This window comes from Streptosporangium amethystogenes subsp. fukuiense (assembly GCF_042665875.1).
Lineage (GTDB): Bacteria > Actinomycetota > Actinomycetes > Streptosporangiales > Streptosporangiaceae > Streptosporangium > Streptosporangium fukuiense.
The window spans coordinates 5,097,057-5,153,196 of sequence record NZ_JBHTEE010000001.1 but is presented as its reverse complement, the minus strand read 5'-3'; the positions used below and the strand labels follow the sequence as shown (position 1 = coordinate 5,153,196).

Sequence of the window (56,140 nt, the reverse complement as noted above, 5' to 3'; positions counted from 1 at the left end):
AGTGGCCGAGCCAGCTGGATGACCTGGGAGACTCCCGGCCCCATGCGCTCTGGCTGCACGGCGACGCCGACCTGCGATTCTCCTGCCTCAGATCCGTTGCCGTCGTGGGTTCCCGGGCCGCCACGCCATACGGCACGCACGTGGCGGCGGAGCTCGGGGCGGGACTGGGCGAGAGGGGATGGGGGGTCGTCTCCGGCGGCGCCTACGGCATCGACGGCGCCGCCCACCGCGGTGCGCTCGCCTGCGAGGCACCGACCGTCGTCGTGCTCGCCTGTGGCGCCGACGTCGCCTATCCCAGCGCGCACCAGCAGCTGTTCGCGGCCGTTCGGGCGCAGGGGGTGCTGGTCAGCGAAAGTCCCATGGGCGCGCACCCGACCCGGCCGAGGTTCCTGGTCAGGAACCGTCTCATCGCGGCCCTGTCACGGAGCACCGTGGTCGTCGAGGCCGCCGTGCGCAGCGGGGCGCTCAACACCGCCGGGCACGCGGTCGTGCTCAACCGGCAGCTGGCCGCGGTGCCGGGCCCGGTGACCTCGGATGCCTCGGCAGGGTGCCATCGGCTGATCCGCCAGGGCAAAGCCGTCTGCGTCACCGGTGCCGAGGAGGTGATCGAGCTCGCCGGAACGATGGGCACCGACCTGGCCCCCGAAGCGCGCGGGCCGGTGCTCTCCCGTGACCGGCTCGACCCGGAGAGCAGGAAGGTCGTCGAGGCCATGCCCACCCGGATCGGCATGGGGCCGGCGACGATAGCCGTCGCCGCGGGCGTCGACCTGGAGACCGTGCTCTCCTGTCTCGGCGGCCTGGCCGCCGCGGGCTACGTCGAGCGCGTCTCCCAGGGCTGGCGTCTCCGCGCCGATCGTCCTTTCGGCGGATAGCCACCTCCCGGGCCGGGCGGGCACACCCGCCCGGTCCCGGAGGTGGCCGCCTTGGCATCCGGCCCGCCCATCGGTGATCACCGCTGTGCGGGATGGCCGGCGAGATCCCGGCCGGGCCACAGGGGGAGCAGGCGGACCTGGCCGTGACCGAGAAGGAGCAGGGGGTCGAGATAGGCGCGGTCGCGGAGCAGACCCCAGTGCAGGCAGGCGGTGGGGCAGTGCCCGGGGACGTCCTGGAGGACGCCGATCACCTCGCCGGTGGCCACCGCCCGACCGCGTCCCACCGAGGGCCGGACGGGCAGGTAGGTCGTCCGCAGGCCGTCGGAGTGGAGCACGGTCACCACTCCACGGTCTGCGAGCGGGCCCGCGTAGCCGACCGTTCCGGCTCCCGCGGCGCGCACCTCGGCTCCGGGTGACGCGGCGAGGTCGGTGCCCCTGTGGCCGGCCAGCCACGGCTGCGCCGGTGGCGCGAACTCCCTGAGCACCCGTGGCCGCCCGGCGAGCGGCCATCCCCAGACCGGACGCGTCGACCCGGCCGTGCCGAGTGCGGCCCCGCGGCCGGTTGCTCCGCCGGTTTCTCCGCCGGGGGACGCGAGGGCGGTCGCGTGGTGGGCTCCGGCCGCCGGAATGGCCAGGATCAGCGAGCAGAGCACGGCTCGCAGCCCCATGGCGGGGAAGGGTCTCATGCCTGCGAGCATGCGGACCAGCGGTGTGGCGGATATGGGCCGAACTGGATTCTGTGGATAGGCGGCCGAGGCTGTGGAGGGATCACGTGGTCGAAGAACGTATTCGCGAGCTGGCGGCCGAGGTGGGGATCGAGCTGCCACCGGTACGGGTGACCGGGGATGATCCGGTACTGCCTTCCGTCTTCCGGGTGGGCGGTGCCGCCGCCGTCGCCGTCGGAGCCGCCACCGCGGCGGCCGCGGCGCTCGGGGGAGGCGGGCGTGAGGTGGCGGTGGACGTACGGGAGGCGGCGGCGGCCTTCAGGGACGAGCGTCACTTCAGGATCGACGGAGTCGCCGGGGAGCTGTGGGCACCTCTCTCGGGGGACTACCGCGCGGCCGATGGCTGGGTCCGGTTGCACTGCAACTTCGACCACCACCGTGACGCGGCTCTCGCGGCGCTGGGACTTCCCCCGGACGCGGGCAGGGACGCCGTCGTGCGCGCCTGCGCCGGCCGTGCCGCCGTCGAGGTCGAGGAGTCGGTGACGGCCGCGGGGGGATGCGCCGCGGCCATGCGCAGCCGTGCCGAATGGCGCGAGCACCCCCAGGCCCGGGGGGTCGCCGCGGCGCCGCTCGTCGGCCTGACGCGGCTCGGTGACACCCGGCTCGGCGACCCCGGCGGTGTGCGGGCCCCGAGGAGGGGAGGAAGGCGGCCGCTGGACGGGGTGCGGGTGCTCGACCTGACCAGGGTGATCGCGGGGCCGGTGGCGACACGCACGCTGGCGGCCCACGGTGCCCAGGTGCTCAGGGTGGGCGCCGGGCACCTTCCAGAGGTGCCGGGGCTGGTGATCGGCACCGCGTTCGGCAAGCGGTCCTGTCACCTCGACCTGAGGACGGCGGCCGGGAGTGCCGCGCTGCGCGATCTGGTGGCCGGGGCGGACGTGTTCGTGCAGTCCTACCGGCCGGGGGCCCTCCGATCGCTGGGGTTCGGCCCCGGGGAACTGGCGGCGATCAGGCCGGGGATCGTCTGCGTGGACGTCTCGGCGTACGGGGGGCACGGGCCGTGGGCGCTCCGGCGCGGGTTCGACAGCCTGGTGCAGATGGCCTGCGGCATCGCGCACGAGGGGGGCGACGGGTCACGGCCACACCCGCTTCCCGCCCAGGTCCTCGACCACGCCACCGGCTACCTGGCCGCTTTCGGGGCGATGGCCGCCCTGCTCCGCCGTTCCGCCGAGGGAGGCTCCTGGAGGGTCGAGCTCTCCCTGGCGGGGACCGCGCGATGGCTGGACGGCCTCGGCCGGGTCGACGGCGCGGCCACCCCGGAGCCGGAGGTCGCCGATCTGATCGAGGAGACGGACAGCGCCTTCGGCCGCCTGACCTATCTCCGGCCCCCCGGCACCGTCGGCGGCGTCTCGCCGTACTGGGCGAGCCCGCCTCCGGAGAACGGCGAGCACCCGCCCGCCTGGTGGTGAGGCGGCCGCGTGGGGCATCCGGTCACCGTGTCGAAGCGCTGGAGGAGTGGCGGAGGGGGGAGAGGCCGATCCACACGAGCGTGGTCAGCACCCCGGCCGCGGAGATCCACAGCACCGGGCGGAGCCCCAGCAACTCGCCGAGCAGGCCACCGGCCAGGCTGCCGAGGGTGAGTACGCCCTGGGTCGTGAAGGACATCGTGGCGTTGACCCGGCCGCGCAGTTCGGTGGGGGTCTCGCGCAGGGTGATGGCGCCCATGCAGACGGAGAAGGCCACGATGGCCATGCCGGAGGTCACCGCGGTGGTGGACATGAGCAGGAGGCTGCGCCACGCCGGGCCGCCGGCGAGCGCCGCGACCGCGTAGTCGACGGGAAAGAGCAGGGTGGCGCAGACCAGCACCCGGTTCTCACCGAATCGTCTGGTCAGGCGTGGTACCACGGCGGCGCCGAGCAGACCGCCGATGCCGAAGCAGGCGGTGATCGCGCCGACCAGGCCCCCGGGCAGGTCGAGCACGTTGAGCGCGTAGATCACGAACAGTGCCATGTAGACGCCGCCGAAGAAGTTGATCGTCGTTCCGCTGCCGCAGAGCGCGCGGAGCACCGGGTGCCGGAGCACGGTGCCCAGGCCCTCGCGGATCTCGGTCCACATGCCGCGGGGGGGAGCGGGGGTGTGGGTCTCCGGCGCGGCGACCCTCCGGATCAGGAGCGCCGAGAGCAGGAAGGACAGGGCGTCGACCAGGATCGCGAACGGCGCGGTGATCAGCTGGACGAGCACTCCGGCGAGGCCGGGGCCGCTGACGCTCGCCACGGCGAAGGCCGACTGGAAGCCCGCGAGCGCCTCGGTTCGCTGGCTTTCGTGGACCACGGTGGCCAGGTGCGGGAAGTTGACCGCCCTGAAGATCACTGAGCAGGTGCCGACCACGAATGCCATCGCGATCAGCCAGGGCACGGTCAGCGTCCCGGTGATCCAGGCCACCGGGATGGTGGTCATGGCGACGGCCGCTACCAGGTCGCAGGCGACCATGACCGGCCGGTGCCGCCTCAGCCGGTCGGCGAGGGCACCCGCCTGGAGCCCGACCAGCAGGTAGGGCAGCGAGGTGGCGGCGGTGAGCAGGCCCATCTGGGTGGGGGAGGCACCGAGCAGGACGGCGGCGGTGAGCGGCACCGCCAGCCGGGAGACCTCGGCGCCGGTCTCGGTGACGGCACGGGCGGAGAGCAGCAGTCGGTAGTCGCGCTGTCTCCTGAGCGGGACCGGTTGGGGGGCGGCGTCGGAGGAAGCCTGAAGGGAATGCTTCATAGTTATGAAGCTAACCCTTCATAACTATGAAGGCAATACTTCAGATTTGGACTGGGTACGGTCTGCACATGACCGAGGCACGGAAGCACAGGTCCCTCACCGATCCCACGGCGATGCGCGCGCTGGCCCACCCCGCGCGGCTCGCGATCCTGAACCGGCTCCAGGCCGAGGGGCCCTGCACGGCGACCGAGGTCGCCGAGGTCATCGGGGTCACACCGAGCGCGGCCAGCTATCACCTGCGCATGCTCGCCAAGTACGGCTTCGTCGAGGACGCGCCCGCGCGCGGCGACGGCAGGGAGCGGCTGTGGCGCTCCAGTTCCGTGGGCCTGAGCGTCGCTCCCGATCCGGACGACGGCCCGGACGTACGCAGCGCCAAGGAGTTCCTGATCAAAGCCCTGCGGGACCAGGCCGCGGACGAGGTGACCCGGGCCATGGAGAACATGGAGCGGGAGTCCCTGGAGTGGCGCGAGGCCGCGCTGTTCAACCGCGCCGTCCTGCTGGTCGACGCCGATGAGCTGAAGCGGCTGAACGAGCGGATCGACGAGCTGCTCGCCCCCTACAAGACCACCGTCAGGGACCGGGCGGACGCTCCGCCCGGAGCCCGGATCGCCGAGGCGCAGATCAATCTCTTTCCCCGGGCCCGACGCCGGCCGCACGGCCTTCCCAGTGACGCGTAAGGGGCGCTTGACGACCGAAGGTCAGGGAGAGGCCCGGTTACGGGTACAATTTTTGGTGGCCCATTCGTCATGGGCCGACTTCGCATGCCCCGTCAAGAGCCGAGATCCCTCGGTCCGGGTGAGAGCCCGGCTGGATCCGGTTCGGGGCATCAGGGCGACAGCCGCAGGTTGTCGCGGCCAACCGAGAACAGCGCCCAGAGATGGGCGCCCCGATCTGGAGGACTATCAATGTCCACCCCCGTCGTCACCATGCGACAGCTGCTGGAAAGCGGCGTGCACTTCGGCCACCAGACCCGTCGCTGGAACCCGAAGATGAAGCGCTTCATCTTCACCGAGCGCAACGGCATCTACATCATCGACCTTCAGAAGTCGCTGGCCTTCATCGACAGGGCCTACGACTTCGTCAAGGAGACCGTCGCGCACGGCGGCACGATCATGTTCATCGGCACGAAGAAGCAGGCCCAGGAGGCCATCGCCGAGCAGGCCGCCCGCGTCGGCATGCCGTACGTCAACCAGCGTTGGCTGGGCGGCATGCTCACCAACTTCTCCACCGTGCACAAGAGGCTCCAGCGCCTGAAGGAGCTGGAGGAGCTCGACTTCGACAACGTGGCCGCCTCGGGGCTCACGAAGAAGGAGCTCCTCATGCGCCGTCGCGAGAAGGAGAAGCTTGAGCGCACCCTCGGCGGCATCCGGGACATGTCCCGGATTCCCAGCGCGGTGTGGGTCGTCGACACCAAGAAGGAGCACATCGGGATCAGCGAGGCTCGCAAGCTTCACATCCCGGTCGTGGCCATCCTCGACACCAACTGCGACCCCGACGAGGTCGACTACCCGATCCCGGGTAACGACGACGCCATCCGCGCCGTCGGCCTGCTGACCCGCGTCGTCGCCGACGCCGTCGCCGCCGGCCTGATGGCTCGCGCCGGTGCGGGCCGTGGCGACGACAAGCCGGCCGTCGCCGGTGGCGCCGAGCCGCTGGCCGAGTGGGAGCAGGAGCTGCTGGCCGGTAGTGCCGAGAGCGCCCCGGCCGCCGAGGCCGAGGTCGTGGAGGCCGCTGCCGAGACCGAGACCGCGGAGGCTCCCGCCGCCGAGGCCGAGACCACCGAGACCGCCGAGAAGCAGGCCTAGGTCATCTCCGTACGGTCTGGCCGTACGACCCGCAAGACCCTTCCGGGTGGGTGCCGCTCAGTCGGGGGCACCCACCCGATCCACGACGATTCCCACGAGGAAAAGACAATGGCTTCCGTGAACATGGCCGACGTCAAGCGGCTTCGTGAGCTGACCGCCGCCGGCATGATGGACTGCAAGAAGGCTCTTGAGGAGTCCGAGGGCGACTTCGACCGCGCGGTCGAGCTCCTCCGTCTCAAGGGCGCCAAGGACGTCGGCAAGCGTGAGGCTCGCACCGCCTCCAACGGCCTGGTCGCCCTGGAGCAGGACGGCGACTCCGCCGCCGCGCTGCTGGAGCTCAACTGCGAGACCGACTTCGTCGCCAAGGGCGAGCGTTTCCAGGAGCTCGCGGCCCAGGTCGTCAAGCACGTCCTGGCTTCCAGGCCGACCGACGTGCCCTCGCTGCTCGAGTCCGAGCTCGACGGCAAGAGCGTCAAGACGCACCTCGACGAGGCCAACGCCGCGCTCGGTGAGAAGATCGAGATCCGCCGGTTCGCCGTGCTCGAGGGCGGTTTCATCGGCTCCTACATGCACAAGACCGACCCCCAGCTTCCCCCGGCGGTCGGCGTGCTCGTGCAGCTCGACACCCCGAACGCCGGTGTCGCCAAGGACATCGCGCAGCACGCCGCCGCGATGGCCCCGAAGTACCTCAGCCCCGCCGAGGTGCCGGCCGACGTCATCGAGAAGGAGCGCGCGCTCTTCGAGGAGATGACCCGCGAGGAGGGCAAGCCCGAGGCGGCCATCGGCAAGATCGTCGACGGCCGCATCAACGGCTGGTACAAGGACTTCACCCTTCTTGAGCAGTCCTTCGTCAAGGACAACAAGAAGTCCGTCGCGAAGTTCGCGGACGAGAATGGTGTCAAGGTCCAGGCCTTCGTCCGCTTCAAGGTTGGCCAGGCCTAATTCCAGACATCCGCTCTTTGCGCAGAGCACCAAACGAGGAGGCCGCCGCCGTGCAGGAGAATCCAGGACCCGCCACGTCGGCGGTTTCTTCGTACTCGGATCCGCTTCGCTGGAAGCGGGTGATGTTGAAGCTGTCCGGTGAGGCGTTCGCCGGCGGCGAGCCGCTGGGCATCGACCCGGCGGTCGTGGGTCACCTCGCGGACTCGATCACCGAGGCCGTCCGAGGTGGTGTCCAGGTCTCGGTGGTCGTGGGCGGCGGCAACATGTTCCGGGGCGCCGCCCTCTCCGAGCGCGGCATGGACCGGGCGAGGGCCGACTACATGGGCATGCTCGGTACGGTCATCAACTGCCTGGCCCTCCAGGACTTCCTGGAGAAGCGGGGTGTCGACACCCGCGTCCAGACCGCCATCACCATGCAGCAGGTCGCCGAGCCGTTCCTGCCCCGCCGCGCCATCCGCCACCTGGAGAAGGGCCGAGTGGTCATCTTCGGTGCGGGGCTCGGTTCGCCGTTCTTCTCCACCGACACCTGCGCCGCGCAGCGAGCGCTGGAGATCGGTGCCGAGGCTCTGCTCAAGGGCACCCAGGTGGACGGCGTCTACGACGCCGACCCTCGTAAGAACCCCGATGCCGTCCGGTTCGACCATCTCGAATATGGTGAGGTGCTGACCCGCGGCCTGGGGGTCATGGACGCCACCGCCATCAGCCTGTGCATGGACAACAATCTTCCCATCGTGGTCTTCGACCTCATGGGTGAGGGCAACATCCTGCGGGCCGTGCGCGGTGAGAAGATCGGCACGCTGGTAAGTCCGGCACGTTAGGGAGCACCCCCGACGTAGCGAGCGGAGTGGTGCGTGAGGTAGGAGCGTGCCGCGAAGTGAGTGAGGAGTGGGGAGCGACCAGGAGACAGGGAGCGAGCCCGACGTAGCGAGCGGAGTGGTGCGTGAGGTAGGAGCGTGCCGCGAAGTGAGTGAGGAGTGGGGAGCGACCAGGAGACAGGGAGCGAGCCCGACGTAGCGAGCGGAGTGGAGCGCGAGGTAGGAGCGCCCCGCGAAGTGAGCGAGGATGGTGAGTGACCGAGAAGACAGGGAGCCGCTGTGATCGACGATACTCTCCTCGAAGCCGAGGAAAAGATGGACAAGGCCGTGTCGGTGGCGAAGGAAGACTTCGCAGGCATCCGCACCGGTCGGGTCACCCCGTCGATGTTCAACAAGATCAGCGCTGAGTACTACGGGACGCCCACTCCCATTCAGCAGCTTGCCTCGTTCCACGTGCCCGAGGCGCGCATGGTCATCATCCAGCCTTTTGACAAGAGCTCGATGGCCGCGATCGAGAAGGCGATCCGCAACTCGGACCTCGGTGTGAACCCTGGTAACGACGGAGCGGTGATCCGGGTGGCCTTCCCCGAGCTGTCGGAGGAGCGCCGCAAGGAGTACATCAAGGTCGCCAGGAACAAGGCGGAGCACTCCAAGGTCTCCATCCGTAACATTCGTCGTAATGCCAAGGAGATCCTGGACAAGCTGGTCAAGGATGGCGAGGCCGGTGAGGATGAGGTGCGCCGGGCGGAGAAGGAGCTTGACGATCTCACCCAGAAGCATGTCGCCAAGATTGACGAGCTGCTCAAGCACAAGGAATCCGAGCTGCTTGAGGTTTGATCCATGATCCTTGTCCCGCGCGGGCGCTCCGTGCGGGACAAGGATTTTGTGTATGTATGAAAGTAGGACCCCCTGTGGAACCCGTGGCGGGCAGTAGCCGTACCGGCCGGAATCTCCCCGCTGCGGTGGCGGTAGGTCTCGCCCTGGCGGCGGTCACCATAGCCTCCCTCTACTTCGTAAAGGTGCTCTTCCTCGTCGTGGTGATCGCGGCGGTGGGCGTCGGAGTGACGGAGCTGGTCAGGTCGTTCGAGGAAAGGGAGATCAGGATCCCGCTGATCCCGGTTCTGGTCGGCATGGCCGCCATGCTGACCGGCGCCTACTGGGGCGGGCCCGCCGCTCTGGTCGGCGTCTTCGCGATGACCGTGCTGGTGCTGATGATCTGGCGGATGTTCCTGGGCACCGAGAACTACGTCCGCGACATCACCGCGACCGTCCTGGTCGTCGTCTATCCCTCCCTGCTCGCGGGGTTCGCGGCGCTGCTTCTCGCCCACCCGACCAAGGGCGCGGACCTGGTGCTCGTCTTCATCGCCACCACGGTCGCGAGCGACATCGGTGGATATTTCGCCGGGATATCCCTTGGCAGGCACAAGATGTCCCCGACGATCAGTCCGAAGAAGACCTGGGAGGGCTTCGCCGGCTCGGCACTGGCCTGCATGGCCGTGGGCGGCTGGCTGGTGGCGTGGCTGCTGAAGGACGACATCTGGAAGGGTGTCCTCCTCGGCGCGGTCGTGGTGGTCTTCGCCACCCTCGGTGACCTGGTCGAGTCGGTGATCAAGCGTGACCTCGGCGTCAAGGACATGAGCAGCGTGCTTCCCGGCCACGGCGGCATGATGGACCGCCTCGACTCCCTCGTCGTGGCGCTGATTCCGGTCTGGGTGCTGTTCACCCTGCTGCTGTGAGGGGGCTTCATCCGGTCCCGGTGAGCCGGGTCGCCGACAGGCGCGGAAGCACCGCCCGGTAGCCCTCGGCCGAGACCAGGTTCAGCTCGTCCGGCGTGATCGGGATGAGCCAGAGCCACTGGACGGAGTCCCCGCCGAAGGAGAAGCCCGACAGGTCGGGCAGCCCCGGTAGTCCGGTCAGCATCATGACCCCGCCGTAGGCGGAGCCGAGCGGGAAGGTCTCCGGCCGGTGGTACCACCTGGCGGTGTGGCCGTGACCCAGCCAGGTGACCGAGTGCCAGGGGTACTGTGCCAGCCACAGGAAGAGCCGGGCCGCGTCACGGGCGTCGCCGGGGGTGGCGACGGCGAGTTCGACCCGGGCGTAGGCGTCGGGCCGGTCGATGTACTGCTCGACGGTGGGCATCCGCTGGCAGCTCATCCCGACGGTGGACAGGATCGTGTACTCCCGGTCCCGCTCCGGCGGTCGCTCGGTGATGCCCACCGTGGGCATCCGCTCGCCTCCGGCGTCCCAGAACCGGCCCGCGGTGCCGGCCCTGCGGTCCAGATGGCCCATCACGAACTGCTGGAACGACGCCCAGGCGCCGTCGCCGCTCCGCCACTCCCAGTAGGCGCGGGCCTTGGCGATCCGGGAGGCCAGGCCGTCGTGGGCCTCCTCCAGCGACCAGGCGAGCGGGGACTCGCCCAGCGCGTCGCGGCAGTAGCCGGGCATTCCCCGGTTCATGTCCGCCCAGCCGGGAATGACCGCGAGCAACTCCTCGTTCTCGTACAGGGCGACGCCGTCGCCCTCCTCGAACCACAGCGCCCGCAGCGCGCCCAGGGGGCCTCTGCCGTCAGGGTGCCGGGTGTTCGCCCGAGGGGCGGTCGGCGGGAGTACGGAGTCCAGCCGGTCCCGGTCGAGCCCTTCGGGAGCGGGGCCGTGATTGGCCAGCCAGACGGCTCCGTGCACCTCCCCCTGCGAACCGCACAGGTAAGCTACCGAGGAAGTCTCGTCGCGTTCGACCACCAGGGTGCGGCTCCGGTAGGGATTGACGTCGGTGAGCACGACCTCGACGCCGTCTCCCCGCTCTCCCGTGGGGCGGTTTGTCGCCATACCTCCGGACTCTAGATTACGGTCGGGCACCGCTTCGAGTATTCGCGTAACCGTCGAGAGAAGGCATTGGACGTGTCGACTGCCAGTCCGTCCGGGACCCCCGTACCCGGCCAGCTCACCTTCGTGGCGCCGCGCCGGGCCAAGCCCGCCCGCCACCTGGCCGATCTGACCATGGCCGAGCGCCGGGCGGCGGTCACCGAGCTGGGCGAGAAGCCGTTCCGTGCCGACCAGCTCTCCCGGCACTACTTCGAGAAGCTCAACGGCGACCCCGCGCTGATGACGGATCTTCCGGCCGCCGCCAGGGAGAAGTTCGCCGCCGCGTTCTTCCCCAGCCTGCTGACCTCCGTCCGGGAGATGACCACCGACGCCGGCACCACCCGTAAGACGCTGTGGCGGCTCTTCGACGGCGCGCTGGTCGAGTCGGTGCTGATGCGCTACACCGACCGTACGACCATGTGCGTGTCCTCGCAGGCGGGCTGCGGCATGAACTGCCCGTTCTGCGCCACCGGCCAGGCGGGCCTGACCCGCAACATGACCACCGCCGAGATCGTCGAGCAGGTCGTGGCCGGAGCGCGGGCGCTGGCCGCCGGTGAGGTTCCCGGCGGTCCCGGGCGGGTCAGCAACGTGGTCTTCATGGGCATGGGCGAGCCGCTGGCCAACTACAAGGCCGTGGTCGGCGCCGTCCGCCGCATGGTCGAGCCCGCGCCCGACGGCCTGGGCATCTCCGCCCGGGGGATCACCGTCTCCACGGTCGGTCTGGTCCCGGCGATCGGCAAGCTCGCCGGGGAGGGGCTGCCGGTGACGCTGGCGCTCTCGCTGCACGCCCCCGACGACGAGCTCCGCGACACCCTGGTGCCGATCAACACCCGGTGGAAGGTCGCCGAGGTCCTCGACGCGGCCTGGGACTACGCGGCCAGGACCAAGCGCCGGGTCTCCATCGAGTACGCGCTGATCAAGGACATCAACGACCAGGAGTGGCGGGCCGACCTGCTCGGCAAACTGATCAAGAACAAGCTCGTGCACGTCAACCTGATCCCGCTCAACCCGACCCCGGGTTCCAAGTGGACCGCCTCCCGGCCCCAGGACGAGCGGGCCTTCGTCCGGCGCCTGGAGTTCCACGGTGTGCCGGTGACGGTCCGCGACACCCGCGGCCGCGAGATCGACGGCGCCTGCGGCCAGCTCGCCGCCGCCGAGTAACCTCCCTTTCTCTTACGGCTGCGCCCCCGAGGCGCCGACCGCCGCCCGGCGTACTCCCGCCGGGCGGCGCTCCTCTCCCGTCCGCGCTCCCCGCCACATCGTCGTTCGGCGCGGCGCGGCGCGGCTCGTCCGGACGTGGTGCCGGCCATGTCGATCCGGTCAGCGCATCGCCGTGCGGCCCGGCCTGATCCGAATGGATCCCCACCCCGCCCGGCATGTCCACGCCCGAGCCGGCCAGCGGTCAGGAAAATAGCGACCGCCCTGCCACATAGATGGCGACCGATCTGTCAGCGACCCAGCGACTAACCTGTCAGCAAACTAGCGGCTATCCTGTCAGCAGGCTTTGGCTGTGCCATGCTTATCCGATGGTCAGCGGCTCACGGACTCCTCTTGGCAGGGTCCTTCCACGGCATGCGGAAAGAGCCGTTGAAGAGGCTCTGGCCGACACCCGCGTCACCCTCGTCACTGGGGCGCGCCAGTGCGGTAAGAGCACTCTGGTCCGGCTTCTCGCCAAGGGGCGCGCGGGAGAGTGGCGTAATCTCGACACCCCTGCCGCCCGCCAGGCCGCGATCACCGACCCCGCCGGTTTCGTCGCGTTCCCCGAGCTGATGGTCATCGACGAGATCCAGCGGGTCCCCGAGCTGTTGCTCGCCATCAAGGAACAGGTGGACGCCGACCCGAGACCGGGCCGCTATCTGCTGACCGGATCAGCCCGGGTGCTCGGGCTCCGGGCGCTTCCTGACGCCCTGCCCGGCCGGATGGAGACCATCGAGCTGTGGCCTTTCTCGCAAGGCGAGATCGACGGCACGGCCGATGGGTTCGTGGACGCGCTCTTCGCCGAGCGCGATGACCTGCACCACACGTCGGAGACCAGCCGCGCCGAGTACGCGGAGCGGGTTGTCCGAGGTGGATTTCCCGAGGCGGTGTCACGATCCAACGTCCGCAGACGGGAGCGGTTCCTCGACTCGTACGTCGCGGACCTCATTGCGCGAGACGTGAGTCAGTTGGCGGAGATCGAGCGAACAGCGGGGATGCGGGCTCTGATCCGGCTGCTGGCCGCCAGGTCGGGCCAGCTGCTGGTCCCCGGTTCCCTGAGCAACGGGATCGGGCTGTCCGCGAGCACGGTCCATCGCTACCTGGGGCTGCTGGAAGAGGTCTTCCTGATCAAGCGGATCCCCGCCTGGTCGCGCAACCTCGGCAGCCGTGCGATCGGGACGCCCAAGATGGCCTTCGTCGACTCGGGGATCGCGGCCAACCTTCTGGGAGCCGACTCACGGAGCCTGGTCCGTCCCGAAGGCGCGTTCGGCCCGCTTCTGGAGGGCTTTGTTCTTATGGAGTTGGCTCGCCAGCTCACCTGGTCCGAAGAGCGCGTGGAGTTGTTCCACTACCGGACCAAGGACAAGGTGGAGGTGGACGCCGTCCTGGAGAACAGGCAGGGACTCGTGGTCGGCATAGAGGTGAAGGCATCCTCTACCGTGCGGCCGGATGACTTCAAGGGATTGCGCCACCTCGCGAACCGGCTTGGTGATGATTTCGCGGTGGGGGTTGTTCTCTATACCGGGACGCAGACGCTTCCGTTCGGTGAGCGGATGCGTGCCATGCCGGTGAGCACTCTCTGGGAGGTCGGCGCTTCGTGAGCCGGGTCCCTTAGGGATTCAGGCGGCGCAGGCGTGCGTACAGGGTGAGGCCCGCGGCGGTCCAGAACAGGGTGGCGGCGGAGACGGGGAGCAGCGCCTCGTCGAGCAGGCCGTCGTTGGCGGCGCGCATCCAGGGCATGATCGGCACCGAGAGGCGGCCCACGGGGGTCAGGCTGATCAGCAGCAGGGCGAGGTAGCCGCCGAACAGGGCGAGCATCGAGACCGCGGGGGAGGCCAGGATCGACCGGCTGGTCAGCGCGCCCAGCGCGGTCCCGGCGCTCACGCCGAGCAGGTGCAGCGCGATGCCGCCTGCCAGGTCGGCGGGGGCGGGCGTGGCGGCGAAGCCGTGGATCAGCGGGAGCCCGATCGCGATCGTCGCCAGGCCGAGGTTGACCGTCAGCGCGGCGAGCAGTCCGGCCCCGATCTCACGGCCCGGTCGCCCGGCCGCCGTCATGGAGATCAGCCGCTGGGTCGGGGGCTCGGTGTCGAGCAGCCCGCGGGAGGCCCAGGCGAAGATGAGGATCAGCATTCCGGCCGAGTCGGCGTACGCGGACAGCTCCTTGCCGGGCGGGGTCAGCGTGGCGGAGAAGATGGCCAGCATTATCAGGAGCCCGATCACCGGCTGGAACAGCCGGTGCGACCGGGCGTAGGCGGAGAGCTTGAAACGCGCGAGATGGATCATGATGACCGCCTGGTGAGATAGCCGTCGGCGCGGAGCTTCTGTTCCACCTCGTCGGCGTCGCCGGCGTCCACGATCACCTCGATGACCGCCTGGCGCGCCGACGGCTCGGGCACCCGGGGCGGCAGGCGGTCGGCGTCCCGTGGGTGAGCGGGCCGGATGTCGGCCGGGCGCGCTCCGGGCTCGGGCGTGTGCGGGGTGACGGTGGCGTCGGCGACGAGCCAGTGGACGGCGCCGGGGAAGGTCCGGAGCTGGTTCTGGTGGTCGCTGACCACGACCATGCCGCCGGCCGAGGAGATCTCGTCGATGATCAGGGGGAGTTCGGCGCGGGTCTGCTCGTCCAGTCCGGCGAAGGGTTCGTCCAGGATCAGCAGGTCCGGCGGGGTCAGTAGCGCCTGGATAAGCCCGATCTTCTGCGCGCTGCCCTTGGACAGGTCGCCCAGCGGTTGCTCCAGGAGGTGGGAGGCGTTCAGGCGTCCGGCCAGTTCCACGGCGGAGGCGGGGGAGCCGCCCCGGATCCTGGACATGTGGGCCAGGTAGGCGGCGACGGTGAACGGCTGGTCGGTGGGGAACACGTCGGGGGCGTAGCCCACGGTGCCGGGCCGGTCGGAGACCGAGCCGTGGGAAGGGGGGAGGAATCCCGCGAGCAGCCGCAGCAGCGTCGACTTCCCGGCGCCGTTGTGGCCGGTGACCTCGGTGACGGAACCCGGGTGGAGCGAGAGCTCGACGTCCTTCAGGATCCAGGGGCCTCGGCGGGAGTATCGGAAGGACACCTGGGAGAGCCGCATAAGCGGTCACCATACCGGGATCATTCACTTATCGGGGGAATCTCCGGCGTCACGTCGGCCGCGCCGGAACGCTCCGCTCCCGCACGGTTTCGACGCCCGCCACGGCCCTCGACCCCGTTCGCGACACTGTTCCGATTACTCGCTTTTACCCGGCAATTCCCCTCAGAATGGAGGTCATCGACTGAAAGGCCAATAGGCGAGAGGCGAAAGGACGCGGGGTTGAACCGCTTTCCACGGGTTCTCGGGGTGCGTACGGGATATGACCCCGATCAGGTGGATCTGCTGGTCCGCCGGATCGAGGGCACCCTCGGCAGGGGCGCCCCGGAGGGGGAGCCGATCACCGCGGACGAGATCCGCGACGCCCGTTTCCGCACGAAGCTCGGCGGCTACCACGAGATCGCCGTCGACTTCGCGCTGGAGGCCTTCATCGTGGCGATCGAGACTCGGCCCACCGGGGCGGACGGACGTCCGATCGTTCCCGCGCGCCGGCAGCCCGTGCCCTGGCCGACCGCGCCCCAGGAACAGGAGTGGGCACAGCGCGCCGAGCCGCCGCTCCGGGATCCGGAAGCGGCCCCGGTCGCCCGGCATCCCGGAGCCACCGAGCGGGAACCGGTGGCCGTCGCCCGGCATCCTGGAGCGGCCGGGTGGGAGCCGGTGGCCGGCGGGTCGCCGGAACCGCTCGGCGCCGACGAGATCGAGGAGCACGCCGTCCGGGTCGAGCGGGCCGCCTTCAGGCCCGGACGGCTCGGCATGGGCTACAACGAGGACCAGGTCGACACCTTCCTCGACCGGATCGTGGCCACCCTGCGCGGCACCACCGACCAGCCCCTCACCCCCGACGAGGTGCGCGGAGCGAGGTTCGCCACGGTGCTGCTGAGGCCGGGCTACGCGGTCGGCGAGGTCGACGAGTTCCTCGCCGACCTGGCGGGTGTCCTTGAGGCCCGCCTCGGCCGTTGAGGTGTCAGCGGGTGCCCCAGGAGTAGGTCTGCTTGTGCAGCTTGAGGTAGACGAAGGTCTCGGTGGCGCGGACCGTGGGGATGGCCCGGATCTTGCCGAGGATCTCCAGGAGGTGCTGGTCGCTCTCGCAGACGACCTCGACCATGATGTCGAGCGACCCGGCGGTCAGCACCACGTAGTCGATCTCCTTTATGGCCGACAGCTCGTTGGCCACGATCTCCAGGTCGCCCTCGCACTTGATGCCGATCATGGCCTGGCGGGAGAAGCCCAGGGTCAACGGGTCGGTCACCGCGACGATCTGCATGACTCCCGCGTCGATCAGGCGCTGGACCCGCTGGCGTACCGCCGCCTCGGACAACCCCACGGCCTTGCCGATGGCGGCATAGGGCTTGCGCCCGTCCGCCTGCAGCTGTTCGATGATCTGCTTGGAGATCTCGTCGAGGACGACGGGGCCTGACCTGGCGTCGTTGTCGCGGCGTACCTTGGGTGGCGTCGTCATCCGCGCTCCCTGGCGTCATATTGCGGGGCTGTTTCCGGCGTGTTGCGGCTCCGATGCGACATGCTGTCACTTTCGGGCCGTCTGTCAAGCGATTTCGTAGCAATTTGGTATCTTAACAACGAAATCCCTTGTCGTACGGCTCTTGCTCTGTAAGAGTCGCGACAACTCAGCCCCGATCCATAGGAGGCCGACGGTGACCACCCCGGTTGAGACCAGTGAGCTCCCCCGCCTGAAGAACTACGTCAACGGTGAGCTCGTGGAGGCCCGGAGCGGCCGGTTCTCCGACGTCATCGACCCCTGCACCGGAGAGACCTACCTTAGTGCTCCCATCTCCGGTGCCGAGGACGTCGACGCCGCCTACGCCGCCGCTGCCGCCGCGTTCGAGTCGTGGGGGCGGACCACTCCGGGCGAGCGCGCCAACCTGCTCCTGAAGGTGGCCGACGCGATCGAGGCGCGGGCCGAGGAGCTGAACGAGGCCGAGTGCCTCAACACCGGCAAGCCGCGCGCCCGGATGGCCGAGGACGAGACCCCGGTCGCCGCCGACCACTTCCGCTTCTTCGCCGGCGCCGCCCGCACCCTGGAGGGGCCGACCTCCGGTGAGTTCCTGGCCGAGCACACCTCGGTCATCAGGCACGAGCCGATCGGCGTGGTGGGCCAGGTGACGCCGTGGAACTACCCGATGATGATGGCGGTCTGGAAGATCGCCCCGGCGCTCGCCGCGGGTAACACCGTCGTGCTCAAGCCCTCCGACACCACCCCCGTCTCCACGGTCAAGCTGGCCGAGATCCTCGGCGAGGTCCTGCCGAAGGGTGTCTTCAACGTCGTCGTCGGCGACCGGGAGACCGGCGCGCTGGTCGTCGGCCACCCGACCGCGTCGATGGTCGCGATCACCGGTTCCGTCGGCGCCGGCATGGCCGTGGCCAGGAGCGCCGCCGAGGACCTCAAGCGGGTCCACCTGGAGCTGGGCGGCAAGGCGCCCGTCATCGTGTTCGACGACGTCAAGGACCTCAAGGCCGCCGCCGAGTCCATCGCCACCGCGGGCCTGTACAACGCCGGCCAGGACTGCACCGCGGCCTGCCGCGTGCTGGTCCACGAGGACGCCCACGACGAGTTCGTCACCGCGCTCACCGAGGCGGTGGCGAGCACCGTGACGGGCGACCTCTCCGACACGGAGGCCCTGTACGGCCCGCTCAACAACGCCGAGCAGCTGGCCCGCGTCACCGGCTTCCTCGACCGGGTCCCCGGCCACGCCAAGGTCCTGACCGGCGGGAACCGGGTCGGCGAGCGGGGCTACTTCTTCGCTCCCACGCTCGTCGACGGCCTGAGGCAGGACGACGAGATGGTGCAGAACGAGGTGTTCGGGCCGGTCATCACGGTCCAGACCTTCTCCGACGAGGCGGACGCGGTGGCCAAGGCCAACGACGTCAGGTACGGCCTGTCGGGCTCGGTGTGGACCTCCGACCACGGTCGGGCGATGCGGGTGTCGAACCGTCTCGAATTCGGTGTCGTCTGGGTCAACACTCACATCCCATTCGTCTCAGAAATGCCGCACGGAGGCTTTAAGCACTCCGGTTACGGCAAGGATTTGTCCGTTTTTGGCCTGCACGACTACCTTCGCGTCAAGCACGTCATGCACTACATCGGCGAATAGCCGCGAACAGAGGGATAAGCCTGGCATGACCGAAATCCAGGTGGGTGCGGAGGCGGCCGACGCCGCCTCTCGCTCGCCCCAAACGCCCGCGATCGAACTTGATGGGGTCGTCAAGGAGTATGTCTCCCACGGCGAGGTCGTCCAGGCGGTCAAGGGGGTCACCCTGACGATCGCCGAGGGGGAGTTCTTCTCGCTCCTCGGCCCCTCGGGCTGTGGCAAGACCACCACCATGCGAATGATCGCCGGGTTCGAGGATCCGTCGCGGGGCAACGTGCGGCTGCACGGCCAGGACGTCACCAACGTCCCCCCCAACAAGCGCGACGTCAACATGGTCTTCCAGTCGTACGCCCTCTTCCCGCACATGAACGTCTGGGAGAACGTCGCCTTCGGCCTCAGGCGCAAGAAGGTGGCCGAGGCCGAGATCAAGCGCCGCGTCGGCGAGATCCTGGAGATCGTCGACCTCACCGGGCGCGAGAAGCGCCGCCCCCGTGAGATGTCCGGGGGCCAGCAGCAGCGGGTCGCCCTGGCGCGGGCCCTGGTCAACAAGCCCCGGGCGCTCCTGCTGGACGAGCCGCTCGGCGCCCTCGACCTCAAGCTCCGCCAGGCCATGCAGATCGAGCTCAAGCGCATCCAGCGTGAGGTCGGCATCACCTTCGTGTACGTCACCCACGACCAGAGCGAGGCGCTCACCATGAGTGACCGCATCGCGGTCATGAACGACGGCATGGTCGAGCAGCTGGGCACCCCGAGAGAGATCTACGAGCGGCCGGCGACCACCTTCGTGGCCGGCTTCATCGGCACGTCCAACCTGCTCAGCGGCACCGTCGACCGTCTCCGGTCCGGTTTCGCGGTGCTTAGGCTGGGCGATGAGGACCAGGTGCTCACCGAGGGCGGATCGTTCGCGGCCGGGGAAGCGATCGCGATCACGGTGCGCCCGGAGAAGATCAGTATTTCCACCGAGGAGCCCACCGGAGACCTCAGCGTCGTACGAGGCGTCGTCTCCGAGGTGGTCTACCTGGGGCTCTACAACTCCTACACGGTCAGTCTGGCCCAGGGGGCAGAGATGACCGTCTTCCAGCAGAACGCGCTCGACAGCACGAGTACGGCGGAGCGTGGCGACGCCGTTTGGCTGTCGTGGCGGCCGCAGCACTCGTACGCGATCGGAAGTTGAGTCCGCTATGTACTCCCGCATGAACCCCGCCTTCCTGCGTGGCATGACGCAGAGCCGCTCCGTCACCCGCCGTGACGCCCTCCGCCTGGGGGGAATGTCGGCCGCCGGTCTGGCCCTCGCCGCCTGCGGCGTGCAGGGCAAGAAGGTGGAGGCGCCCCGGCAGGACGCCGTCGCCGAGTACTGGGGCTCCAAGAAGAAGAACGGCACGCTGCGCTTCGCCAACTGGCCGCTCTACATCGACAAGGACGGCAAGCGGTACCCGTCCCTGGAGATGTTCGAGGCCGACACCGGCATCAAGGTGACCTACACGGAGGCCATCCAGGACATCCCCACGTTCTTCGGCAAGATCCAGCCGCTGCTCGCCGCCAACAACGACATCGGCTACGACCTGATGGTCCTGACCAACGGCCTGCAGCTGTCCAAGGCCATCGCGCTGGGCTACCTCGTTCCGCTCGACCACTCCAAGCTGCCGAACTTCGCCGCCAACGCCACCTCCGTGGTCAAGAACCCCACCTGGGACCCGAACAACGCCCACACGGTCCCGTGGGCGGGCGGCCTTACCGGCATCGCCTACAACCCCAAGTACGTGGACGATGTCAAGAGCGTCGCCGACCTGTGGAACCCCAAGTACAAGGGCAAGGTCGGCATGATGCTCGACACCCAGGAGGTCGCCAACTTCGGCATGTTCGCCCTGGGCATCGACCCCGACAAGTCGACCGAGGCCGACTGGAGGAAGGCGGGGGAGAAGCTCAAGCAGCAGCGCGACGCGGGTCTGGTGCGCAAGTACTACGAGAACGACTACGTCGACGCCCTGGCCAGGGGAGACATCTGGATCACCATGGCCTGGTCGGGTGACATCTTCCAGCAGGTCGCCGAGGGCAAGGACCTGAGGTTCGTGGTGCCCGAGGAGGGCGGCACGATCTGGACGGACAACCTGTGCATCCCGAAGACCTCGCAGAACCCGGTCGACGCGCTGACCTTCATGGACTACGTCTACCAGCCGAAGATCGCCACGATGCTGGTCGAGGCCATCAACTACATCACGCCGGTCTCCTCCGCCAAGGACCTGGTCCTCGCCGACGCCGCCAAGGCCACCGGCAAGGAGAAGGCGGCGCTGGAGCAGATCGCCGAGAGCCCGATGATCTTCCCCTCGGAGGCGGACATGGCCAAGCTGCGGTCGTACAAGAAGCTGAACCCGGGTGAGGAGAAGGTCTTCGAGGACATCTTCCAGCCGATCACGCAGGGTTAGGCCGATGAGAGAGCGAACCAGACGGGAAGGGGCAAGCGGCCGGTGAAACGCCTCGCCCCCTACCTGCTCATCCTGCCCGGCGGACTCTGGCTGGCGATCTTCCTGGTGGTGCCGATGGTCTTCATGGCCTCGGTCTCCACCCAGGAGGGCGACGTGGTCAACGGGTTCGTCCAGACGTTCAACTTCTCGGTGTACGGCGACGCCCTGGTGCAGTACAGGACCCAGTTCCTGCGCTCGGCCGGGTACGGGCTGGTCGCGACCGTCGTCTCCATCGCGCTGGCCTACCCGATGGCCTACTGGATCGCGTTCAAGGGCGGCAACCGCAAGTCCACCTACCTGCTGCTGGTGCTGCTGCCGTTCTTCGTCTCCTTCGTGCTGCGCACGGTGTCCTGGCGGTTCCTGCTCGCCGACGACGGCATGCTGCTCTCGCCGCTCAAGTCGGCAGGACTGCTGCCCGAGGACTTCCACGTGCTGCAGACGACGTTCGCGGTGATCGGCGGCCTGGTCTACAACTACCTGCCGTTCATGATCCTGCCGATCTACGTCGCGCTGGAGCGGGTGGACCCCAAGGTGGTCGAGGCCGCCCAGGACCTGTACGCGGCCAAGCGCGAGGCGTTCACCAAGATCGTGCTGCCGCTCTCGCTGCCCGGCGTGTTCGCCGGGGTGCTGATGACGTTCGTCCCGATGACCGCGGACTACGTCAACGCCGGCATCCTCGGCGGCCCGGAGAACACGATGATCGGCAACATCATCCAGACCGAGTACCTGGTCAACAACGACTACCCGACCGCCGCCGCGCTGTCGTTCACGCTGATGGCGGCGATGCTGATCGGCATCTTCGCCTACGCCAAGGCGCTCGGTACCGAGAACGTCCTGGAGGCGGCGGCCCGATGAGCCCTGACACCCTCCGCGGGGTGAGCGCCCGCGAAACCGAGGTCCCCGGCGAGGCGCCCACCAGGCGGAGGTCCCCGCTGAACACGAGGCGGCTGGGTGACCGGCTGCTCCGGGCCTACGTCTGGCTGATCATCGCCTGGCTGTTCCTGCCGATCGCAGTCATGATCGTTTTCGGCTTCAACGACACCCAGAGCAAGTCGAACGTGACCTGGCAGGGCTTCACCCTCAGGTGGTGGGGCCGCCTGGACGAGTATCCCGAACTGGTCACGGCGGTGCTCAACTCGCTCAAGATCGCCGTGCTCGCCACGGTGATCACGACGCTGATCGGCACGCTCATGGGCCTGGCCCTGGGCCGCTACCGCTTCCGCGGGCAGGGCGCGACCAACCTGGTGATGTTCGCCGCGATCGCCTCGCCCGAACTCGTCATGGGCGCCTCGCTGCTCTCGCTGTTCATCAGCGCCGGCGTGCAGACCGGCTTCGCGACCGTGGTCATCGCGCACGTGCTCTTCTCGCTCTCCTTCGTGGCGATCACCGTGCGCGCCCGGGTGATCGGGCTCGACCGGTCGATCGAGGAGGCGGCGCGCGACCTGGGCGCGTCCACCTGGACCACGTTCTGGCGGATCACCTTCCCGATGATCCTGCCCGGTGTCGTCTCCGGCGCGCTGCTGGCCTTCGCGCTCTCCATCGACGACTTCGTGATCACCCAGTTCACCAGTGGTGCCACCCAGACGTTCCCGCTGTGGATCTGGGGTGCCACCCGTATCGGGGTGCCGCCTCAGGTCAACATCCTCGGGACGCTTATATTCGCGGTAGGCGTCGCCATCGCCGTGTTCAACACGGTCAGCTCGCGCCGCCGCACCTAGCCGCCGTCAAGCCCCGTGCCCTCACCGGGTGGCGCGGGGCTTCGGTGTACCCAGACCCCGGACGGTCCACGGCACAGAACAGGGAGGCGAGATCGGATTCAGGCGGGGGGAACCCGCGCGTGATCTTCACGACCACGCGATACACACAGAGAAAACCTGACTCACGTAGGGAAGTGAGATTTGTGGATCCGCTGAAGGCTCTTGCTGATGCGGAGCGCAAGCCGTACTGGCTCGACAGTCCGGCGAAACCCGAGCCGCTGACGCGGCTCTTCGGTGAGACGAGCGCCGACCTGGCAGTGGTCGGCGGAGGATTCTCAGGGCTCTGGACCGCCCTGATGGCCAAGGAACGCGACCCGTCGCTCGACGTCGTCCTGCTTGAGGGACGGAGGGTCGGCTGGGCGGCGTCCGGCCGCAACGGCGGCTTCGCGATGGCCACCCTCACCCACGGCATCGCCAACGGGCTGGAGCGCTGGCCCGAGGAGATCTCCACGCTGGAACGCCTCGGCGTCGACAACCTCGACGAGCTCGGCGAGGCCGTGGCCAGGTACGGCATCGACTGCGGTTACGAGCGCACCGGCGAACTGCACGTGGCCACCGAGCCGTGGCAGCTGGAGGAGATGAACCAGAGCCTCGACATCGCCCGCGAGCTGGGCGCCCGCTTCGACGTCCTCGACGCGGAGGAGATCCGGGCGGAGGTGAACTCGCCCACCTACATCGGTGGCCACTGGGAGCGCGACGGCTGTGCCATGCTCGACCCCGCCCGGCTGGCCTGGGGGCTTCGGGAGGCCTGCCTCTCGATGGGCGTGCGCATCTACGAGCGCACGCCGGTACGCACCATGAAGGACACCCCGGCGAGCCTGGACCTGCGTACCCCGCACGGCATGGTCAGGGCGCGCAACGTCGCGCTCGGCACGGGGGTGTTCCAGCCGCTGCTGCGGCGGCTGAGGCACCTCCTCGTGCCGGTCTACGACTACGCGCTGATGACCGAGCCGCTCTCCGCCGACCAGCTGGCCTCGGTGGGCTGGCAGAACCGGCAGGGAGTCGGGGACGCGGCCAACCAGTTCCACTACTACCGGCTGACCGAGGACAACCGGATCCTCTGGGGCGGCTACGACGCGGTCTACTACAACGGCGGCATGATCAAGCCCGAGTACGAGCAGCGCGACGAGACCTTCGTCAAGCTGGCCGAACACTTCTCCACCACCTTCCCCCAGCTGTCCGGGCTGCGCTTCACCCACAGGTGGGGCGGGGTCATCGACACCTGCAGCCGGTTCAGCGCCTTCTACGGCCGGTCGCACGGCGGGCGCCTGGCCTACGCCGCCGGGTACACCGGCATGGGCGTCGGCGCGACCCGGTTCGGCGCGAACGTCATGCTCGACCTGCTCGCCGGTGAGCGGACCGAGCGGACCGAGCTGCGGATGGTCAAGGAGAAGCCCGTCCCGTTCCCGCCCGAGCCGGTCCGCTCGGTCGGGATCCAGATGACCCGCTGGTCGATCGCCCAGGCCGACCTGCACCAGGGCCGCCGCAACCTCTGGCTGCGCACCCTGGACCGGATGGGCCTCGGGTTCGACTCCTAGGGACTGTCCCCGGCCTCGGCCGGGGACAGTCGTTGGCTTCCGGCACGCGGGCCGTACAGACTTGCACCATGTCGGAAAAGGTGAAGTTCACCGCCGGCGGGGTCACCCTCGCCGGCGACCTGCGGGTCCCGGTGGCACCGGGCCCGCACCCCGGCCTGGTCCTCACCGGCCCGTTCACCGGGACCCGGGACCAGGTCACCGGCCTGTACGCGTCCCGGCTGGCCGGAGCGGGATATGTGACGCTGGCGTTCGACCACCGCAACTGGGGCGAGTCGGGCGGTGAGCCGCGCAACCACGAGGACGCGCAGGGCAAGCTGGAGGACCTGCGGGCCGCGGTCTCGCTGCTGCGCTCGCGGCCCGAGGTGGACGGCGGCAGGATCGGCGCGGTCGGGATCTGCCTCGGCGCGGGCTACGCGCTCAGGTTCACCGCGTTCGACCCCCGGGTGAAGGCGTTCGCGGGCGTCGCGGGGGCGTACAGCAACCCCTACGGCATGCGCGCGGGGATGTCGCCCGACGGGTACCAGCGGGCGCTGGCCTCCTGCACGGAGGTGCTGGAGCGGCAGGACAGGGGCGGTGCGGTGGAGTATCTGCCCGCGGTGGCCGAGGAGGGCGAGGCGGCCATGCCGGGCGACGAGCCGTTCGCCTACTACGGCACCTCCCGAGGCGCCTCGGCGTACTGGGGCAACACGGTGACCCGGGCCTCGGTCCGAGAGCTGATCACCCTGGACAACATGACGGGCGCCGACTTCCTGTCCCCCAAGCCGGGCCTCATCGTGCACGGCGTGGTCGATCGCCTCTGTTCGCCCGAGGGAGCCGAGGAGGCCTACCGGCGGATGGACGCCCCCAAGAGGCTCGTCTGGCTGGACACCCGGCTCCATATCGACCTCTACGACACCGAGCCACACGTCACCCGGGCGGTCGAGGCGGTCGCCACGTTCTTCGGAGAGCACCTCTGAACGCGATGTACGTCCTCGGACTGGACGTCGGCGGCACGTCCTCACGGGCGCTCCTGATCGACGCCGACGGCCGGCGGGCCGGATACGGCGTGGCCGGGGGCGGTAACCCGGCGGCCCACGGCAACGCCGTCGCCGTCGCCAACATCGGCCTGGCCCTGCGGCAGGCCCTGCACGGGATCGACCCGGTCCCGGTGGCGGGGGCGGTCATCGGGATGGCGGGCGCCGGGGCGCTGGACCGCCTGGTGTTCGACCCCATGTGGGCCTCGGCCGGCCTGCGCGTCCGGCCCCGGCTCACCGGCGATCTGGGCATCGCCTTCGCCGCCGGCACGGCCGAGCCGCGCGGCACCGTGCTCATCGCCGGGACCGGGGCGATCGCCGCCAGGATCGAGGACGGCGAGCCCGTGATGATCGCCGACGGGCTCGGCTGGCTCCTGGGCGACCAGGGCTCCGGCTTCTGGCTGGGCAGGCAGGCGGCCCGTGTCGCCGCCCACGCCCTCAGCAGGGGGGAGGCGGGTGGGACGTTGACCCGCCTCGTCGTCGACGCCCTGCTGGGGGGCGAGCCGCTCCCGCGAGAGAGAGCCGGGGGGACGGCGGAGGAGATGCGGGAGCTGGCGATCAAGCTGGTGGTCCGCGCCCAGTCGCGGCCCACGCTGGAGCTGGCCAGGCTCGCCCCGCTGGTCAGCCGGGCGGCGGCCGAGGGCGACCCGGCCGCGCTGGAGATCGCCTCCACCGCCGCCCGGCTGCTCTGCGAGACGGTGGCCGAGGTCCGCCCGGCGGGCGAGAGGAGCCCGATCGTGCTGGCCGGCAGCGTGCTGACCGGCGAGGGCCCTGTCGGCCCCGCGGTACGGGAGAGGCTCGGGGCCGCGACGGTCATCGCGGGCGACGGCGCGGGCGCGGCGGCGTGGCTGGCCGGGCGGGAGGCGTTCGGCTGGGACCCGGCGACCGCCGCGCGGCTGCACGCCCGCATCGTCTCCGGCGACTGATCCCGGCGGCCGGCCGGGAGCGGACGCGCTCTCGGCCGGCCGCCCCTCGCCGCCGGAGAGGAGACCGGCCGGCCGTACCGGACCGAGAACCGGGGCCGGTCTGTCAGCCGTCGCCGGAACCCGAGCGGAGCGGGTCGGCGTCCCGGTCGTCCGGGGTGGTGACGCCGCGCCCGACGATGGGGCGCAGCACGTCCAGCACCGTCGGGTCCTCGATGGTCGAGGGGACGGGCTCGTCGGCGCCCTCGGCGATGCCGCGCATGGTCTTGCGCAGGATCTTCCCCGACCTGGTCTTCGGCAGCGCCGGGACCACGTCCACCTGTCTCAGCGCCGCCACCGCGCCCACCTGCTCGCGGACGGCCAGGATCAGCTCGGCCCGCAGGGTCTCGACGTCGACCGCCGCCCCACTCTTCAGCACCACGAAGCCACGGGGGACCTGCCCCTTCAGCTCGTCGGCGACCCCGATCACCGCGCACTCGGCCACCGCCGGGTGCGCGGCCAGCACCGCCTCCATGGATCCCGTCGACAGCCGGTGCCCGGCCACGTTGATCACGTCGTCGGTGCGGCCCATCACGAAGAGGTAGCCGTCCTCGTCGAGGTAGCCGCCGTCGCCGGTCAGGTAGTAGCCGGGGAAGGCCGACAGGTAGGACTTCACGTAGCGCTCGTCGTCCTGCCAGAGCGTGGGGAGGGTGCCGGGCGGGAGCGGGAGCCGGATGCAGATCGCGCCCTCCTCGCCGGGGGCGCACTCGGTGCCCGAGGAGCGCAGCACGCGCACGTCGTAGCCGGGGACGGGCACGGTGGGGGAGCCCGGCTTGACCGGCATGGGTTCCAGGCCGCGCAGGTTGGCCGCGACGGGCCAGCCGGTCTCGGTCTGCCACCAGTTGTCGACGACCGGGACGCCGAGCTTCTCCGCCGCCCAGTGGTAGGTGTCGGGGTCCAGACGCTCCCCGGCGAGGAAGAGCGTCCGCAGCGACGAGATGTCATGGTCGCGCAGCAGGGCCGCCTCCGGGTCGGTCTTCCTGATCGCGCGGAACGCGGTCGGCGCGGTGAACAGCGCGTTCACCCGGTGCTCGGCGATCACCCGCCAGAACGCGCCCGCGTCGGGGGTGCCGACCGGCTTGCCCTCGTACAGCACCGTCGTGGCGCCCCGCAGCAGCGGCCCGTACACGATGTAGGAGTGCCCGACCACCCAGCCGATGTCGGATGCCGCCCAGAACACCTCGCCGGGCGCGATGTCGTAGACGTTGGCCATGCTCCACAGCAGCGCCGCCGCGTGCCCGCCGTTGTCGCGTACCACGCCCTTCGGCCGCCCGGTGGTGCCGCTGGTGTAGAGGATGTAGAGCGGGTCGGTCGCCTTCACCGGCACACAGCCGGCGGGTTCGGCCTCCGCGCTCGCCCAGTCGACGTCCCGTCCGGGCACCAGCTCCGCCGGGGCCTGCTCGCGCTGGAGGATCACGCAGTGCGCGGGCCGGTGCCCGGCCAGGTCGAGCGCGGCGTCGAGCATCGGCTTGTACGGCACCACGCGGGTGGGCTCGATCCCGCAGGAGGCCGAGACGACCACCTTGGGGCGCGCGTCGTCGATCCTGGCCGCCAGTTCCTTGGGCGCGAACCCGCCGAACACCACCGAGTGCACGGCTCCCAGCCGCGCGCACGCCAGCATGGCGATCACCGACTCGGGCACCATCGGCATGTAGATCACCACTCGGTCGCCCTGTTCCACCCCGAGGTGGCGCAGCACCCCGGCGAACCTGGCGACCTCGTCGCGCAGTTCGGCGTAGGTGTGGCGCCTGCCGGTGCCGGTCACCGGGCTGTCGTAGATCAGCGCGACCCGGTCGCCGTGGCCCGCCTCGACGTGCCGGTCCAGCGCGTTGTGGCAGGTGTTCAGCTCCCCGTCGGGAAACCACCGGTAGAAGGGCGGTGCCCCGGAGTCCAGCACCTCGCGCGGAGGCCTGCTCCAGGTGACCGCCTCGGCGGCCTCGGCCCAGAAGTCCTCCGGGTCGGTGATACTGCGGGCAAACGCGTCAGCGTACGACATCAGGCCATCATGCTCTTCCGGGAGGCGCCCGGTCGAGGCCCCTCTCCGACCTTCGGGTGCGGAGAGACATGAAGACGGGTATTGGGCCGTCTCTGGTTTTTGGAGAGTTTTGCCGACTTCGTGACTGCCGAGGTCAGCGGGGTGCCATCCGGAGCGCGCCGTCCATCCGGATGACCTCGCCGTTGAGGTAGTCGTGGTGGATGATCGTCAGTGCCAGGTGGGCGTACTCGTTCGGGCGGGCCGGCCTCCGCGGGAACGGAACGCCGGCCGCCAGATCCTCCCGGAACTCCGCGGAGACCGTGGCCAGCATCGGCGTCTCCACCATGCCCGGGGCGATGGTGTTGACCCGGATGCCGTACTGGGCGAGGTCGCGCGCCGCGGGCAGGGTCAGCCCGACGATGCCGCCCTTGGACGAGGAGTACGCGGCCTGCCCGATCTGCCCCTCGTAGGCGGCGACCGAGGCGGTGTTGACGATCACGCCGCGCTGGCCGTGCTCGTCCGGCTCGGTGCGGGCGATCGCCTCGGCGGCCAGGGCGAGCACGTTGAAGGTCCCGACGAGGTTGACCTGCACGACGCGCGCGTACAGGTCGAGGTCGTGCACGCCTTTCCTGCCCAGGATCCGCGCCGACGGGCCGATGCCCGCGCAGTTGACGACCGCGCGCAGCGGTCGGCCGGCGGCGGCCGTCGCGACGGAGGCCCGCACCTCCTCGGGGCTGGTGACGTCGGTGGGGATGTACTCCACCCCCGGTACCGGGTCCACGACGTCGATGCTCTGCTTGAGATCGAACACGAAGACCTGCGCGTCCTCCTTGGCCAGCAGGTCGGCGGTCGCGGCGCCGAGACCGGAGGCCCCGCCGGTGACGATCACTGCGGTGTCGGCGACCTGCATCAGTGCTTCTCCCTGCTGACCGCGGTGATCACGGGTGGGGTGTTCCTGGCGAGCGAGCGGCCGATGACCATGCGCTGGATCTGGTTGGTGCCCTCGAAGATCTGCATGACCTTCGCCTCGCGCATGTAACGCTCCACCGGGAAGTCGCGGGTGTAGCCGTAGCCGCCCAGCACCTGGACGGCGTCGGTGGTGACCTTCATGGCGTTGTCGGTGGCGACCATCTTGGCGATGGACGCCTCCCGGCCGAACGGCAGGCCGAGGTCCTTCAGCCGGGCGGCGTGCAGCGTCATCGCGCGGGCGGTCTGCACGGCCGCCTCCATGTCGGCCAGCAGGAACGCCAGGCCCTGGTGCTCGATGATCGGCCTGCCGAACGTCGAGCGTTCCTTCGCGTACGTCACGGCGTGGTCCAGGGCGCCCTGGGCCAGGCCGGTGGCGACGGCGGCGATGCCCATCCGGCCGGAGTCGAGGGCGGCCAGCGCGATGCCGAGGCCGTCGCCCTCCGCGCCGATCCTGCGCTCGGCCGGCACCCGCACGCCGTCCAGCCGCATCGTCGCGGTCGGAGAGGCGGTCAGGCCCATCTTGTGCTCGGGCGGGTCGGCGCTCAGGCCCTCGGCGCCGGCCGGGACGAGGAAGCAGGAGATGCCCCTGGGGTCGTCCGAGGTCCGCGCCATCACCGTGTAGAAGTCGGCGTGCCCACCATGCGTGGTCCACGCCTTCGCGCCGGTGAGCACGTAGTCGTCACCGTCGCGGACGGCACGGGTGGTCATGGCTGCGGGGTCGGAGCCGGCCTGCGGCTCGCTCAGGCAGTACGCGCCGAGCAGTTCGCCGCCGAGCATGTCGGGCAGCCAGGTCCGCCGCTGCTCGTCGGTGCCGAAGTTGAACAGTCCGAAGCACGACAACACGTGCACGCTGGTGCCGACGGCGACGCTGGACCAGACCCGGGCGACCTCCTCCAGCACCTGCAGGTACACCTCGTAGGGCTGACCGCCGCCGCCGTACTCCTCGGGGTAGGGCAGGCCGAGGACGCCCATCGCGCCGAGCGTGCGGAACACGTCGCGCGGGAAGTCCTCGTCCGCCTCGGCCTTCGCGACCCGGGGGGCCAGCTTCCCGTCGGCGAGGTCCCGGACGATCTCGATCAGGTCGGCACTCTCTTCGCTTGGCATGACACGCGATGCGGGCATCGAAGCTTCCTTTGGAGTACGAAAACAAGTACTAAAGTATCAGAAATTGTACTGTTCGCTAGGGGCTGCCCTAGAGTCGGTGTCATGCCGTCGCCCGACAGGACTCGCACCCGGCGCGAGGAGACACTGGCACAGCTCCGCGAGCTGTTCCTGGCCGAGGGATTCGCGTCGTTCAACATCGGCGACCTCGCCGAGCGGCTGCGCTGCTCCCGGACCACCCTGTACGCGGTGGCGCCCAGCAAGGAGCAGATCGTGGTGGCCGCCGTCCGCTCGTTCTTCAAGGCGGCGGCCGAGCGCATCGGGGTCCGGGTCGCCGCCTCCGGCGACCCGGCCCGGCAGCTCGCCGTCTACCTGGAGGCCGTCGCCGCGGAGCTGCAGCCCGCCTCGGCCGCGTTCCTCGCGGACGTGGCCGCCTTCGGCCCGGCCAACGAGGTCTACCAGGAGAACACCCGGTACGCCGCGGAGCGGGTACAGAGCCTGGTGACGGAGGGGGTCAGGGCCGGGGTGCTGCGTCCGATCCACGCGTCGTTCGTGGGGGCCGCGGTGGCCGAGGTCATGAACTCCATCCAGCGCGGCGCCATCCAGTCGGCCACCGGGTTCGACGCCGCGCAGGCCTACCGGCACCTCGCCGACCTGGTCCTCGCCGGTCTGACCAGCGCACCGGTGGACGAGCAGGCGGTCACCGGGACCTGGGTGCGGTACGAGGTCGCCGACGGGGTGGCGACCATAGAGCTCGACCGGCCGGAGTCCTCCAACGCGCTGGACCTGCCCATGGCGCGGGCGCTCGGCGACGCCGCCGCGGCCGCCGCGGCCGACCCGGGGGTACGCTGCGTGCTGCTGCTCGGCCGCGGCCGCGACTTCTGCGCCGGCGGGGACGTCAGCGCGACGCACGGCGCCGCGGACCGCGCCGGCTACGTGCTGGAGCTGGCCCGGACGGCGCACCGCGCGGTGCTGACCCTCGCCGGGCTGGAGGTCCCCGTCGTGGCCGCCGTCCAGGGCGTGGCGGCGGGCGCGGGACTGGCCCTCACCCTGGTGGCCGACGTGGTGCTCGCCGGCGAGTCGGCGACGTTCCTGACCGCGTACGCCCAGGCGAGCCTGACCCCGGACTGCGGCACGTCCTGGCTGCTGCCGCAGGTGGTGGGGCTGCGCCGGGCGCTCGCGCTGACGTTGACCGATCGCCGGCTGACGGCAGGGGAGGCCGCCGACTGGGGGCTGGTCACCGACGTCCACCCCGACGAGGAACTCGTCGAGTCGGCCCGGCAGTCCGCGGCGCGGATCGCGGCCGGGCCGTTCCCGGCGCTCGGCCGGACCCGGCGCCTGCTCCGGGACGCCCCGGCGCGGTCGCTGGCCGACCAGCTCGGCATCGAGGCCGCGATGATCGCCGAGGCCGCCGCGTCCGCCGCGGCCGGGCCCGGCTCGACGCGTTCGTGAACGGCAAGCGCAAGTAGAGAGGCGGGAACCCGATGAAGGACGGCCCCCTGGCGGGACTGAGAGTGGTGGAACTGGCCGGGCTCGGCCCGGTCCCGCACGCGGCCATGGTGCTCGCCGACCTTGGCGCCGACGTGGTCCGGATCGAACGGCCGGCGGGCCGCGGGCTCCGGCTCGGCGCCCCGGACGCGACCGACGCCGTGCTGCGCGGCCGGCGCCCGGTCCACGCCGATCTGAAGTCCGCCGACGGGCGGGCCGTCGTCCTCGGCCTCGCCGAACGCGCGGACGTACTGATCGAGGGCCTGCGCCCCGGTGTGGTGGAACGGCTCGGCGTGGGCCCGGACGCCTGCCTGGCCCGCAACCCCGGCCTGGTCTACGCCCGGATGACCGGGTGGGGTCAGGACGGGCCGTGGGCCGGCCAGGTCGGCCACGACATCAACTACATCGGCCTGACCGGCGCGCTGCACGCCATGGGCCGCGCGGACCGGGCCCCGGTGCCGCCGCTCAACCTGGTCGGCGACTTCGGCGGCGGGTCCATGCTGCTGCTCGTCGGCGTGCTGGCCGCGCTGTTCGAACGGTACCGGTCCGGCCGCGGCCAGGTGGTCGACGCCGCCATGGTCGACGGGACCGCGCTGCTCAGCCAGATGACCCTCGCCCTGCGCGGCATGGGCGCCTGGCGCGACGAACGGGAGGGCAACCTGCTCGACGGCGCCGCGCCCTTCTACGACACCTACACCTGCGCCGGCGGCGGGTTCGTCGCGGTGGGTGCGCTGGAGCCGCACTTCTACGCGGCGCTGCTGGCCGGGCTGGACATCGACCCGGCCGAACTGGGCGAGCAGAACGACCCGGCCGGCTGGCCGGCGATGCGCAAGCGGTTCACCGCCGCGTTCGCCTCCCGCACCCGCGACGAGTGGGCCGCGCACTTCGCCGGCACCGACGCGTGCGTCACCCCGGTGCTCAGCTTCGCCGAGGCCCCCGCCCACCCGCACCTGGCGGCCCGCGGCACGTACGCCGAGGCGGACGGCGTGCTCCAGGCGGCCCCGGCGCCCAGGTTCTCCCGCACCCCGGCCGCCCCGGTGGCCCCGGTGCCGCGGACGGCGGCCGACGCGGCGGACGTGCTGCGCGAGTGGGGGCAGCCGGGCGACTGACCGCCGGGCGGCACCGGAACCGGCCGCCGAGCCGCTGGGGACCCCTGCCGGCCGGCGCCGGGGGATACGGGCGGGGCCGTCTCCGATGCCGGGAGCGGCCACACCTCAGTGCCGGCCCGGGTCAGGCCGCCGGCAGGAACCCCGGCAGCCGGTGGCGGATGATCTCCTCGGCGTCCGCGACGATCCGGTCCACCACGTTCCGGCAGCTGTCCACCTCGGTGATGAGCCCCTGGGCCTGGCCGGCCCACCACAGCCCGTCCTCCATGTCGCCCGCCCCGAGGACACGTTCCCGCCCCCGTACCCCCGAGGCGAGGTGGGCGACGTCCTCGAAGGACGAGCCCGGCCGGCGTGAGATCTCGGCGATCTCCTCCGACACCGAGTTGCGCGCCACCCGCGCCGAGTTGTGGAACTCACGGAAGACGATGATCGACTCCCGTTCGGAGTTCGCCACGATCTGCCGCTTGACATTGTCGTGGACGGGCGCCTCGGTCGTCGCCATGAACCGGGTGCCCATGTTCGCCGCGCACGCCCCGAGGGCCAGCGCCGCCACCAGGCCGGCGCCGGTGGCGATGCCGCCGCTGGCGATGACCGGGACGTCCAGCGCCCGGGTGGCCGCGGCGATGAGCACGAGGCCGCCGATGTCGTCCTCGCCCGGGTGGCCGGCGCACTCGAAGCCGTCGATGCTGACCGCGTCCACGCCGAGCGCCTGCGCCTTGACGGCGTGCCGTACCGCGACCGCCTTGTGGATGACCTTGATCCCGGCGGCCTTGAAGTCGGGCAGGTGCGCGTCCGGGCTGCCGCCGGCCGTCTCGACGACCGTGATCCCCGACTCGATGATCGCCGCCCGGTACTCGTCGTAGGGGACCGGGCGGACGGTGGGCAGGATGGTGAGATTCACCCCGAACGGCTGGTCGGTCAGTTCGCGCGTGCGCTTGATCTCCAGGGTGAGCGCCTCGGGCGTCGGCTGGGTCAGCGCCGTCAGGAACCCGAGGGCGCCGGCCTCGGCGACGGCCGCGATCAGTTCGGCCCGGCCAAGGCCGGTCATCCCGCCGCACAGCAGCGGGTGCCGTACGCCGAAGGTCTCGGTGAAGGCGGTAGTGATCATTTCAGCGGTGGCTTTCGTCTCGAACGGTGGTCCGGCCGCGGACCCGGGCCGGGGTGGACAGGGGGCGTTCAGGCCGCGGCGGGGCCGCCGATCCGGGTCAGGGCCTCCGCGATCGACTCGGCGGGATCCCTGGCCGTCCAGCCGGTGACCGGGGTGAGGGCCTCCGGCGTGTACACGCCGAGATCGGTGCCGTCGAAGCGGACGATCCGGCCGGTCACGCCGCGGGTGGCGTCGCTGAGCAGCGCGACCACCACCGGCGCCACGTCCTCGGGCGCGCCCAGCGCGGGCCGGTCGGGCCGGGTGTCCAGCGCCGCCATGCCGGTCTCGGCCAGCGGCGACACGGCGTTGACCCGGATGCCGGCGGACGCGCAGTCCTGCGCCCAGCCGACGGTCATCGCGGCCACCGCCCCCTTCGTGGCGCCGTAGGCGCTCATGCCGGGGATGCCGAACCGGGCGCCGGACACGATCGTGACGATCGACCCGCCGGCGCCCCGCCGGACCATCGCCCGCATGGCGTGCACCGCGGCGAACTGCACGCCGAGCACGTTGACCTCGGTGATCCGCCGCAGCCGCGCCTCGTCCTCCTCCCACGGCGGGGCGTGGTGGGTGATCCCGGCGTTGGCGACGAGGCCGTCGAGCCGGCCGAACTCCAGCTCCGCCGTCCCGGAAAGCCGGGCAGCCACCTCCCACGACCCGGCGGAACCCGGTTCCGCCACCGCGTGCCCGCCGGCGGCGGCGATCTCCGCGGCCACGGCGTGCGCGGCGGCCCCGTCCACGTCGTTGACCACGACCCCGGCGCCGTGGGCCGCGCACGCGAGCGCGTAGGTGCGGCCCAGGCCCCTCCCGCCGCCCGTCACGACGACGCAGCGCCCGTCCAGCAGGCCGCCCATCAGCCGGTTTCCAGGTCGAACAGCTCGACCACCGAGGCCTTGTTGATCTTGCCGGTCGGGCTGGTCGGCAGCGAGCGGACCACCCGCAGCAGCTCCGGCTGCTTGTGCCGGGCCAGCCCCTGGCCGGTCACCGCGCGGCCGACCTCCTCCAGGGTCAGGTCCTCCCGGTCCGAGACGACGACCGCGCCGATCCGCTCACCGAGCCGGCCGCCGGGCACCGGGACGATCGCCACGGCCGCCACGTCGGGGTGCCTCACGATGGCGTCCTCGATCTCCCTGGCCGAGAACTTCTCGCCGCCGCGGTTGATGACGTCCTTCAGCCGCCCGGTGATCCGTACCTGCCCATCGGCGGCCAGCGAGCCGAGGTCCCCGGTGCGGAACCAGCCGTCGGGGGTGAACGCGTGCGCGTTCAGCTCCTCGCGCACGTAACCGAGCATCATCTCCGGGCCGCGCAGCAGCAGTTCACCCACCTCGCCCGGCTCGACGTCCCGGCCCGAGGGGTCCACGGCGCGCAGCTCCACGCCCGGTGCGAGCCGGCCGTCGGTCTCCGCCCGGAACTCCAGCGGGTCCAGCTCGTTGGGCAGCGTCGCGGTGGGCAGCTCGGTCATGCCCCACGCCCGGTACGCTGCGATGCCCAGCTCGTCGGCGCGCCGGATGAGGGGCGGCGGCACCGCCGCGCCGCCGCAGCAGTACTGGCGCAGCGGCGATCGGTCCCGCCCCTCGGCGGCGTACACGTCGAGCAGCTCACGCAGGAACGGCGTGGCGCCGGCCATGTAGGTGGCACCGGTACGGTCGGCCAGCTCGGCGCACGCGGCCGGATCCCACCGTTCCATCAGCACCGCGGTGGCCCCCACCCGGCAGGGGATCATGAAGCCCTGCAGGAGGCCGGTGATGTGCGTGATGGGGGAGGCCATCACCATGCGGTCGCGGAACGTCAGGCCCCACTCCACGACGGTCATCCGCAGCTCGTGCCGCAGGCCCGCCACGGAATGCACCACGCCCTTGGGCTCGGACTCGGTGCCCGAGGTGAACAGCACCAGGCAGGGGTCCGCGGGGGCGGCGGGCTCGATCCCGGACGGCAGCGCGCCGGGACCCTCCCCGTCCGCCGCTCGCCAGCCCGCCGACCGGCCGGTGGTGAGCAGCCGTGCGGCGGGTTCGTGAGAGATGTCGCGCAGCGCCTCGTCGAACTCGTCCGGGTAGGCCCGGCGCCGGTCGTCGGCGTACGTGACGATGGCCGCCGGCCGGATCTGGCCCAGTACGGTGCGGATCTCGCGCGGGCCGTACAGCGGCACGATCGGGCTGCTGATCGCCCCGATCCGCCAGATCGCCGCCGCGACGGCGACGGCGTCCGGGCCGGTCGGCAGCAGCCAGCAGACGGCGTCACCCGGCCGCACCCCGCCGGCGATCAGGGTCCGCGCGACCGCGGCGGACTTGGCGGCCAGCTCGGCGAAGCTCGTCTCACCGCGCGCGGTGATGATCGCCGGTCGGTTCGGCCACCGCGTCGCCCCGTGGTCCAGCAGGTCGCCGATCCGCTCCTCGGTGAGGAAGCCCCGGCGGCGCCAGGCGTCCGCGAGCTCGGGGGTGACCACCCGCGGCCTGCGGCTCCAGTCGGCTGTCCTCATGACGTCGTCCACTTCGGCTCGCGCCTGTCCAGGAAGGCGGCCGGACCCTCGACGGCGTCCGGATGGTACCGGTGCCGCCGGATCAGTTCCCAGCCGAGGTCCATATCGGTGGCGATGAGCCGTTCCTCGAACGTGCGCAGCACCCGGCGGCTGAGCCGCACCGCCTCCGGCGAGTTCCGCCCGATCATCGCGGCCAGCTCCATCCCCCGGTCGACGAGCGCGTCCGGCTCGACGACCTCGGAGACGAGACCGGCGCGCTCGGCCCGTTCGGCCGACAGCGACTCGTGCCGGCCGAGCAGGACGAGGCGGGTCAGCAGGTCCGGCCGCATCCGCAGCCGCAGCTGCAGCGGTTCCAGCGCGGACACCTGGCCGACGCTGACGTGCGGGTCCAGGAAGCGGGCCGCCGGCGACGCGATGCAGATGTCGGCGTCCGCCACGAAGTGCAGGCCGCCTCCGGCGCACACCCCGTTCACCGCGGCGATGACCGGTATCCCCAGGCGCGGTCCGGGCAGGAAGTCGAGCTCCTCGGTCGCGGTGTCGCCCACCTTCACCCTCGGCACCGAGAGCATGGACACGTCGGCTCCGGCGCAGAACGCCTTGCCCGCGCCGGTGAGCAGCACCGCGCGCAACTCCGGCGCCCCGGCCGCCGCCCGCCACAGGTCCGCCAGCCCGTCCATGAGCTCGTCGTCGAGGGCGTTGGCGGACTCCGGACGGTTGAGGGTAACGACCAGCGTTCCGCCGACGACCGTGCTGAGCAGCACCCCATCCGCACGTTCCAGGCCTGCTCGGCCGTTCTTCCTCGACACGGGCGCCTCCCCACGGGCGCCGAGACGCCCTTCTTGACTGTCATCCAAATCATATATACGTTTCGCGCCATGGTGAAGAGAGATGTCACATCACGCGCCGGGACCAGGTCCCCCCATGCATGAGTTCCTTCAGACGGTGCTCGTGCCGGGTCTGGCGGACGGCGCGATCTACGGGTTGGTCGCGGTCGGCTTCGCCACGCTGTTCACGACGACCGGCGTCATCAACTTCGCCCACGGGCAGATGGTGATGCTCATGCCCATGTCGGTGCTGGTGGCGGCCGGCGCCGGCCTGCCGGTCTGGCTCGCCTACGTGGCCGCGCTCGCCGTGATGGCGGTGGTGGCGCTCACCGTCGAGTGGACCGCGGTGCGGCCGTTCGTGCAGTCGGGCCAGTCCGCCTCCTGGCTGTTGTCCACCCTCGCGATCAGCGTGATCCTGGCCGAACTGCTGGCCATCCCCTACAGCGGGGAGTTCCGCAACTTCACGTACGGCGTCAGCAAGCACCGGTTCGACCTGGCCGGCCTGGCGGTGTCGCCCGCCGAGCTGACCGCGGTCGCCGCGCTGTTCGTCGTCGCCGGGCTGCTCGTCGTGTTCTACCGGCGCACCCGGATCGGGCTGGAGCTGCGCGCGATCGCCGACGACCTCGACGGCGCGGAGGCGATCGGCATCTCCCGGGCACGTGCCTCGCAGATCGCCACGGTGCTGTCCGCGCTGGTCGCCGCGGTGACCGGGGTGCTGGTGGCCTCCACCCAGCTCGTCACCCCGTCGCTGGGGCTGTCGTACACCTTCTACGGGTTCGTGGCCACCGCGATCGGCGGCATGGGCAGCATCGGCGGCGCCGTCGCCGGCGGCCTGGTCATCGGCGTGGTCAGCCAGTTCGCCGGGGTCTACGTCGGCAGCCTCACGGTGAACCTGACGGTGTTCCTGCTGCTGGTCGCGGTCTACCTGGTGCGCCCGCACGGCCTGTTCGGCGCGGCACCGGTGCGGGCGGTGTGATGTCGTACCGGCTCCCCGACCTGTTCCAGACCCTGCGCGTCGCGGCGGCACGCGGCCGCGACGCCACCCCCACGCCCGTCCGGCGGGTGCTCGCCAGGCCCGCCGCGCACGGCGCGGCGCTGCTGGTCATCGCGACGGCGCTGCTGGCCCTGTGGGGCCCGCTGTCCTACAACGGCTACGTCCTGCAACTGGTGTGCCTGTACGCGGTCGCCACGCTGGGACTCAACATCACCACCGGCTACGCCGGCGCGCTGTCCCTCGGGCAGGGCGCGTCGTTCGCCATCGGCGCCTACGTCACCGCCGTCCTGGTGGTCTCGCACGGCTGGCCGATCTGGGCGGCGTTGCCGGTCGCCGCGCTGGCCGGGCTCGCCGCCGGGGCGCTGGCCGGGTTCCCGGCCGGAAGGCTGGGCGCGATCGGCCTGGCCATGATGTCGCTCGGCCTGATGCTCGTCGTCAACGACATGCTCATCCAGTTCCAGTCGGTGACCGGCGGCAACAACGGCCTGTCCGGCATCGACGCCCGTTTCTGGTTCGGCGGCGAGCCGGTCTCGACCCCGTGGGTCGTGGCGATCGTGATCGTCGTCGTGGCGAGCGTCAGCTACTGGCTGCACGCCCGGTACCGGACGTCCCGCCTGGGCCGGGCCACCGTCGCGGTCCGCGACGAGCCGATCGGCGCGTCCGCGCTCGGCGTCTCCGGCTACCTCACCAAGGTCGTCGCCTTCGCCGCCGGGTCCGCGCTGGGCGCGCTCAGTGGAGGGCTGTTCTCCTACCTGTCCGCCTACATCTCGCCGGACGCCTTCTCCTCCAACCTGTCCATCCTGTTCCTGGTGATGGTGGTGCTCGGCGGCAGCGGCTCCCGGCTCGGCCCGATCGTCGGCGCGGTGCTGCTCGTGCTGATCCCGCTGCGCCTCGACGCGTACCCGCACCTGAACAACCTGCTGTACGGCGCGCTGCTCATCGTGCTCATGCGGCTGCGGCCGCGCGGCCTGTTCAGCCGCACCGCGGCGCCCGCCCCCCAGGCGCTGCGCGACCTGGCCGCCACTCCGGAGGTGGAGGTGCCGGAGCGCGCGCCCGGCGAGCCGATCCTGAAGGTCACCGACCTGCGGCGCAGCTTCGGCGGCGTGGACGCGCTCGGCGGGGTGTCGATGGAGTTGCGGCGCGGCGAGATCGTCGGCCTCATCGGGCCGAACGGGTCGGGCAAGACGACGCTGCTCAACGTCGTGTCCGGGCACTATCCGCCGACCGCCGGCCGGATCACCCTGCACGGGACGGACCTCGGCGGCCTGGGCGCCGCCGCCGTCGCCAAGCGCGGCGTGTCCCGCACCTTCCAGACCCCGAAGACGTTCCCCGGCATGAGCATCGAGGAGCACCTCGCGCTCCCTGCCGTCCACGGAAAACGTGACGAGGCGATGCGGGACGCCTGCCGGCGCGGCGCGCTCACCCTGCTGGAGCTCGGCGGCCTCGACCCGCACGACCCGGCGGCGGGCACCCGGGAGAGCCGGGTGATGAGCCACGGCCAGCTTCGCTTCCTTGAGGCCGCCATGGCCCTTGGCACCTGTCCGGAGGTCCTCCTCCTGGACGAACCCGCGGCCGGGCTGTCGGCCGCGGAGATCGAAGGATTCGAACGCGTCGTCAGTGACGTCGCCGCAGCGGGAGTGGCCGTCGTGATCGTCGAACACCACCTGGACATGATCAGCCGCCTGGTCGACCGGGTCGTCGTCCTCGACCTCGGCAAGGTGCTGTGGGAGGGCGAGCCCGGAGACCTGCACAGCGTGGACAGCGTCCGCGCCGCGTACATGGGGGTCGCGTGAACGGCGGCCGGCTCAAGGTGGACGCGCTGCGCGTCCGGTACGGCGGCGTCACCGCCGTCGAGGACTTGTCCCTCACCGTCGAGCCCGGCACCTGCCTGGCCCTGCTGGGCGCCAACGGCGCCGGGAAGACCTCCACGCTGCGCGGCGTCGGCGGGCTGGAGTCGGCCGACGGCGGGATCTGGCTGGACGACCTGCGCCTCGACAACCTTCCGGCGAGCAGGCGGGCCCGGGCCGGGCTCGGCCACGTGCTGGAGGGCCGGCACGTGTTCAAGAGCCTGTCGGTGGCCGAGAACCTCCGGGTCGCCGCGGCCCGCGCGGCCCGCAACTCCGAACTGGACCCGCTCGACCTGCTGCCCGAGCTGCGCCCGATGTCGCAGCGCCTCGCGGGCGGTCTGTCCGGCGGCCAGCAGCAGATGCTCGCCATCGCCCGCGCGGTGGCCGGCGCACCCCGCGTGATCATGTTGGACGAGCCCACGAACGGCCTGTCGCCCAAACTGGTCGGCCGGACCATCGAGATCCTCGCCGACCTGCGCGACGCCGGGTTCGCCGTCCTGCTGGTCGAACAGCGGGTCGAAGTCGCCCAGAAGCTGGAGGCGGACGTCGTGGTGCTGCGGCACGGGCACGTCGCGCACCGGGTGCGTGGCACCGACCCGGAACTGCCCGACCTGCTGCAGGCCGCCTACCTCTCCTGACCCACCCCACTCTCACGGAACCCCCCACGGAAACCCCCAGGAAGGACGACCCCATGAGGACACGTGCCACAGTGGGCACAGCCATGGTGTGCGCGGCGTTGCTCGCGCTCGCCGCGTGTGGCGACGGCTCCTCCGGCGAGCAGGCCGAAGGCTCCACCATCAAGATCGGTTTCGTCGGGGCGCTCACCGGCCCGCTCTCCCCGAGCGGTCAGAACTCGCTGGCCGGGCTCAAGGCCGGCGCCGAGTACGTGCAGCAGCACAACCCCGGCACGAAGATCGTGATCGAGCAGCGGGACACCAAGGGCGAGCCGACCGCGGCCGTCGCCGCCACCCGGGCGCTCGCCCAGGACGGGGTGTCCGCGCTGTACTTCACCACCGAGGCGTTCCCGCCCGTGCAGGACGTGCTCAACCAGGTGAAGGTGCCCGGCGACACCGCCGGCGGCATCGGTTCGATCGCGGCCGACGTCGGCGACTCCAAGCGGTACAAGTACGCGTTCAGCACCGGTGCCGGCACCTCCGGCGAGACCTCGATCACGCCGCTGCTGGCGTACGCGGCGTCGGCCGGCAAGACGGTCGCCGTGCTCGACGACTCCTCGGCCTTCGGCACTTCGCAGACCAAGGACACGCTCGCCATCGCGCAGAGCCGGTTCCCGGACGTGAAGATCGTGCACGAGAGCTTCCCGAACACCGCCTCGGACGTGACCGCGCAGCTCACCAAGCTCAGGGACTCGGGCGCCGAGTCGCTCATCGCCTGGTCGTACGGCGCCCCGCTGGTCGCCACCATGTCCAGCCTGAACAAGATCGGCTGGAACCCGCAGATGTCCGCGGTGCTCGGCATCGGCGACCCGGCGACCACCGAGCTCATCCCGGAGGGGATGAAGAAGACCCTCGCCGCCGGACCCATCGCCAAGACGTTCCTGTCGTCCTCGACCGGCGACGCGTCGATCACGGCGGACTTCGTCAAGCTCTACCTCAAGGCCAAGGGCAAGACCGAGTTCAACGCCCTCGACTCGGTGGGCGCGGTCTCCTTCGACTGGGTGCTGCTGGTGACCCAGGCGTCGCAGCAGGCCAAGTCCACCGACGCCGACGCGATCAAGAAGGCGCTCGTCTCCGGGGGAACCTTCCAGGGCGCCAACGGCACGTACACGTTCGGTCCCGACAAGCGCATCGGAATCGATGCCGACCAGCTCGGCGTCTTCGTACCCGCTCAGCCGTGCTCGGACGGCAAGTGTGTCGAAGCCACCGTGAGTGCGGGGAAGTAATGCCCGAGGAGACTTCAGTGGATCTCCGGCTGGGAACGCGGGCGGACGCGTTGCGCGTCCGTCTGCGGGCCCTGCTGGCGGAGCTCCTCCCCGACGACTGGACGTCGTCGTTCTCGCCGGACCCGGCGGTCCAGTCGGTGGTGACCAGGGTCGTCGAGCGTCTCGCCGAGGAGCAGCTCCTCACGCTCAGCTGGCCCGAGGAGTACGGGGGCGCCGGCACCGACATCTGGCAGCAGGCCGTCCTGCGGGAGGAGATGTGGGCGCACTTCGAGCCCCGCGGACCGCAGTACATGGGCCTGAACTGGGTCGGACCGGTGATCATGGAGGTCGGCACACCGGAGCAGAAGGCCGTCCACCTGCCCGCCATCTCCTCCGGCACGGCCGTGTGGTGCCAGGGGTTCAGCGAACCCGGCGCGGGCTCCGACCTCGCCTCGCTGCAGCTGAACGCCGAGCTCCATGACGGCGAGTGGGTGCTGAACGGCCAGAAGATCTGGACCTCGTACGCGGGACTGGCACAGTGGTGCTTCCTTGCCGCCCGCAGTGGCAGGGGGACGGCCAAGCACGACGGCATCACCGTCTTCCTGGTGCCGATGGGCTCACCCGGCATCCGGGTCGTCCCGATCGACTCGATCATGGGTGAGCAGCACCTCAACGAGGTGTTCTTCGACGACGTCCGGGTCGGCCCCGATGCCGTGCTCGGCGAGGTCGGCCGCGGCTGGGACGTCATCCGGCGGGTGATGAAGCACGAGCGGATCGGCATCTCCCGGTACGCCCGGGACGAGCGGGTGCTTGCCGCGTTGGCGGGCCACCCGTCCCTGGCCGAACCGGCCGCGCTGCACGAGTACGCCCGCGCGCTGATGCACGCCCGGGTGGCCCGGCTGCTCAACTACCGCGCCGTCGCGCTGAACGACGCCGGCCGGCTCACCGACCGGGAGGCCTCCATCGCGCGGCTGGCCTCCATCCAACTCGACCAGGAGGTGGCTCAGCTGGCTCTCGACATCTCCGGCGCCGACGCCCTCGTTCCCGACCCGTCGGCCGGCCTGCTCGGCCACGTCGAGGACGTGTTCCGGTACGCCCGTTCGGCGACCATCGCGTCCGGCACCATCGAGGTGCAGCGCATGCTCGTCGCCCGGTCGTCGATCGAGGGGGACCGGCGTGCGTCGTGACTGGCCACAGGCGGCCGTCGCCTACCAGGAGAGCGTGACCAGGGCTTTCGACGCGCTGGGCGGGGTGGATCTCGCGCGCGCCGCCGAGGCGGACCGGACCCTGCGGGAGGCGCTCGTCGCGCCCGCCCTGGACCGGCTCGACCTGCGCGGCCTCGACCCGTGGGGCGAGGAGGACGAGTCGGCCGCCGTCATGCTGGCGGCCCGGGCGGCGGGTGCCGTCGTGCTGCCCTGGCCGCTGGCGCACGAGCTGGCCGTACCCGTGGACCTGCGAGGTGACGTCGGCGGCATTCACCTGATCTCGGGGGACACCGAACGGCTGGACCACGCGGACCTGCTGCGCGACGCGGTCGCCGTCGACCTGGACCGGGGTGTCGCCCGCCGGGTGACGGCCGGTGCGCCGCGCTCGGCGCCGCTGGACCCGTTCGCGTCCGACGTCGTCCTCGGCGCCGAGGTGCCGGGCGTGGACGCGGCGCGGGTCACGGCGACGCGCATACTGCTCGACGCCTTCTGGGTCGCCGGCGCGCTCGCCGCCGCCGTCGACCTGGCGGTGACGCACGCCCGGGACCGGCAGCAGTTCGGCAAGCCGATCGGCAGGTTCGGCGAGATCCGGTGGCGCGTCGCGGACATCTCTCTCGCGCTCGACGGGCTGGAGGAGCTGGCGCTGCACGCGTGGTGGCTCGTCCGCCGGGGCGAGGCGCGGTCCGCCGACCTGCTGGCGCTGCGGGTGCAGATGATCGAGGGGGCGAACACGGTACTGGCCAACGGGCACCAGGTGTTGGGCGCCATGGGCCTGTGCGAGGAGCACGACCTCACCGTGATCGACCGCCACCTGCAGAGCGTGCTGCACCGGCCGGCCGGGCGGATCAGGTCGACCGACCTGCTGGCGCGGGCCGTCGCCGCGGAGGGGTTCGACGGCATCTACCCGGTGGTCGCGTGGCGGTAGCCCGCAACGGGAAAGGCCGGCCAGGTCCAGGGCCTGGTCGGCTTTCGCGTACCGTTCGGTGGTCTCCGGTCAGTCCCGGGCATCCATGCGCGGGTTGCCGTACTCGTCCAGCACCTGGACCGGCGGGGCGTCGTCCGAGGCGACGTACAGCTGCGACGCCTCCAGGTGCGCCCGCATGAGCTTGCCGGTCAGCGCCGCGTCCCCCGCCTCGATGGCCTTCTCGATGGCGCCGTGCGCTCGCAGCACCGCGTGCCGCCGTTCCACCGCCGGGTAGCTCGCCTCGTCGGACGCCCGGCGGGCCCACCCCCGCTCCTGCACGCTCCAGACGCTCTCCAGCATCCCGACGACCACCCGGAGCGTCTCGTTGCCGGCCGCGTCCACCAGCCCCTCGTGGAACCTGACCGACGCCCCGGTGAACGCCTGCCCGTCCTCCACGACCTGCGCGGCCTCGTCGTTGAGCAGACGGAGCCGTTCGGCGACGGCCGAGTGGTCGTCGCGGCGGGCCGCGTGCTCCGCGCACAGCGGCTCCAGCAGGTTGCGGGCCGCCGCCAGGTCCCGCATGGAGGTGGCGCGCGCGTGCAGCAGCAGCCCCATGTGGTACGCGGCGGGCCCGAGGGCCGGGGCCTTGATGACGGTGCCGCCGCGCTTGCCACGGCGGACGACCACCAGCCCCTCGGTCTCGAGGATGCGGAACGCCTCGCGGAGGCTCGGCCGGCTGACCGGGTACTCCTGGAGCAGCACCGGCTCCGTGGGCAATTCCGCTCCGTCGGTGAGATCACCTTCCAGGATGCGCAGCCTGAGATGCGCCGCCAGGGACTCGGCCACCCGGGGTGTCCGCAACGGTAAGCGGCGGGGGCGTGGTGGGATCTCGGACTCGGTCATCAGAGTGTTTCACCGCCGTCGATGAAGATGGTCTGGCCGGTGATGAACGAAGCGAGGTCCCCCGACAGATGGACGGTCAGCGCCCCCAACTCCCTGGGGTCGCCGGTGCGCCGCATCGGGATGCGCTCCTTCAGCCAGGCCTGACCTTCGGGACTGTCGTGAAGAGCCTGCGTCATGCTGGTGCGGAAGTGTCCCGGAGCGATGGTGTTGACGGTGACGCCGAACGCCGCCCACTCCTTGGCGAGCGCTCGGGTGAGCTGGGCGATGGCGCCCTTGGCGACCTGGTAGCTCACCGTCAGGTTGGCCGACCGGGCGACGCTGCTCGACGCGATGTTGATCACCCGGCCGCGCCTCCGCTCCAGCATTCCAGGAACGAATGATCTCACGAGGTGGAGCGACCCGCGGACGTGCGTGTCCAGCACCGAGTCCCACTCCTCGTCGGTCATGGCGACACCGGCCGGCCCCGAGCCGGGCTGCCCCACCTTCTCCCCGGACGCCTCGTCCACGGGCAGTGGGACGACCGGCCGCTTCACCAGGTTGCCGGCGTTGTTCACCAGGATGTCGACGCCGCCCACCTCGGCCAGCACCGCGTCGCGCAGCCGGTTCAGGTCGGCGGAGCTGCGGATGTCGGAGGGGAAGGCGTACGCCTGGCCGCCCGCGGCCTTGATCTCCGCCGCGAGGCTCTCCAACTCCTCCGCGTTGCGGGAGACGCCGCACACCACGGCGCCCGCCCCGGCCAGCGCGGTGGAGATCGCCCGGCCCAGTCCGCGTCCGGCCCCGGACACGACGGCTGTCCTGCCCAGCAGGGGGTGGGTGTCTGTCATGGCGTGCCTTTCGGTAGTCCGAGCGTACGCTCTGCGATGATGTTGCGTTGGATCTCCGACGTGCCGCCGTAGATGGTGGCGGCCAGCGATTCGAGGCGCTCGTCGAAGAGGGCGGGGTCGTCGAACGCCCGCGCCCCGGCGGTCTCCAGCGACAGTAGGGCCGCGCGCTGTACCGACTCCGAGCCGAGCAGCTTGAGGATCGACGACGCGGGGGACGGCAGGCCCGCCCACCGCTGAGCGGCGGTCCGCAGTCCGGTCAGCCGCACCCCCTCCGCGTCCGCCAGCGACCGGCCCAGCCGGACGAGCTGGTGCTCCGACAGTTCCGGCGCCGTCAGCGTGGGTTCCAGCGCCCGGGTGGTCTCCAGCCAGGTGTTGATCCAGATCATGTCCCGCTCGTGTTCGAGGCTGGACATGGCCACGCCCCAGCCGCCGTGCAGTCGGCCCAGCAGCGCCTCCTCGGGCACCTTCACGTCGTCGAGGAAGACCTCGCAGAAGGACTCGACCGCCGGCCCGGCGGTGCGGATCGGCCGGACCTCCACTCCGGGGCTGCGCAGGTCGAGGAGCAGGCAGGAGATGCCGCGGTGCGGTCTGGCCTCCGGGTCGGTGCGGACGTACAGTGCGCACCACCGGGCCTCGTCCGCCTGCGTCGTCCACACCTTCTGGCCGTTGACGGTGAACACCCCGTCGGCGAGCGTCGCCGTCGTGCGCAGCGCGGCGAGGTCGGACCCGGCGCCGGGCTCCGACATGCCGAGCGCCCACCACTCGTCCCCGCGCGCGGCCGGCCGGAGCAGCCGCTCCCGCTGGGCGGCGGTGCCGAACGCCCGGATGGCCGGCGCCGCGACCCCGGCGCCCTGGATGTTCATCAGCCGCGGCACCCGGCGGCGCGCGCCGGCGAGCTTGACGGCCAGCGCGTCGGGGACATCCAGGTCGCGCCCGCCCTCGCCCGGGCCCCACTCGGGGATCAGCCAGCCCGCGTCGAACGCGGCGGCCTGGTATTCGGTGCGGAGCTTCACATCGCAGCGGTGGCGCCGGTAGTTCTCGGCGTAGTCGGTGGGCAGGAAGCCGTCGAGGAACGCCTCGAACTCGGAGGTCACATCCGTCATCGGGAGATCCGCCTTTCGATCCGCGCCGCCGCCAGGTACAGGTCGTCCGGCTCCCCGAGCAGGCAGGCCGTCTGGTGGGCGCGCCGCAGGAACAGGTGGCAGTCCGCCTCGAAGGTGACCCCCATGGCGCCCATCAGCTGGGTGAACAGCGACGCGACCCGGACGGCCGTCTCGGCCGCGACCGCGTTGGCCAGCAGGCAGTCCCGGGTGGCCGCGTCGCCGGGCGGCCCCCCGGCCAGGCTCAGGGCCGCGCCGTAGGCGAGGCTGCGGGCCCGCTCGACCGCCGTGTAGGCGTCCGCGAGCTGGTGCTTCACCGCCTGGAAGGTGCCGATGGCCCGGCCGAACTGCCTGCGCTGGAGCACGTGCCCGACGGCCGCGTCCAGGGCGCCCGCGGCGGTCCCCACCAGGTCGGCGGCAACACAGACGCGGGCTCCCGCCAGCACCCGGTCCAGGTCACCGAGCGGTAGCTCCCGGCACTCGGCGCAGGCCACGCCTCCCTCGCCCCCGAGCCGGAACGCCGGAAGCGGCCGGGAGGGGTCGATCAGGGTCCCCTGCCCTACCGGCTCGACCCCCTCGGCCTCCGGATCGACCACGACGATCCATGCTCGATCCGGGCCCTTCACGATCAGCGTGAACGCGGCGGCACCGGGGCCGCCCAGGACGTGCGCCCGCTCGATGTGGCACCGGCCGCTTCCGTCGACGACCCCCTCGGCGATCCCGAAGCCCGCGGGCGCCCGCCGGAAGTCCTCGCGGTGCACCCCGGCCCCGACCTGCGTCCGGAACGCGAGCGCCGACGCCAGCAGGGGAGCGGTCAGCAGGGCGCGCCCGGCTTCTTCGAGCATGACCACCAGGTCGATCACCCGGCCGATCCCGCCGAGGTCCTCGGGTATCCCGATGTCGGCGTAGCCGCCGTCCGCGACCGTCTCCCACCCGTCCGGCACACCGCCGTCGAGGGTGGCACGCATGACCGCCGGGCCGTGCAGCGATCGGAACTGGGCGCGGGCGGTGTCGGCGAGGGCGAGGGTGTCCTCGTCCGGGGCTAGAAGCTGCCAGTCCGTCATCTTTGTCCGGGTTCTCCTCGGTGGAGTGGGATCGCCATCAAGACAGATGGTACTGGATTTTCGCCTTTGCCTGTATATGATTTAGATGTTAACTGCAGGGCGCCAACGGCTCTTACTGGAACTCCCTTGGTGGCTTGCGCAAGGCCCGCGAGACGATCGCGGAGTAGTGGGCCGTCAAGCTCACGGAGGAGGACATGGCGGCCGCCGAGGTGGTCGGCTTCCTGGCCGCGCTCCTGCCCGCCAGGCGGGCGGCACGGCTCGGCCTCCTCACGGCCATCGCGGCGGCCTGATCGTCTACCTGCTCCGCTTGGCGGCGGTGACCAGTCCTGATTCGTAGGCGACGATGACGAGCTGGGCGCGGTCGTGCACGTCCAGCTTCGACAGCAGCCTGCGCACGTGGGTTTTAACCGTGGAGATGCTGAGCTCCAAGTGCGCGGCGATCTGGGGGTTGGTCAGGCCGCAGGCGATGAGCGTCAGCACCTCGCGCTCGCGCCCGGTCACCGCTGCCAGCTCGCACGCGATCAGGGACTCGGCCGCCTCCTTGCGGGCGAACTCGGCGATGAGCCGGCGCGTGACCGTCGGCGCGAGCAGCGCCTCGCCGGAAGCGACCACCCGAATCGCGGTCAGCAGGTCGGCCGGCGGGATGTCTTTGAGCAGGAATCCGCTGGCCCCGGCGCGGAGCGCCTCGTAGACGTACTCGTCGAGGTCGAAGGTGGTCAGGATGATGACGTGGACCTGCGACAGGGCCGGGTCGGCGCGGATGTTGCGGGTCGCGGCCAGTCCGTCCATGTCGGGCATGCGGACGTCCATGAGCACGACGTCGGGCCTGGTGCGCGCGGCCAGTTCGACGACCTGGTCGCCGGTGCCCGCCTCGCCGACGGCGACCAGGTCGTCGGCGGTGCCGACCAGCCTGGTGAGGGTGGCGCGCAGCAGCGGCTGGTCGTCGGCGATGGCGACCCTGATCACGGGGTGTCCTTCAGTGCGTAGGGGAGGCGGGCAAGGACGCGGAAGCCGCCGCCCGGGTCCGGGCCGGCGGTGAGCTGCCCGCCGTACATGAGGCAGCGTTCGTGCATGCCGAGCAGCCCGTGGCCGCCCCCGTCGCGCGGCGTGCCCCGGCCTTCGTCGGCCACCTCGACCTCCACCACCCCTGCCTTCGGTACGGTGACCCGCACCCGACAGCCGGTTCCCGCGTGCTTCACCACGTTGGTCAGCGCCTCCTGGACGATCCGGTAGACAGCCAGGCCGACCCCCTCGGGCAGATCCTCGGCCTCGACGCGCAGGTCCACCTCGACCCCCGCGTGCGCGGCCAGCGCGTGCAGGTCCTGCAGCCGGGGCGCGGGCGCCGTGCCCTGGGTGCTGGTCTGCGAGCGCAGCATGCCGAGCATCGCGCGCATCTCCAGCATCGCCTCCCTGCCGGTGGTCTCGATGAGCCGCAGCGCCTCGCGCGTCTCCTGGGGACGGGTCTCGGCGACGAGTCCGGCAACCCCCGCCTTCATCGTGATCAGGCTCATGCTGTGCGCGACGACGTCGTGCAGGTCTCTGGCGATCCGCAGCCGCTCCTCGACCACGGCCCGCTCCGCCGTACGCGCGGCAAGAAGATTCTTCTCGCGTACGGCCAGGCCTGCCGTCCAGGACAGGCCCATGAGGGCCAGGCCGAACCCAGCGCTGCCGAGCGCCTGCGTCCAGGACGGCCAGGCGGCGGCGAGCAGGGCGGCCGCCACACAGACGAGGGACGCGGCCAGTCCGGTGACAGCCCGCCTGCGCGGCTTCTGCGCGCCGACTGAGTAGAGCACGACGGCAACCGGCAGGTAGGCGGAGTCCACGCCCATAAGCAGCGCGGCGACGGCTGTGGCCAGCGACACCGCCAGCGAGGGCAGCGGCCACCCGCGCCGGGTCGCGACCGGCAGTGCGGCCAGGGCGGACAGCGCGGTCGCCGGTGGCAGGCCGGTCCTCAGCTGGGCTGCGGCGGCGAAGGCGGCGGCCAGCAGCAGCGCGGCCGCCACGTCCAGGGCCACCCAATGGTCGTGGCGCAGCCTGTGCACCACCAGGGTCTCGTTCACCAGCCGACGGTATCCGCGCAGGTCACCGGCCGGGAAGTAATATCCTCCGTGAGGAGGAGCAGTGGTTTTCGCGTAGCGTCCTGGGCTGAGGCGAGATTCGTTCCGCGGCGCGATGCCGTACGCCTGCCCGGACGGCAGCGTGGAGAGCATGAAACGAACAACTCTCGTGATCGGCGTCGTCGCGCTCCTGGCGGTGGCCGCCGCCCCGGCAGTCGCGGCCACGGCCCCGGTGCGGTTCGAGCCGCCGTCCCCCACCGGCCCGCACAAAATCGGCACGGTCGCGCTGCACCTGGTCGACAAGTCCAGGACCGACCCATGGGTGGCAGGGAACAAGCGCGAACTGATGATCAGCATCTGGTATCCGGCGCGCAAGACGGCGGGATACCCGGTCGCGCCGTGGATGCCGAAGGCGGCTGCCGACCGCTATCTGCGCGCGCTCGGTGTGCCGCCGGGCAAGCTGGTGCTGGGCGCGACGGACGGTCATCTGGGCGCCCCTGCCGATCGGCGGCTCGGGAAGCTGCCGGTGCTGCTGTACTCGCCGGGCGCCAACGCCTCGCGCTCCTACGGCACCGGGGTGGTCGAGGAGCTGGCGAGCCGCGGCTACGTGGTGGTGACTATGGACCACACCTACGACGCGGCCGTCGTGGAGTTCCCCGGCGGCCGGATCGCCACCAACCCCAAGGGTGAGATCACCGACTTCGTCAAGGCGGCCAAGGTGCGCGCCGACGACACCAGGTTCGTGCTCGACCAACTGGCCGCGCACAAGCTCCCGGCGGGGTTGTCGGGGGTGCTGGACATGAAGCGGATCGGGATGTTCGGCCACTCCCTCGGCGGCGCCTCCACCTCCTCTGCCATGTACGCAGACAAGCGCATCAAGGCCGGGCTCGGGCTCGACGGCGCGGTGCTCGGTCCGGTCGCAGAGGCCGGGCTGGACCGGCCGTACCTGGTGGTCGACACCCCTGGCAAGGGCGGGCTGGCCACCAACCCCGTCCTTCAGACGTTCTGGAAGAACCTGCGCGGCTGGCGGCTCAACCTCACCGTCAAGGGGGCGGCGCACAACTCCTTCGGCGACGACGCCCGGCTCATCAGGAAGGTCGCGCCTCTGATCGGGCTGCCAAAGGAGGAGCTGGCAGGATCCGTCGGGACGATCACGGAGAAGCGGGCGCTGGCCTTCCAGCGGGCCTACCCGCTGGCCTTCTTCGACCGGTTCCTGCGCGGGCGGAAGTCCCCGCTGCTGGACAGGCCGACGCCGCGCTTTCCCGAGGTGACCTACACCAGGTAGGTCACTCACAACCCGGTACGGGCCGCCCGAGTGACGAGGCCAGGGCGTCGGCGATGAGCTTCTTCCATCGCGGGTAGGCGACCTGGACGGACTGGGTGACCGCCGCCGCCGAAGGTGGGGTTCCAGCCGTGGATGTCGAGGTCGCCGAGTACGGATGGGCCATCGGGCCGCGGGGGCGCTCGCGCCCCTCCAGGTAGGTGGCGTCCATGCCGACGGTGCCGTCTCGGCGATGGCCCCTGTCGTTTGCAAGGGGGCCCTCGTGTCCGAAGCCACGCTGGGTACGCGCTCATCCAGCTCGTCTTCCCGCCCAAGGTCGGGTTGGGCTGGGGACGAGAGCGTCCATACCAGTGAGGTCGCCCGCGGCGTCGCTGGTCTACCGTGTGCACGCACCGGGTACAAGAGCGGCTGCGAGCAACCACTCGGGATCAACTTCTCGGCGCAAGGCCGAGGAGAACCGAGAAACCCCAGGTCGGATGGGGGGCGACGGAGTAGGGCGGGTGGGATTTGAACCCGCGACCCGCGGATTACGGGTCCGCCGGTAGCAGGGCGCGGAGTCGTGCCGCCTCGGTCGCGGTGACGTTCGGGTCCGCCAGGCGCGCCGTGACGACCTCGGCGGTGCGCGACGCCGGATCGGTACGGCATTCCCGCTGGAACGCCCGCAGCAGGGCACGCCTGCGAAGCCGGGCGGCGAACCCCGAGACGTCACTGCTCCCCACCAGCACGAGAGTCTGGGCCACGTCCGCCGCGGGATCCCCGGCGGCGGCGTTGCACCAGTCGATGACACTCGGCCCGCGGTCGGTGAGGATGACGTTGGCCGGGTGGAGATCCAGGTGCAGCACCCGATGGTCCGACTCGCCGGCGAACCGGCGCGGGAGCCAGTCGGGCGCGGTGACCGCGTGCAACGTGTCGTGCAGCTCGCCGAGCAGCCGGCCGTACGCCGTCGTCCGCCAGGGCCGCCGCCGCAGGGCCTCCAGCATCGTCGGCCCGTGCAGCCGTTGGAGCACCAGATCGGTGTCGGTGACGTCGTGCACCCGCGGAACCGGGTATCCCTGAGCCGAGAGATGGGTCATCAGGCGCACCTCCTGGTGGGTCGGCCCGTCCTGGCGGTACCGGCGCAGCACCCGGTCATCGCCGAGCGCGTACACGTCCGCGGTCCTGCCCCTGGCGATCAGTTCCACGGCCGTTTCCCGTCATCACCGGATTCCCGGACGATGGAGTCGAGCAGGAGCCCGAGCGCGGTCTCGAACAGCTTGTCCGGATCGACCTTGGGGAGATGGTCGCGGATCGCGTGGATGTGGGGGTGGGAGTCGGGGTCGGCCGCGCGGTAGGCAAGGCTCGCCCCGGCGATCTCGGCCGCCTTGGTCTCGGGGGCGAGGCTGTGGAAGGCGGCCTCCCCGCCCGACCACAGGAGCGCGAAGTCGGCGACGACGCGGTAGAGCATCGCCGCCCGGGTGCCGTCGAAACCGGCGCCGATCAGTGCGCCGATCATGGTGTCCGCCGCGCGCATCTCCGCGGTTCCCCTGGTCGTGCGCGGCCCGGACAGAGCCGCGGCCGCAGGGTGGGCGAGGTAGGTCGCGCGGATCCTGCGGCAGAGCTCGGCAAGGGTGTCCGCCCAGTACGGGGCCGCGGTGAAACCCTCGAACGCCTCCTGCAGCAGCCGGTCGGCGACGGCGAGCAGCAGGTCGTCACGGCCGTTGAAGTGCCGGTAGACGGCGGTCTGGTCGGCGCCGAGCGCCCTGCCCAGCCGGGGCATGCTGAAGGCGGCCGCCCCGTCCTCGTCGAGCAGGCGCAGCGCCGTGCTCACGATGAGGTCGGGGGTGAGTGCCCCGCGGGGCAGGCGGGGACGTCGCTGAGGATTGCTCACCGGGTCATCATCTCAGGTCGCCTCCGCGTCCGGCTGGAATTCAAAGTCATGGACCAAACCATAGTCCAAGGCATTGACATCGCTGTGCCCCGGGTGTTTGCTCAGGGGCCATGAACGAGAAGCCGGCGGACCTGGTTCTCATCGACGGCCCGGTCTTCACCGCCGATGCCGTCAGGTCGTGGACCGACGCGGTCGCCGTACGCCAGGGACGGATCGTGGCGCTGGGAGCGCCGGCCGTCAGGGAGCTGATCGGCCGCACCACCGAGGTGGTCGACCTGGCCGGCACCCTGACGATTCCCGGATTCGTGGACGCCCACGCGCACCCGGTCTTCGGGGGCCTGGGACGTGCCAGGTGCGACCTGCTCGCGGGAGAGGGGAACCTGGCCGCCCCGCCTTCGGCGGGCGCGGCCGAAACGCTGGCCCGTGTCGCCGCCTACGCCGCCGCGCACCCCGGCCGCCCCTGGGTCGTCGGCGGCGGCTGGTCGATGGACCACTTCCCCGGCGGCACGCCGCGCAGGGAGGACCTGGACCGCGTCGTGCCCGACCGGCCGGTGTTCCTGCTCAACCGCGACGGGCACGGCGCGTGGGTCAACAGCAGGGCGCTGGAGCTGGCCGGTGTCGATCGGCACACCTCCGACCCGCCGGACGGCCGGATCGAGCGCGACCCCGACGGCACCCCGACCGGGACGCTGCACGAGAACGCGGCCGAGCTGGTCTCCCGGCTGCTGCCCGCCGTCTCACCTGAGGAGTACGCGCAGGCGCTCATGGAAGGCCAGCGCCACCTGCACTCCCTCGGCGTCACCGGCTGGCAGGACGCCCTGGTCGGCGACTACCTGAGTTACCCCGACGCGCTGGAGACCTATCGTGCGGCCGCGGCCGACGGGCGGCTGACGGCCCGGGTGGTGGGTGCGCTGTGGTGGGACAGGGACGCGGGCGTGGCACAGCTCGACGACCTGGTCAGGCGCCGGGCCGCGAGCACGGTCGGCCGGTTCGCCGCCACCTCGGTGAAGATCATGCAGGACGGCGTGTGCGAGAACTTCACCGCCGCGTTGCTGGAGCCGTACCGGTCGCCGGGCGGGGGAGGGGAGAGGCAGGGGCACAGCTATCTTGACCCGGGGGCGCTGGGCGAGGCGGTACGCCTGCTGGACGCCGAGGGCTTCCAGATCCACTTCCACACGATCGGCGACCGCGCGGTGCGCGAGGCCCTCGACGCGATCGAGGGCGCGCGGGGCAGGGCCGCCGATCCGGAGCCGGCGCGTGGGCGTGGCCACCGGGGGGACAACCGTCACCACCTGGCCCATCTGCAACTGGTCCACCCCGATGACGTGCCACGCCTGCGGCGGCTGCGGGTCGCGGCCAACATGCAGGCGCTCTGGGCGGTTCGCGACAAGCAGATGGCCGAACTGACGATCCCGTTCCTGGGTGAGGAGCGGTCACGGCGGCAGTACGCCTTCGGCGCGCTGCGGGAGGCGGGGGTCACGATGGCGGCGGGCAGCGACTGGCCCGTCTCCAGCGCCAACCCCCTGTGGGGGATACACGGCGCGGTCAACCGGCTCATCCCCGGCGACCGCGAGGGCGATCCCTTCCTGCCCGAGCAGCGGCTGGCGCTTGCCGACGCGCTGAGCGCCTACACCGCGGGGGGAGCGTGGATCAACCACCTCGACCACCTCACCGGCACGATCGCCGTCGGAAAGTACGCGGACCTGGCCGTGCTGGACCGCGACCCGTTCGAGGAACCGGCCCACGAGGTCGCGGACGCGCGGGTGGACCTCACCTTCGTCGAGGGCGTCCTGGTTCACGAGCGGACCTCCCGATGACCACGACCGGAGCCGGGCGGGCGACCCCGAGCGCCCTCCCGGCGACGACCTCGCCGAAGACCACCGGATCAACCTCAAGAGAGGATCCCTGATGGAAACCCTCAGGATCGGCCCGGCCCCTCTCCATCCGGGAGCCGAACAGTTCATGGTGCCCATGCGCGACGGCACCCGGCTGGCCACCGACGTCTACCTGCCGCCCGCACCCGGCAGGCACCCGGTCGTCGTCTCGCGCATGCCGTACGACAAGGCGAGCGCGTGGATGGCCGTCGACAGGATCGCGCCGCGCTATCTGGAGCGCGGCTACGTCTTCGTCGCCCAGGACGTACGCGGCAAGTTCCGCTCGGAAGGCGAGACCATGCCGTTCGTCCACGAGGTCGAGGACACCTACGACACGCTCGACTGGGTGGTGGGGCAGCCCTGGTCGGACGGGGCGGTCGCGATGACCGGGGACTCCTACCACGGCTACACGCAGTGGGCGGGAGTCGCCGGTGGCCACCCGGCGCTGCGGGCCGTCGCGCCCCGGGTGACCGGTACCGGCATCTCGGACATGCTCCTCGCCGGCCGGGTGAGCTGCCTGTACCAGGCCGCCTACTTCGCGCACATGTGGGTGGACAGGGACGTCCATTACTACGAGACCGATTGGTCGGTCCGGCCGCTGAGGGAGGTCTTCGAACCCGCCTTCTCCGCGATCGGAGCCCGCTCCGCGGCCGTGGACGCGATGCTGGCCGGTTGGCCGCCCGTCAACCCGTTCGCCTCCCGGCACCCGCTCACCGCGCGCCCCGTCCCGGTGCTGCACCGGGTCGGCTGGTTCGACAACCTCATCGACCTGTCCATGCGCGACCACTCGGCGCAACTCGCCGTACCGGCCTGGCGGGACCTCGCCTACCTCGACGCCGACGCCTGTGACCACCACACCTACCATCTCGCCCAGGCCCCCGTCGCCCCCGCGGACGACCATGCGCTCGACGTCACCCTGCTGGACCGGATCCTGCCCCGCTACCTCGGCCGGACGCTGGACTTCTTCGACGTGTTCGTACGAGGGCTGCGGCCGGTCACCTCGCTGTCGCGGGCGACGTGGTTCCAGGGGCACGACGGCGAGCGCACGGCGGGCGAGTGGCCGCCGCGGGACGCGGTGGAACTGCTCCTGCACCCGTCTGGGAACACGCTGGCCAGCACGCCGGAGACGGGTGCGCGCGTCGTCAGATGGACGCACGACCCGGCCGATCCGGTCCCGTCGATCGTGAAGGATCCGTGGGTCTTCCTGCACGAGTACCCGGACGAGAGCTCGCTGCACGACCGGCCCGACGTGGTGGTCTTCACCGGCGAGCCCGCCGGGCGCCCGCTGGACCTGACCGGGCCGGTCAACGCCCTGGTCGCGGTCGAGACCGACGCGCCGAGCATGCACCTGTTCGTCAAGCTCCACGACGTGGCCCCCGACGGCTCCGCCCACATGATCTCCCGCGGGCAGGCACTGATCACCGGGTCGGCG

The 56,140-nt window shown here is 71.2% G+C and carries 52 protein-coding genes (2 of these 52 only partly in view); 30 read left to right on the top strand and 22 right to left on the bottom strand.

Translation table 11 applies throughout. From position 1 onward, the window contains the following. On the top strand, window positions 1-872 hold the 3' portion of the coding sequence (gene dprA / locus ACFQVD_RS21935) for a DNA-processing protein DprA (RefSeq protein WP_343971789.1). 442 nt of this gene lie to the left of the window's left edge; 872 of the gene's 1,314 nt are visible here — the last part of the coding sequence; the start codon falls outside the window, past its left edge; the stop codon is at window positions 870-872. Window positions 873-949: 77 nt separating this feature from the next. Here dprA and ACFQVD_RS21930 read toward each other — a convergent pair whose 3' ends face one another. After that, on the bottom strand, window positions 950-1,558 hold the full coding sequence (locus ACFQVD_RS21930; RefSeq protein WP_343971788.1) for a murein hydrolase activator EnvC family protein: 609 nt from the start codon (window positions 1,556-1,558) through the stop codon (window positions 950-952). An 86-nt stretch (window positions 1,559-1,644) separates the two neighbouring features. Between ACFQVD_RS21930 and ACFQVD_RS21925 the strand changes: the two genes are divergently transcribed. Beyond that, window positions 1,645-3,006 (top strand): CoA transferase, encoded by a 1,362-nt coding sequence (locus ACFQVD_RS21925; protein WP_343971787.1) that lies wholly within the window; start codon window positions 1,645-1,647, stop codon window positions 3,004-3,006. Window positions 3,007-3,028: 22 nt separating this feature from the next. Here the strand turns inward: ACFQVD_RS21925 and ACFQVD_RS21920 are convergent, their stop codons facing one another. Beyond that, the gene (locus tag ACFQVD_RS21920; RefSeq protein ID WP_343971785.1) at window positions 3,029-4,300 is read right to left on the bottom strand and encodes an MFS transporter; all 1,272 of its coding nucleotides are present in this window, start codon (window positions 4,298-4,300) and stop codon (window positions 3,029-3,031) included. A 68-nt stretch (window positions 4,301-4,368) separates the two neighbouring features. Here ACFQVD_RS21920 and ACFQVD_RS21915 point away from each other — a divergent pair, with 68 nt between their 5' ends. The 6 genes from ACFQVD_RS21915 (at window position 4,369) to ACFQVD_RS21890 (ending at window position 9,598) form a co-directional block, all read left to right on the top strand. After that, a complete protein-coding gene (locus ACFQVD_RS21915) occupies window positions 4,369-4,977 on the top strand; it encodes an ArsR/SmtB family transcription factor (protein ID WP_343971783.1) in 609 nt (202 codons plus the stop codon). 228 nt (window positions 4,978-5,205) lie between these two features. Further along, window positions 5,206-6,105 carry a 30S ribosomal protein S2 gene (gene rpsB / locus ACFQVD_RS21910; RefSeq protein WP_343971780.1) on the top strand — a complete coding sequence of 300 codons (900 nt, stop codon included), beginning with the start codon at window positions 5,206-5,208 and terminating at the stop codon, window positions 6,103-6,105. A 108-nt stretch (window positions 6,106-6,213) separates the two neighbouring features. Further along, window positions 6,214-7,047 carry a translation elongation factor Ts gene (tsf, locus tag ACFQVD_RS21905; protein ID WP_343971777.1) on the top strand — a complete coding sequence of 278 codons (834 nt, stop codon included), beginning with the start codon at window positions 6,214-6,216 and terminating at the stop codon, window positions 7,045-7,047. Between the two features lie 122 nt (window positions 7,048-7,169). Beyond that, entirely contained in the window at window positions 7,170-7,865 is a 696-nt protein-coding gene (gene pyrH, locus ACFQVD_RS21900) for a UMP kinase (protein ID WP_245651402.1), read from the top strand. A 276-nt stretch (window positions 7,866-8,141) separates the two neighbouring features. Further along, window positions 8,142-8,699, top strand: a complete 558-nt coding sequence (frr, locus tag ACFQVD_RS21895; RefSeq protein ID WP_343971771.1) for a ribosome recycling factor — start codon at window positions 8,142-8,144, stop codon at window positions 8,697-8,699. 56 nt (window positions 8,700-8,755) lie between these two features. Then, window positions 8,756-9,598: a phosphatidate cytidylyltransferase gene (locus tag ACFQVD_RS21890; protein WP_343971768.1), complete on the top strand. Its 843-nt coding sequence runs from the start codon at window positions 8,756-8,758 to the stop codon at window positions 9,596-9,598. Between the two features lie 7 nt (window positions 9,599-9,605). Here ACFQVD_RS21890 and ACFQVD_RS21885 read toward each other — a convergent pair whose 3' ends face one another. Continuing rightward, window positions 9,606-10,688 carry a suppressor of fused domain protein gene (locus ACFQVD_RS21885; protein WP_343971765.1) on the bottom strand — a complete coding sequence of 361 codons (1,083 nt, stop codon included), beginning with the start codon at window positions 10,686-10,688 and terminating at the stop codon, window positions 9,606-9,608. 72 nt (window positions 10,689-10,760) lie between these two features. Here ACFQVD_RS21885 and rlmN point away from each other — a divergent pair, with 72 nt between their 5' ends. Continuing rightward, the gene (rlmN, locus tag ACFQVD_RS21880) at window positions 10,761-11,885 is read left to right on the top strand and encodes a 23S rRNA (adenine(2503)-C(2))-methyltransferase RlmN (RefSeq protein WP_343971762.1); all 1,125 of its coding nucleotides are present in this window, start codon (window positions 10,761-10,763) and stop codon (window positions 11,883-11,885) included. Between the two features lie 365 nt (window positions 11,886-12,250). Continuing rightward, window positions 12,251-13,522 carry an ATP-binding protein gene (locus ACFQVD_RS21875; RefSeq protein ID WP_343971759.1) on the top strand — a complete coding sequence of 424 codons (1,272 nt, stop codon included), beginning with the start codon at window positions 12,251-12,253 and terminating at the stop codon, window positions 13,520-13,522. Window positions 13,523-13,532: 10 nt separating this feature from the next. On the opposite strand, the gene ACFQVD_RS21870 is transcribed toward ACFQVD_RS21875, so the two are convergent. Together ACFQVD_RS21870 and ACFQVD_RS21865 are read right to left on the bottom strand one after the other, a co-directional pair. Further along, window positions 13,533-14,204: a hypothetical protein gene (locus ACFQVD_RS21870; RefSeq protein WP_343971756.1), complete on the bottom strand. Its 672-nt coding sequence runs from the start codon at window positions 14,202-14,204 to the stop codon at window positions 13,533-13,535. Continuing rightward, window positions 14,201-14,989 carry an ABC transporter ATP-binding protein gene (locus ACFQVD_RS21865; protein ID WP_343971753.1) on the bottom strand — a complete coding sequence of 263 codons (789 nt, stop codon included), beginning with the start codon at window positions 14,987-14,989 and terminating at the stop codon, window positions 14,201-14,203. The genes ACFQVD_RS21870 and ACFQVD_RS21865 overlap by 4 nt, the downstream gene beginning before the upstream one ends. Window positions 14,990-15,235: 246 nt before the next feature. On the opposite strand from ACFQVD_RS21865, the gene ACFQVD_RS21860 reads away from it, so the two are divergent. After that, the gene (locus ACFQVD_RS21860) at window positions 15,236-15,946 is read left to right on the top strand and encodes a DivIVA domain-containing protein (RefSeq protein ID WP_343971750.1); all 711 of its coding nucleotides are present in this window, start codon (window positions 15,236-15,238) and stop codon (window positions 15,944-15,946) included. Window positions 15,947-15,950: 4 nt separating this feature from the next. Here ACFQVD_RS21860 and ACFQVD_RS21855 read toward each other — a convergent pair whose 3' ends face one another. Continuing rightward, entirely contained in the window at window positions 15,951-16,445 is a 495-nt protein-coding gene (locus ACFQVD_RS21855) for an Lrp/AsnC family transcriptional regulator (protein ID WP_030906137.1), read from the bottom strand. Window positions 16,446-16,638: 193 nt separating this feature from the next. Here ACFQVD_RS21855 and ACFQVD_RS21850 point away from each other — a divergent pair, with 193 nt between their 5' ends. From ACFQVD_RS21850 to ACFQVD_RS21815, 8 genes are all read left to right on the top strand, one after another. Further along, window positions 16,639-18,096, top strand: coding sequence for a gamma-aminobutyraldehyde dehydrogenase (locus ACFQVD_RS21850; protein WP_343971741.1), 1,458 nt, complete (start codon window positions 16,639-16,641; stop codon window positions 18,094-18,096). Window positions 18,097-18,121: 25 nt separating this feature from the next. Beyond that, window positions 18,122-19,267, top strand: a complete 1,146-nt coding sequence (locus tag ACFQVD_RS21845; protein ID WP_343971738.1) for an ABC transporter ATP-binding protein — start codon at window positions 18,122-18,124, stop codon at window positions 19,265-19,267. Between the two features lie 7 nt (window positions 19,268-19,274). Further along, window positions 19,275-20,516 carry a polyamine ABC transporter substrate-binding protein gene (locus ACFQVD_RS21840; RefSeq protein ID WP_343971735.1) on the top strand — a complete coding sequence of 414 codons (1,242 nt, stop codon included), beginning with the start codon at window positions 19,275-19,277 and terminating at the stop codon, window positions 20,514-20,516. A 42-nt stretch (window positions 20,517-20,558) separates the two neighbouring features. Continuing rightward, on the top strand, window positions 20,559-21,410 hold the full coding sequence (locus ACFQVD_RS21835; protein ID WP_343971732.1) for an ABC transporter permease: 852 nt from the start codon (window positions 20,559-20,561) through the stop codon (window positions 21,408-21,410). Window positions 21,411-21,430: 20 nt separating this feature from the next. Then, entirely contained in the window at window positions 21,431-22,273 is an 843-nt protein-coding gene (locus ACFQVD_RS21830) for an ABC transporter permease (RefSeq protein WP_386271898.1), read from the top strand. 182 nt (window positions 22,274-22,455) lie between these two features. After that, window positions 22,456-23,850, top strand: coding sequence for an NAD(P)/FAD-dependent oxidoreductase (locus ACFQVD_RS21825; RefSeq protein ID WP_343972067.1), 1,395 nt, complete (start codon window positions 22,456-22,458; stop codon window positions 23,848-23,850). A gap of 68 nt (window positions 23,851-23,918) precedes the next feature. Then, window positions 23,919-24,806, top strand: coding sequence for an alpha/beta hydrolase (locus ACFQVD_RS21820; protein ID WP_343971729.1), 888 nt, complete (start codon window positions 23,919-23,921; stop codon window positions 24,804-24,806). Window positions 24,807-24,811: 5 nt separating this feature from the next. Beyond that, entirely contained in the window at window positions 24,812-25,789 is a 978-nt protein-coding gene (locus ACFQVD_RS21815) for an N-acetylglucosamine kinase (protein ID WP_364151801.1), read from the top strand. Window positions 25,790-25,892: 103 nt separating this feature from the next. Here ACFQVD_RS21815 and ACFQVD_RS21810 read toward each other — a convergent pair whose 3' ends face one another. From ACFQVD_RS21810 to ACFQVD_RS21800, 3 genes are all read right to left on the bottom strand, one after another. Next, a complete protein-coding gene (locus tag ACFQVD_RS21810; protein WP_343970214.1) occupies window positions 25,893-27,821 on the bottom strand; it encodes a propionyl-CoA synthetase in 1,929 nt (642 codons plus the stop codon). A gap of 133 nt (window positions 27,822-27,954) precedes the next feature. Continuing rightward, window positions 27,955-28,710, bottom strand: coding sequence for an SDR family NAD(P)-dependent oxidoreductase (locus tag ACFQVD_RS21805; RefSeq protein WP_343970217.1), 756 nt, complete (start codon window positions 28,708-28,710; stop codon window positions 27,955-27,957). Then, window positions 28,710-29,891: an acyl-CoA dehydrogenase family protein gene (locus ACFQVD_RS21800; protein WP_343970220.1), complete on the bottom strand. Its 1,182-nt coding sequence runs from the start codon at window positions 29,889-29,891 to the stop codon at window positions 28,710-28,712. Before ACFQVD_RS21800 ends, ACFQVD_RS21805 begins: the two co-directional genes overlap by 1 nt. 84 nt (window positions 29,892-29,975) lie before the next feature. Between ACFQVD_RS21800 and ACFQVD_RS21795 the strand changes: the two genes are divergently transcribed. Both ACFQVD_RS21795 and ACFQVD_RS21790 read left to right on the top strand, forming a co-directional pair. After that, window positions 29,976-31,322 carry an enoyl-CoA hydratase-related protein gene (locus ACFQVD_RS21795; protein WP_364151796.1) on the top strand — a complete coding sequence of 449 codons (1,347 nt, stop codon included), beginning with the start codon at window positions 29,976-29,978 and terminating at the stop codon, window positions 31,320-31,322. Window positions 31,323-31,354: 32 nt separating this feature from the next. Beyond that, window positions 31,355-32,467 carry a CaiB/BaiF CoA transferase family protein gene (locus ACFQVD_RS21790; RefSeq protein ID WP_364151793.1) on the top strand — a complete coding sequence of 371 codons (1,113 nt, stop codon included), beginning with the start codon at window positions 31,355-31,357 and terminating at the stop codon, window positions 32,465-32,467. Window positions 32,468-32,588: 121 nt separating this feature from the next. Here the strand turns inward: ACFQVD_RS21790 and ACFQVD_RS21785 are convergent, their stop codons facing one another. The 4 genes from ACFQVD_RS21785 to ACFQVD_RS21770 form a co-directional block, all read right to left on the bottom strand. Further along, window positions 32,589-33,572, bottom strand: a complete 984-nt coding sequence (locus tag ACFQVD_RS21785; RefSeq protein ID WP_343965429.1) for an NAD(P)H-dependent flavin oxidoreductase — start codon at window positions 33,570-33,572, stop codon at window positions 32,589-32,591. 68 nt (window positions 33,573-33,640) lie between these two features. Continuing rightward, window positions 33,641-34,462, bottom strand: coding sequence for an SDR family NAD(P)-dependent oxidoreductase (locus tag ACFQVD_RS21780; protein ID WP_343965431.1), 822 nt, complete (start codon window positions 34,460-34,462; stop codon window positions 33,641-33,643). After that, entirely contained in the window at window positions 34,462-36,084 is a 1,623-nt protein-coding gene (locus ACFQVD_RS21775; protein WP_343965433.1) for a class I adenylate-forming enzyme family protein, read from the bottom strand. Before ACFQVD_RS21775 ends, ACFQVD_RS21780 begins: the two co-directional genes overlap by 1 nt. Further along, on the bottom strand, window positions 36,081-36,890 hold the full coding sequence (locus ACFQVD_RS21770; protein WP_343965435.1) for an enoyl-CoA hydratase/isomerase family protein: 810 nt from the start codon (window positions 36,888-36,890) through the stop codon (window positions 36,081-36,083). Before ACFQVD_RS21770 ends, ACFQVD_RS21775 begins: the two co-directional genes overlap by 4 nt. Before the next feature lie 115 nt (window positions 36,891-37,005). Between ACFQVD_RS21770 and ACFQVD_RS21765 the strand changes: the two genes are divergently transcribed. From ACFQVD_RS21765 to ACFQVD_RS21740, 6 genes are read left to right on the top strand one after another with little or no spacing between them, the layout of a single operon-like run. Next, window positions 37,006-37,884: a branched-chain amino acid ABC transporter permease gene (locus ACFQVD_RS21765; RefSeq protein WP_343965437.1), complete on the top strand. Its 879-nt coding sequence runs from the start codon at window positions 37,006-37,008 to the stop codon at window positions 37,882-37,884. Then, window positions 37,884-39,695 (top strand): branched-chain amino acid ABC transporter ATP-binding protein/permease, encoded by a 1,812-nt coding sequence (locus ACFQVD_RS21760; protein ID WP_343965439.1) that lies wholly within the window; start codon window positions 37,884-37,886, stop codon window positions 39,693-39,695. Before ACFQVD_RS21765 ends, ACFQVD_RS21760 begins: the two co-directional genes overlap by 1 nt. Continuing rightward, entirely contained in the window at window positions 39,692-40,387 is a 696-nt protein-coding gene (locus ACFQVD_RS21755) for an ABC transporter ATP-binding protein (RefSeq protein ID WP_343965441.1), read from the top strand. The genes ACFQVD_RS21760 and ACFQVD_RS21755 overlap by 4 nt, the downstream gene beginning before the upstream one ends. A 53-nt stretch (window positions 40,388-40,440) precedes the next feature. Next, entirely contained in the window at window positions 40,441-41,649 is a 1,209-nt protein-coding gene (locus tag ACFQVD_RS21750) for an ABC transporter substrate-binding protein (RefSeq protein ID WP_343965443.1), read from the top strand. A gap of 17 nt (window positions 41,650-41,666) precedes the next feature. Further along, entirely contained in the window at window positions 41,667-42,815 is a 1,149-nt protein-coding gene (locus tag ACFQVD_RS21745; RefSeq protein ID WP_343965445.1) for an acyl-CoA dehydrogenase family protein, read from the top strand. Further along, window positions 42,805-43,758, top strand: a complete 954-nt coding sequence (locus tag ACFQVD_RS21740; RefSeq protein ID WP_343965447.1) for an acyl-CoA dehydrogenase family protein — start codon at window positions 42,805-42,807, stop codon at window positions 43,756-43,758. Before ACFQVD_RS21745 ends, ACFQVD_RS21740 begins: the two co-directional genes overlap by 11 nt. Window positions 43,759-43,827: 69 nt before the next feature. Here ACFQVD_RS21740 and ACFQVD_RS21735 read toward each other — a convergent pair whose 3' ends face one another. The 6 genes from ACFQVD_RS21735 to ACFQVD_RS21710 form a co-directional block, all read right to left on the bottom strand. Continuing rightward, a complete protein-coding gene (locus tag ACFQVD_RS21735; protein WP_343965449.1) occupies window positions 43,828-44,583 on the bottom strand; it encodes a FadR/GntR family transcriptional regulator in 756 nt (251 codons plus the stop codon). A 56-nt stretch (window positions 44,584-44,639) separates the two neighbouring features. Further along, window positions 44,640-45,464: an SDR family NAD(P)-dependent oxidoreductase gene (locus ACFQVD_RS21730; protein WP_343965451.1), complete on the bottom strand. Its 825-nt coding sequence runs from the start codon at window positions 45,462-45,464 to the stop codon at window positions 44,640-44,642. Next, window positions 45,461-46,567, bottom strand: a complete 1,107-nt coding sequence (locus ACFQVD_RS21725; protein WP_386271892.1) for an acyl-CoA dehydrogenase family protein — start codon at window positions 46,565-46,567, stop codon at window positions 45,461-45,463. Before ACFQVD_RS21725 ends, ACFQVD_RS21730 begins: the two co-directional genes overlap by 4 nt. Next, entirely contained in the window at window positions 46,564-47,628 is a 1,065-nt protein-coding gene (locus ACFQVD_RS21720; RefSeq protein WP_343965455.1) for an acyl-CoA dehydrogenase, read from the bottom strand. Before ACFQVD_RS21720 ends, ACFQVD_RS21725 begins: the two co-directional genes overlap by 4 nt. Window positions 47,629-47,922: 294 nt before the next feature. Next, window positions 47,923-48,594 (bottom strand): response regulator transcription factor, encoded by a 672-nt coding sequence (locus ACFQVD_RS21715; RefSeq protein ID WP_343965457.1) that lies wholly within the window; start codon window positions 48,592-48,594, stop codon window positions 47,923-47,925. Further along, window positions 48,591-49,688 carry a sensor histidine kinase gene (locus ACFQVD_RS21710; protein WP_343965459.1) on the bottom strand — a complete coding sequence of 366 codons (1,098 nt, stop codon included), beginning with the start codon at window positions 49,686-49,688 and terminating at the stop codon, window positions 48,591-48,593. Before ACFQVD_RS21710 ends, ACFQVD_RS21715 begins: the two co-directional genes overlap by 4 nt. A gap of 148 nt (window positions 49,689-49,836) precedes the next feature. On the opposite strand from ACFQVD_RS21710, the gene ACFQVD_RS21705 reads away from it, so the two are divergent. Continuing rightward, window positions 49,837-50,970: an alpha/beta hydrolase family protein gene (locus tag ACFQVD_RS21705; RefSeq protein ID WP_343965461.1), complete on the top strand. Its 1,134-nt coding sequence runs from the start codon at window positions 49,837-49,839 to the stop codon at window positions 50,968-50,970. Window position 50,971: 1 nt separating this feature from the next. On the opposite strand, the gene ACFQVD_RS21700 is transcribed toward ACFQVD_RS21705, so the two are convergent. From ACFQVD_RS21700 to ACFQVD_RS21690, 3 genes are all read right to left on the bottom strand, one after another. Then, window positions 50,972-51,178, bottom strand: a complete 207-nt coding sequence (locus ACFQVD_RS21700; RefSeq protein WP_343965464.1) for a hypothetical protein — start codon at window positions 51,176-51,178, stop codon at window positions 50,972-50,974. 316 nt (window positions 51,179-51,494) lie between these two features. Continuing rightward, window positions 51,495-52,148 carry a phosphotransferase gene (locus ACFQVD_RS21695; protein ID WP_343965466.1) on the bottom strand — a complete coding sequence of 218 codons (654 nt, stop codon included), beginning with the start codon at window positions 52,146-52,148 and terminating at the stop codon, window positions 51,495-51,497. Then, a complete protein-coding gene (locus tag ACFQVD_RS21690) occupies window positions 52,139-52,834 on the bottom strand; it encodes a TetR/AcrR family transcriptional regulator (protein ID WP_343965468.1) in 696 nt (231 codons plus the stop codon). The genes ACFQVD_RS21695 and ACFQVD_RS21690 overlap by 10 nt, the downstream gene beginning before the upstream one ends. A 110-nt stretch (window positions 52,835-52,944) precedes the next feature. Here ACFQVD_RS21690 and ACFQVD_RS21685 point away from each other — a divergent pair, with 110 nt between their 5' ends. Further along, window positions 52,945-54,651 carry an amidohydrolase gene (locus ACFQVD_RS21685; protein ID WP_343965470.1) on the top strand — a complete coding sequence of 569 codons (1,707 nt, stop codon included), beginning with the start codon at window positions 52,945-52,947 and terminating at the stop codon, window positions 54,649-54,651. Window positions 54,652-54,742: 91 nt separating this feature from the next. Next, on the top strand, window positions 54,743-56,140 hold the 5' portion of the coding sequence (locus ACFQVD_RS21680; protein WP_343965472.1) for a CocE/NonD family hydrolase. Its footprint extends 204 nt past the window's final position; only the first 1,398 of its 1,602 coding nucleotides appear in the window; the start codon lies at window positions 54,743-54,745; the stop codon falls past the right edge of the window.

What these genes read in the sequence shown, in the direction of transcription:
- ACFQVD_RS21720 (WP_343965455.1), bottom strand. Translation starts at nt 47,628, where the DNA reads ATGACGGACTGGCAGCTTCTAGCCCCGGACGAGGACACCCTCGCCCTC.
- ACFQVD_RS21705 (WP_343965461.1), top strand. Translation starts at nt 49,837, where the DNA reads ATGAAACGAACAACTCTCGTGATCGGCGTCGTCGCGCTCCTGGCGGTG.
- ACFQVD_RS21685 (WP_343965470.1), top strand. Translation starts at nt 52,945, where the DNA reads ATGAACGAGAAGCCGGCGGACCTGGTTCTCATCGACGGCCCGGTCTTC.
- ACFQVD_RS21875 (WP_343971759.1), top strand. Translation starts at nt 12,251, where the DNA reads ATGGTCAGCGGCTCACGGACTCCTCTTGGCAGGGTCCTTCCACGGCAT.
- ACFQVD_RS21840 (WP_343971735.1), top strand. Translation starts at nt 19,275, where the DNA reads ATGTACTCCCGCATGAACCCCGCCTTCCTGCGTGGCATGACGCAGAGC.
- ACFQVD_RS21845 (WP_343971738.1), top strand. Translation starts at nt 18,122, where the DNA reads ATGACCGAAATCCAGGTGGGTGCGGAGGCGGCCGACGCCGCCTCTCGC.
- ACFQVD_RS21855 (WP_030906137.1), bottom strand. Translation starts at nt 16,445, where the DNA reads ATGACGACGCCACCCAAGGTACGCCGCGACAACGACGCCAGGTCAGGC.
- ACFQVD_RS21790 (WP_364151793.1), top strand. Translation starts at nt 31,355, where the DNA reads ATGAAGGACGGCCCCCTGGCGGGACTGAGAGTGGTGGAACTGGCCGGG.
- rpsB (WP_343971780.1), top strand. Translation starts at nt 5,206, where the DNA reads ATGTCCACCCCCGTCGTCACCATGCGACAGCTGCTGGAAAGCGGCGTG.
- ACFQVD_RS21780 (WP_343965431.1), bottom strand. Translation starts at nt 34,462, where the DNA reads ATGGGCGGCCTGCTGGACGGGCGCTGCGTCGTCGTGACGGGCGGCGGG.
- ACFQVD_RS21885 (WP_343971765.1), bottom strand. Translation starts at nt 10,688, where the DNA reads ATGGCGACAAACCGCCCCACGGGAGAGCGGGGAGACGGCGTCGAGGTC.
- ACFQVD_RS21870 (WP_343971756.1), bottom strand. Translation starts at nt 14,204, where the DNA reads ATGATCCATCTCGCGCGTTTCAAGCTCTCCGCCTACGCCCGGTCGCAC.
- ACFQVD_RS21810 (WP_343970214.1), bottom strand. Translation starts at nt 27,821, where the DNA reads ATGTCGTACGCTGACGCGTTTGCCCGCAGTATCACCGACCCGGAGGAC.
- ACFQVD_RS21785 (WP_343965429.1), bottom strand. Translation starts at nt 33,572, where the DNA reads ATGATCACTACCGCCTTCACCGAGACCTTCGGCGTACGGCACCCGCTG.
- ACFQVD_RS21920 (WP_343971785.1), bottom strand. Translation starts at nt 4,300, where the DNA reads ATGAAGCATTCCCTTCAGGCTTCCTCCGACGCCGCCCCCCAACCGGTC.
- ACFQVD_RS21930 (WP_343971788.1), bottom strand. Translation starts at nt 1,558, where the DNA reads ATGAGACCCTTCCCCGCCATGGGGCTGCGAGCCGTGCTCTGCTCGCTG.
- ACFQVD_RS21750 (WP_343965443.1), top strand. Translation starts at nt 40,441, where the DNA reads ATGAGGACACGTGCCACAGTGGGCACAGCCATGGTGTGCGCGGCGTTG.
- ACFQVD_RS21760 (WP_343965439.1), top strand. Translation starts at nt 37,884, where the DNA reads ATGTCGTACCGGCTCCCCGACCTGTTCCAGACCCTGCGCGTCGCGGCG.
- tsf (WP_343971777.1), top strand. Translation starts at nt 6,214, where the DNA reads ATGGCTTCCGTGAACATGGCCGACGTCAAGCGGCTTCGTGAGCTGACC.
- ACFQVD_RS21805 (WP_343970217.1), bottom strand. Translation starts at nt 28,710, where the DNA reads ATGCAGGTCGCCGACACCGCAGTGATCGTCACCGGCGGGGCCTCCGGT.
- ACFQVD_RS21915 (WP_343971783.1), top strand. Translation starts at nt 4,369, where the DNA reads ATGACCGAGGCACGGAAGCACAGGTCCCTCACCGATCCCACGGCGATG.
- ACFQVD_RS21725 (WP_386271892.1), bottom strand. Translation starts at nt 46,567, where the DNA reads ATGACGGATGTGACCTCCGAGTTCGAGGCGTTCCTCGACGGCTTCCTG.
- ACFQVD_RS21800 (WP_343970220.1), bottom strand. Translation starts at nt 29,891, where the DNA reads ATGCCCGCATCGCGTGTCATGCCAAGCGAAGAGAGTGCCGACCTGATC.
- ACFQVD_RS21865 (WP_343971753.1), bottom strand. Translation starts at nt 14,989, where the DNA reads ATGCGGCTCTCCCAGGTGTCCTTCCGATACTCCCGCCGAGGCCCCTGG.
- ACFQVD_RS21730 (WP_343965451.1), bottom strand. Translation starts at nt 45,464, where the DNA reads ATGACAGACACCCACCCCCTGCTGGGCAGGACAGCCGTCGTGTCCGGG.
- ACFQVD_RS21890 (WP_343971768.1), top strand. Translation starts at nt 8,756, where the DNA reads ATGAAAGTAGGACCCCCTGTGGAACCCGTGGCGGGCAGTAGCCGTACC.
- ACFQVD_RS21815 (WP_364151801.1), top strand. Translation starts at nt 24,812, where the DNA reads ATGTACGTCCTCGGACTGGACGTCGGCGGCACGTCCTCACGGGCGCTC.
- pyrH (WP_245651402.1), top strand. Translation starts at nt 7,170, where the DNA reads ATGTTGAAGCTGTCCGGTGAGGCGTTCGCCGGCGGCGAGCCGCTGGGC.
- ACFQVD_RS21820 (WP_343971729.1), top strand. Translation starts at nt 23,919, where the DNA reads ATGTCGGAAAAGGTGAAGTTCACCGCCGGCGGGGTCACCCTCGCCGGC.
- ACFQVD_RS21795 (WP_364151796.1), top strand. Translation starts at nt 29,976, where the DNA reads ATGCCGTCGCCCGACAGGACTCGCACCCGGCGCGAGGAGACACTGGCA.
- ACFQVD_RS21765 (WP_343965437.1), top strand. Translation starts at nt 37,006, where the DNA reads ATGCATGAGTTCCTTCAGACGGTGCTCGTGCCGGGTCTGGCGGACGGC.
- ACFQVD_RS21700 (WP_343965464.1), bottom strand. Translation starts at nt 51,178, where the DNA reads ATGGACGCCACCTACCTGGAGGGGCGCGAGCGCCCCCGCGGCCCGATG.
- ACFQVD_RS21775 (WP_343965433.1), bottom strand. Translation starts at nt 36,084, where the DNA reads ATGAGGACAGCCGACTGGAGCCGCAGGCCGCGGGTGGTCACCCCCGAG.